At 41.5% G+C, this 57,671-nt stretch carries 50 protein-coding genes and 1 tRNA gene (1 of these 51 running past the window's edge); 26 read left to right on the plus strand and 25 right to left on the minus strand.

The features are described 5' to 3' along the window. Positions 1–1,282: 1,282 nt before the first annotated feature. Positions 1,283–1,534 (plus strand): hypothetical protein, encoded by a 252-nt coding sequence (locus GR929_RS03300; RefSeq protein ID WP_159517513.1) that lies wholly within the window; start codon positions 1,283–1,285, stop codon positions 1,532–1,534. Positions 1,535–1,539: 5 nt separating this feature from the next. Continuing rightward, a complete protein-coding gene (locus GR929_RS03305; protein WP_201300890.1) occupies positions 1,540–1,755 on the plus strand; it encodes a CCE_0567 family metalloprotein in 216 nt (71 codons plus the stop codon). 76 nt (positions 1,756–1,831) lie between these two features. Here GR929_RS03305 and gltX read toward each other — a convergent pair whose 3' ends face one another. Continuing rightward, on the minus strand, positions 1,832–3,355 hold the full coding sequence (gene gltX, locus GR929_RS03310; protein ID WP_159517514.1) for a glutamate--tRNA ligase: 1,524 nt from the start codon (positions 3,353–3,355) through the stop codon (positions 1,832–1,834). Between the two features lie 341 nt (positions 3,356–3,696). Between gltX and GR929_RS03315 the strand changes: the two genes are divergently transcribed. From GR929_RS03315 to GR929_RS03330, 4 genes are all read left to right on the plus strand, one after another. Further along, on the plus strand, positions 3,697–5,847 hold the full coding sequence (locus tag GR929_RS03315) for a S46 family peptidase (protein ID WP_159517515.1): 2,151 nt from the start codon (positions 3,697–3,699) through the stop codon (positions 5,845–5,847). Positions 5,848–5,932: 85 nt separating this feature from the next. After that, positions 5,933–6,403, plus strand: a complete 471-nt coding sequence (rnhA, locus tag GR929_RS03320; protein WP_159517516.1) for a ribonuclease HI — start codon at positions 5,933–5,935, stop codon at positions 6,401–6,403. A gap of 57 nt (positions 6,404–6,460) precedes the next feature. Continuing rightward, positions 6,461–7,699 (plus strand): 3-deoxy-D-manno-octulosonic acid transferase, encoded by a 1,239-nt coding sequence (locus tag GR929_RS03325; protein WP_201300891.1) that lies wholly within the window; start codon positions 6,461–6,463, stop codon positions 7,697–7,699. 318 nt (positions 7,700–8,017) lie between these two features. After that, complete coding sequence (locus GR929_RS03330) at positions 8,018–10,579, plus strand: adenosylcobalamin-dependent ribonucleoside-diphosphate reductase (protein ID WP_159517517.1); 2,562 nt, start codon at positions 8,018–8,020, stop codon at positions 10,577–10,579. A gap of 254 nt (positions 10,580–10,833) precedes the next feature. Here GR929_RS03330 and GR929_RS03335 read toward each other — a convergent pair whose 3' ends face one another. Together GR929_RS03335 and GR929_RS03340 are read right to left on the minus strand one after the other, a co-directional pair. Beyond that, positions 10,834–12,114: an efflux RND transporter periplasmic adaptor subunit gene (locus GR929_RS03335; protein ID WP_159517518.1), complete on the minus strand. Its 1,281-nt coding sequence runs from the start codon at positions 12,112–12,114 to the stop codon at positions 10,834–10,836. Positions 12,115–12,252: 138 nt separating this feature from the next. Next, positions 12,253–13,500, minus strand: a complete 1,248-nt coding sequence (locus tag GR929_RS03340; RefSeq protein ID WP_159517519.1) for an aspartate kinase — start codon at positions 13,498–13,500, stop codon at positions 12,253–12,255. A 366-nt stretch (positions 13,501–13,866) separates the two neighbouring features. Between GR929_RS03340 and GR929_RS03345 the strand changes: the two genes are divergently transcribed. Continuing rightward, entirely contained in the window at positions 13,867–14,208 is a 342-nt protein-coding gene (locus GR929_RS03345) for a hypothetical protein (RefSeq protein WP_159517520.1), read from the plus strand. A 55-nt stretch (positions 14,209–14,263) separates the two neighbouring features. Continuing rightward, positions 14,264–15,733 carry a TrkH family potassium uptake protein gene (locus tag GR929_RS03350; protein ID WP_159517521.1) on the plus strand — a complete coding sequence of 490 codons (1,470 nt, stop codon included), beginning with the start codon at positions 14,264–14,266 and terminating at the stop codon, positions 15,731–15,733. Between the two features lies 1 nt (position 15,734). Here the strand turns inward: GR929_RS03350 and GR929_RS03355 are convergent, their stop codons facing one another. Together GR929_RS03355 and pgeF are read right to left on the minus strand one after the other, a co-directional pair. Next, entirely contained in the window at positions 15,735–16,439 is a 705-nt protein-coding gene (locus GR929_RS03355; RefSeq protein ID WP_159517522.1) for a queuosine precursor transporter, read from the minus strand. 71 nt (positions 16,440–16,510) lie between these two features. Then, complete coding sequence (pgeF, locus tag GR929_RS03360; protein ID WP_159517523.1) at positions 16,511–17,227, minus strand: peptidoglycan editing factor PgeF; 717 nt, start codon at positions 17,225–17,227, stop codon at positions 16,511–16,513. Between the two features lie 221 nt (positions 17,228–17,448). Between pgeF and GR929_RS03365 the strand changes: the two genes are divergently transcribed. Further along, the gene (locus tag GR929_RS03365; protein WP_159517524.1) at positions 17,449–18,147 is read left to right on the plus strand and encodes a basic secretory protein-like protein; all 699 of its coding nucleotides are present in this window, start codon (positions 17,449–17,451) and stop codon (positions 18,145–18,147) included. A 54-nt stretch (positions 18,148–18,201) separates the two neighbouring features. Next, the gene (locus GR929_RS03370) at positions 18,202–20,547 is read left to right on the plus strand and encodes a GH92 family glycosyl hydrolase (RefSeq protein ID WP_159517525.1); all 2,346 of its coding nucleotides are present in this window, start codon (positions 18,202–18,204) and stop codon (positions 20,545–20,547) included. A gap of 110 nt (positions 20,548–20,657) precedes the next feature. Here the strand turns inward: GR929_RS03370 and GR929_RS03375 are convergent, their stop codons facing one another. Next, a complete protein-coding gene (locus tag GR929_RS03375; RefSeq protein ID WP_159517526.1) occupies positions 20,658–21,332 on the minus strand; it encodes a Crp/Fnr family transcriptional regulator in 675 nt (224 codons plus the stop codon). Positions 21,333–21,413: 81 nt separating this feature from the next. Between GR929_RS03375 and GR929_RS03380 the strand changes: the two genes are divergently transcribed. From GR929_RS03380 to GR929_RS03410, 7 genes are all read left to right on the plus strand, one after another. Next, complete coding sequence (locus tag GR929_RS03380; protein ID WP_159517527.1) at positions 21,414–22,304, plus strand: ATP-binding protein; 891 nt, start codon at positions 21,414–21,416, stop codon at positions 22,302–22,304. A 209-nt stretch (positions 22,305–22,513) separates the two neighbouring features. Next, positions 22,514–24,172 (plus strand): hydroxylamine reductase, encoded by a 1,659-nt coding sequence (gene hcp, locus GR929_RS03385; RefSeq protein ID WP_159517528.1) that lies wholly within the window; start codon positions 22,514–22,516, stop codon positions 24,170–24,172. A 281-nt stretch (positions 24,173–24,453) separates the two neighbouring features. Further along, positions 24,454–25,980, plus strand: a complete 1,527-nt coding sequence (locus tag GR929_RS03390; protein WP_159517529.1) for a sensor histidine kinase — start codon at positions 24,454–24,456, stop codon at positions 25,978–25,980. A gap of 4 nt (positions 25,981–25,984) precedes the next feature. Continuing rightward, on the plus strand, positions 25,985–26,665 hold the full coding sequence (locus GR929_RS03395; RefSeq protein WP_159517530.1) for a response regulator transcription factor: 681 nt from the start codon (positions 25,985–25,987) through the stop codon (positions 26,663–26,665). Positions 26,666–26,908: 243 nt separating this feature from the next. Beyond that, positions 26,909–27,286, plus strand: coding sequence for a hypothetical protein (locus tag GR929_RS03400; protein ID WP_159517531.1), 378 nt, complete (start codon positions 26,909–26,911; stop codon positions 27,284–27,286). A 67-nt stretch (positions 27,287–27,353) separates the two neighbouring features. Next, positions 27,354–28,418: a glycosyl hydrolase 2 galactose-binding domain-containing protein gene (locus GR929_RS03405; protein ID WP_159517532.1), complete on the plus strand. Its 1,065-nt coding sequence runs from the start codon at positions 27,354–27,356 to the stop codon at positions 28,416–28,418. 2 nt (positions 28,419–28,420) lie between these two features. Continuing rightward, positions 28,421–29,413 (plus strand): beta galactosidase jelly roll domain-containing protein, encoded by a 993-nt coding sequence (locus GR929_RS03410; RefSeq protein WP_159517533.1) that lies wholly within the window; start codon positions 28,421–28,423, stop codon positions 29,411–29,413. Positions 29,414–29,523: 110 nt separating this feature from the next. Here the strand turns inward: GR929_RS03410 and GR929_RS03415 are convergent, their stop codons facing one another. After that, the gene (locus GR929_RS03415; RefSeq protein ID WP_159517534.1) at positions 29,524–30,264 is read right to left on the minus strand and encodes an NUDIX hydrolase; all 741 of its coding nucleotides are present in this window, start codon (positions 30,262–30,264) and stop codon (positions 29,524–29,526) included. A 581-nt stretch (positions 30,265–30,845) separates the two neighbouring features. Between GR929_RS03415 and GR929_RS03420 the strand changes: the two genes are divergently transcribed. The 3 genes from GR929_RS03420 to GR929_RS03430 all read left to right on the plus strand — a co-directional run bounded on the left by GR929_RS03420 (position 30,846) and on the right by GR929_RS03430 (position 35,000). Continuing rightward, on the plus strand, positions 30,846–32,132 hold the full coding sequence (locus GR929_RS03420) for a cytochrome b N-terminal domain-containing protein (RefSeq protein ID WP_159517535.1): 1,287 nt from the start codon (positions 30,846–30,848) through the stop codon (positions 32,130–32,132). A gap of 10 nt (positions 32,133–32,142) precedes the next feature. Then, positions 32,143–32,604 (plus strand): QcrA and Rieske domain-containing protein, encoded by a 462-nt coding sequence (locus tag GR929_RS03425; RefSeq protein ID WP_159517536.1) that lies wholly within the window; start codon positions 32,143–32,145, stop codon positions 32,602–32,604. A 98-nt stretch (positions 32,605–32,702) separates the two neighbouring features. After that, a complete protein-coding gene (locus GR929_RS03430; protein ID WP_159517537.1) occupies positions 32,703–35,000 on the plus strand; it encodes a multiheme c-type cytochrome in 2,298 nt (765 codons plus the stop codon). Between the two features lie 110 nt (positions 35,001–35,110). Here the strand turns inward: GR929_RS03430 and GR929_RS03435 are convergent, their stop codons facing one another. The 6 genes from GR929_RS03435 to upp all read right to left on the minus strand — a co-directional run bounded on the left by GR929_RS03435 (position 35,111) and on the right by upp (position 41,466). Further along, positions 35,111–35,566, minus strand: coding sequence for an acyl-CoA thioesterase (locus tag GR929_RS03435; RefSeq protein WP_159517538.1), 456 nt, complete (start codon positions 35,564–35,566; stop codon positions 35,111–35,113). A gap of 160 nt (positions 35,567–35,726) precedes the next feature. Next, positions 35,727–36,221 carry a DUF4625 domain-containing protein gene (locus tag GR929_RS03440; protein ID WP_159517539.1) on the minus strand — a complete coding sequence of 165 codons (495 nt, stop codon included), beginning with the start codon at positions 36,219–36,221 and terminating at the stop codon, positions 35,727–35,729. 368 nt (positions 36,222–36,589) lie between these two features. Further along, positions 36,590–38,974 carry a TonB-dependent receptor gene (locus GR929_RS03445; protein ID WP_159517540.1) on the minus strand — a complete coding sequence of 795 codons (2,385 nt, stop codon included), beginning with the start codon at positions 38,972–38,974 and terminating at the stop codon, positions 36,590–36,592. Between the two features lie 115 nt (positions 38,975–39,089). Further along, entirely contained in the window at positions 39,090–39,512 is a 423-nt protein-coding gene (locus GR929_RS03450; protein ID WP_159517541.1) for a hypothetical protein, read from the minus strand. Between the two features lie 39 nt (positions 39,513–39,551). Further along, positions 39,552–40,244 (minus strand): Crp/Fnr family transcriptional regulator, encoded by a 693-nt coding sequence (locus GR929_RS03455; protein WP_159517542.1) that lies wholly within the window; start codon positions 40,242–40,244, stop codon positions 39,552–39,554. 559 nt (positions 40,245–40,803) lie between these two features. Continuing rightward, positions 40,804–41,466, minus strand: a complete 663-nt coding sequence (gene upp / locus GR929_RS03460) for a uracil phosphoribosyltransferase (protein WP_159517543.1) — start codon at positions 41,464–41,466, stop codon at positions 40,804–40,806. A 361-nt stretch (positions 41,467–41,827) separates the two neighbouring features. On the opposite strand from upp, the gene GR929_RS03465 reads away from it, so the two are divergent. After that, positions 41,828–42,394, plus strand: a complete 567-nt coding sequence (locus tag GR929_RS03465; RefSeq protein ID WP_159517544.1) for a class I SAM-dependent methyltransferase — start codon at positions 41,828–41,830, stop codon at positions 42,392–42,394. 64 nt (positions 42,395–42,458) lie between these two features. On the opposite strand, the gene GR929_RS03470 is transcribed toward GR929_RS03465, so the two are convergent. The 8 genes from GR929_RS03470 to GR929_RS03505 form a co-directional block, all read right to left on the minus strand. Continuing rightward, positions 42,459–43,397: a polysaccharide deacetylase family protein gene (locus GR929_RS03470; protein ID WP_159517545.1), complete on the minus strand. Its 939-nt coding sequence runs from the start codon at positions 43,395–43,397 to the stop codon at positions 42,459–42,461. A 2-nt stretch (positions 43,398–43,399) separates the two neighbouring features. Beyond that, on the minus strand, positions 43,400–44,305 hold the full coding sequence (locus GR929_RS03475; protein ID WP_159517546.1) for a hypothetical protein: 906 nt from the start codon (positions 44,303–44,305) through the stop codon (positions 43,400–43,402). Continuing rightward, positions 44,286–45,614 (minus strand): polysaccharide deacetylase family protein, encoded by a 1,329-nt coding sequence (locus GR929_RS03480; protein ID WP_159517547.1) that lies wholly within the window; start codon positions 45,612–45,614, stop codon positions 44,286–44,288. Before GR929_RS03480 ends, GR929_RS03475 begins: the two co-directional genes overlap by 20 nt. A gap of 9 nt (positions 45,615–45,623) precedes the next feature. Then, positions 45,624–46,313: a RadC family protein gene (gene radC / locus GR929_RS03485; RefSeq protein WP_159517548.1), complete on the minus strand. Its 690-nt coding sequence runs from the start codon at positions 46,311–46,313 to the stop codon at positions 45,624–45,626. 137 nt (positions 46,314–46,450) lie between these two features. Further along, positions 46,451–46,702 (minus strand): 30S ribosomal protein S20, encoded by a 252-nt coding sequence (gene rpsT / locus GR929_RS03490; protein WP_159517549.1) that lies wholly within the window; start codon positions 46,700–46,702, stop codon positions 46,451–46,453. A 28-nt stretch (positions 46,703–46,730) separates the two neighbouring features. After that, positions 46,731–46,802: transfer RNA gene (locus GR929_RS03495), tRNA-Glu, on the minus strand. Positions 46,803–46,980: 178 nt separating this feature from the next. Beyond that, a complete protein-coding gene (locus GR929_RS03500) occupies positions 46,981–47,922 on the minus strand; it encodes a hydrogen peroxide-inducible genes activator (protein WP_159517550.1) in 942 nt (313 codons plus the stop codon). A 47-nt stretch (positions 47,923–47,969) separates the two neighbouring features. Then, the gene (locus tag GR929_RS03505) at positions 47,970–48,488 is read right to left on the minus strand and encodes a TrmH family RNA methyltransferase (RefSeq protein WP_159517551.1); all 519 of its coding nucleotides are present in this window, start codon (positions 48,486–48,488) and stop codon (positions 47,970–47,972) included. 65 nt (positions 48,489–48,553) lie between these two features. Between GR929_RS03505 and GR929_RS03510 the strand changes: the two genes are divergently transcribed. Beyond that, entirely contained in the window at positions 48,554–49,342 is a 789-nt protein-coding gene (locus tag GR929_RS03510) for an outer membrane protein assembly factor BamD (protein WP_159517552.1), read from the plus strand. 4 nt (positions 49,343–49,346) lie between these two features. Here GR929_RS03510 and ppk1 read toward each other — a convergent pair whose 3' ends face one another. From ppk1 to GR929_RS03530, 4 genes are all read right to left on the minus strand, one after another. After that, complete coding sequence (gene ppk1, locus GR929_RS03515; protein ID WP_159517553.1) at positions 49,347–51,743, minus strand: polyphosphate kinase 1; 2,397 nt, start codon at positions 51,741–51,743, stop codon at positions 49,347–49,349. A gap of 153 nt (positions 51,744–51,896) precedes the next feature. Then, positions 51,897–52,508 carry a GNAT family N-acetyltransferase gene (locus GR929_RS03520; RefSeq protein WP_159517554.1) on the minus strand — a complete coding sequence of 204 codons (612 nt, stop codon included), beginning with the start codon at positions 52,506–52,508 and terminating at the stop codon, positions 51,897–51,899. Further along, positions 52,495–53,587 (minus strand): peptide chain release factor 2 gene (prfB, locus tag GR929_RS03525; protein WP_159517555.1). Its coding sequence is split into 2 segments (ribosomal slippage): positions 52,495–53,523 and positions 53,525–53,587, totalling 1,092 coding nucleotides; the frame shifts between segments, so codons are not numbered across the junction. The genes GR929_RS03520 and prfB overlap by 14 nt, the downstream gene beginning before the upstream one ends. Before the next feature lie 111 nt (positions 53,588–53,698). Further along, positions 53,699–54,415, minus strand: coding sequence for a hypothetical protein (locus GR929_RS03530; protein WP_159517556.1), 717 nt, complete (start codon positions 54,413–54,415; stop codon positions 53,699–53,701). A 188-nt stretch (positions 54,416–54,603) separates the two neighbouring features. On the opposite strand from GR929_RS03530, the gene GR929_RS03535 reads away from it, so the two are divergent. The 4 genes from GR929_RS03535 to GR929_RS03550 form a co-directional block, all read left to right on the plus strand. Next, positions 54,604–55,296, plus strand: a complete 693-nt coding sequence (locus GR929_RS03535; RefSeq protein WP_159517557.1) for a 30S ribosomal protein S16 — start codon at positions 54,604–54,606, stop codon at positions 55,294–55,296. Between the two features lie 275 nt (positions 55,297–55,571). Further along, a complete protein-coding gene (locus tag GR929_RS03540; protein WP_159517558.1) occupies positions 55,572–56,378 on the plus strand; it encodes a PASTA domain-containing protein in 807 nt (268 codons plus the stop codon). Positions 56,379–56,380: 2 nt separating this feature from the next. Further along, entirely contained in the window at positions 56,381–57,439 is a 1,059-nt protein-coding gene (locus GR929_RS03545) for an RluA family pseudouridine synthase (RefSeq protein WP_159517559.1), read from the plus strand. A 102-nt stretch (positions 57,440–57,541) separates the two neighbouring features. After that, positions 57,542–57,671, plus strand: the beginning of a protein-coding gene (locus GR929_RS03550; RefSeq protein ID WP_159517560.1) for a D-alanine--D-alanine ligase. The gene runs 848 nt beyond the window's last position; 130 of the gene's 978 nt are visible here — the first part of the coding sequence; the start codon lies at positions 57,542–57,544; its stop codon lies off the right edge, out of view.

Below are 57,671 nucleotides of genomic sequence, written 5' to 3' on the forward strand. Positions count from 1 at the left end.
TTAGGTGTTTATATGCCTTCATCTTTTTTATGGTTTGCTTACCTTGAAGATGAAGGTTTTTTTATCCAAAATTGGTACTTCTCATTTGCGAAAATTTGACACTTTAAAGTTGCTGATTACATTCGGTCAATATTGGAGCAATCCGCTGAAAGATCCTGAAACGAGTTCAGGAAGACGAGTCTTCCATTGGGACATTTAAGTCCCCCGCTTCGCCGACAGGCGAAAAGGCGATGGCCCGTCAAAGTAGCCCGGGCCGGTGGTGGAGGGAAGAATTTTTGGCGGGTATCCCGGGTAGTGCGCCGGAAAGAAAAAATCCTGACGCGCGTGGAAGGATAACTTTGACTTGATTTTTTTTGAATACTTTTTGGTATCAGGACAAAAAAGTATTTGGGGTTTGGGGCAACGCCTCAACACAAGCAAGGAGAACAAGATATTAGATTTTAGATCCAAGAATAAAGAACCAAGAACCAGGACGGTGAAGATAGCAGCAATCTGTTTCGGTCAATATTGGAGCAATCCGCTGAAAGATCCTGAAACGAGTTCAGGAAGACGAGTCTTCCATTGGGACATTTAAGTCCCCCGCTTCGCCGGCAGGCGAAAAGCCCGGCCTACGAGGGTTTTGAACTGGAAAACAAGGGAGGGAAACAGCGATGGCACTCGCTAAGAAAACCTTGTTTGACGACTGCAAGGAGGAGTTTGGTTTTCGGGAAGTGACTGACCCGTAGTTTTCATCCGTTTATATTTTTTATTTTCAATGGTAACGTATGGAACTCCCGATGAAATTTAATCATGCTTGTTTGTGAAATATCGCAGATTAAATTTCATGTTCGTTTCGTTCAAAAGCATCGTCAGCCTTGACTTTTTTTCCTGGTTTTTGTGTCAAGACAAAAATCAGGTCCCGTCTGGAAAGACAACTTTGACTTGATCTTTTTTGAATACTTTTTGGTATCAGGACAAAAAAGTATTTGGGGTTTGGGGCAACGCCTCAACGCAAGCAAGGAGAACAAGATATTAGACTTTAGATCCAAGAATAAAGAACCAAGAGGGTGAAGATAGCAGCAATCATCTGAAGGGGGAGTCAGAACAAATACAAGACACATCCTTTATCCATTTTGTCCTGCAAGTCGGTTTATCGATTCCCACATTTTTGTCGATTTTGTCTTTGATATCCTACATTTTCGTGCGATTATAGAAATCGGCCAGCTCGTTTTCAGCAACTTACTCTTTTTGCATCATTTTTGGTATGCAACGATCGATTGTAAACTGCCAAAAATTGATTGATATGGAATTGAAACAGACTTGGGAAAAGGTATTGGAATATGCCACCATGCCTTTACACGGTACATTGTCGCGCAAGCAACGAAAAGGAGTCAAACTACAGATTAATGAAGGCGTGATTTATGAGAACGCGACCATTTTTCTGGAAGAGTCTGTGGTTTGGGTGTCGGAATCGACCGACGGAAAAATATGCAACACCTACTACGACTGGAATAAAATAGCATCGATAAAAACGATTAGTTCCGACGAAAAGTAAAACCAATGCCTATGAGTCCCGAGGAAATTGCCGAACTGGAAAAGCTGGTCAACAAACTGAAGTTTCGGGCCAGCCAAAAAGCCAGCGATCTTCACGACTTAATTGAAGATCGTTTGCTAACTGATTTTGAAGAGATCCCGGCTTATGCCGAAGCAACGTATGCTGCTTGTCATGAATGGAGTGAAAAGCGTAAAGAGTTGCTAAAAGTGAAAAGTGCATAATTGAACTTTTCGATCATCAAAACCCGGGATCGCCATCCCGGGTTTTATTTTCTTCCCGACATTCAAACAGCCGATTTCAGAGCGTTTCAATAGCTCGCTCAATTCGCTGAATGGTTTCGTTTTGTCCAATAATTTCGCAAATATCAAACAGGTCGGCTCCGGCACTGGTGCCTACTAAAGCCAATCGAACAGGCACCATCACCATACCAAATCCCCAGCCTTTATCGTTCATAAAGTTAGAGAACTCCTCTTTAATTGAAGCGGCTTCCCATACTTCAACGCCTTTAAAAAGCTGAATAATTTCCTGCAACTTCTCGGGCGTGTCGGCCTTCCATTTTTTCTTCACCGTTTTCTCGTCATAGCTTTCCGGAGCTACAAAAAAGTAGTTTCCCTGCTCCCACAAGTCGGCAACAAATTCACAACGCTCCTTTACCAGGCCAACCACTTTTAAAATAGTTTCATCCGGCACGTCAACGCCTTTTTCTTTCAATATCGGTTTGAATGCTTCAGCCAATTGCGTATCCTCTTTTTGCTGAAAATAATGGCGGTTGAACCATTTGGCTTTCTCCGGATCAAAACGAGCACCGGCTTTCACCACCCGCTCCAGGCTAAAATCCTGAATCAATTCGTCCATGCTGAAAAACTCCTGCTCCGTTCCGGCATTCCAACCCAGTAAGGCCAGCAAATTCACAAAGGCCTCAGGGAAATAGCCATCCTCGCGGTACCCACGTGCAACATCACCCGACTTCGGATCGGTCCATTGCAAAGGAAATACCGGGAACCCCATTTTGTCGCCATCGCGCTTGCTCAATTTCCCTTTTCCGGTAGGTTTCAGAATTAATGGCAAGTGTGCAAACTGAGGACGATTCTCATCCCAGCCAAATGCTTCGTACAGCAGAATATGTAAGGGCATCGAAGGCAACCACTCTTCACCACGAATCACATGACTAATCTGCATCAAATGGTCGTCGACTACGTTCGCCAAATGATAAGTCGGCATGCCATCGGCTTTAAACAGCACTTTATCGTCCAGCTGGTTGGTATTGAATTTAACCTCACCACGAATCAGGTCTTTTTCAACAACATCTGTATTTTCGGGCATTTTAAACCGAATGATGTATGGTTCTCCCGAAGCAATCTGCTGCTGCACTTTTTCGGCTGATAGCGTCAGGGAATTGTTCAGCTGGCCGCGTGTATGCAAGTCGTACGAAAAAACCTCCTTTTTAGCCTCGGCTGCTGTCCGCAGTTGGTTCAACTCTTCCGGCGTATCAAAGGCATAATAAGCATGTCCGCTTTCTACCAATTGTTCTGCATATTGGCGGTACATGGCTTTTCGCTCGCTCTGGCGATAGGGGCCAAACTCGCCTCCAATTCCCGGGCCTTCCACCGGATTTAACCCACACCATTGCAGGGCTTCTAAAATATAATCTTCGGCGCCCGGCACATAGCGGGTTTGATCGGTATCTTCAATCCGCAGCAAAAAATCGCCACCATGCTTTTTCGCAAATAAGTAATTAAATAAAGCTGTTCGGACACCTCCCATATGAAGAGGACCGGTTGGACTTGGGGCAAAGCGCACCCTTACTTTTTTGGCATTCATTCGTTTATTATTTCAATGTTGTCAAGCAATATTCCGATTGCTTCGAATATTCAGTTCAAAAAAAATCACTGCAAAGATAGAGAAATTTACACCCGGCGAAAATCAAGCGACCACCTGAAATTTAAGGGCCATCGGGAACCACTCAATTCGGCTGGTTGTGGTCAGGCTAATTTCAAGTCAATAAAAATAGCCGCGTTTATGTAATGAAAACGGCCTTTGGACAACCTATTGCTTGAATAAAAATCACATGGACTGTAAAAAAACATTTGCTGTAAAAAACAGAACTGTATCTTTGTGACCTTCTATTTGTGGACTTAAAATTTTGAATTAACTGATATCGAATGAAGAGGATTAATGTTGTACTTCTTGGCCTTTGCCTGCTCTTTCAGCATGCAGCAATAGCCGACGAAGGAATGTGGTTGCCATCGCTTATTCAGAAACTGAACATTGGCGAGATGCAAAAGATGGGATTGGAATTAAGTGCTGAAGATATTTATTCAATCAATCAATCAAGTTTAAAAGATGCCGTTGTTGCCTTGGATCGTGGTTCCTGCACCGGAGAGATTATCTCTGCTGAGGGGCTCTTGCTAACCAATCATCATTGCGGATTTGGAGAAATACAGGAGCACAGCTCGGTTGAACACGATTACCTGCGCGATGGCTTTTGGGCGAAAACAAAGGAAGAAGAGCTGCCCAACCCCGGTAAAACAGCTTCTTTTTTAGTTCGGGTTGAAGATGTAACTGATTCGGTTCTTGTGGATGTAACCGACGATATGAACTTTGATGAGCGCAATGCACAAATCCAGAAGAATTCGTTCACCATCCAGAAAGATGCCATTGAAGACACCCACTATGATGCAAAAGTTCAGGCGCTGTTTAAAGGAAACCGATACTATTTATTTGTTTACGAAACTTTTCGCGACGTCCGCCTGGTCGGAGCTCCACCAAAATCGATCGGCAAGTTTGGTGGCGACACCGACAACTGGATGTGGCCTCGCCATACGGGCGACTTCAGTATGTTTAGAGTATACTGCGGACCAGATGGAAAGCCGGCCAGCTATTCGGAAGACAATATTCCCTATCAACCCAAAAAACACCTGAAGATTTCATTGAAAGGATATGAAGAAGGCGATTTCGCCATGGTGATGGGCTATCCGGGAAGCACCAATCGTTACAAATCTTCATTTGGTGTTCAATACACCATGGAGGGAACCAACCAGGCTCGTATTGATGCCCGTGGCGAAAAGCTGGAGATTTTGAATGGTTACATGAACACCAGTCAGAAAGCAACTATTCAATATGCATCAAAATATGCCCGCAGCTCGAACTACTATAAGTACAGCATTGGGCAAAACAAAGGCTTGAAAGCCTTAGATGTTATTGAGAATAAACAGGCGATTGAAAAAGAATTCACAAACTGGGTAAATGCCAACGACGAACGCCAGGCTAAATATGGCAAAGCCCTGGATTTGATTGAAGAAAGCTACAAAGATACACGAGACGAAAAAGCCTATGAATACCTGGTGGAAACCATGGTTCGAGGTCCGGAGATCTTTTTCTTCAGCTATGGAGCCAAAGGGCTTTTCCAAGCCCTTAAGAGCGACAAAACAGACCGGATCGAAGCAAGCGTGCAGCAAATCCGCTCGGAGCTCGATGAGTTTTACAAGGATTATGATGCCAAAACCGATGAGAGAATTACTGCTGAGTTACTGAAGGTATACGATAACAATGTGATTCCGGCATACCGGCCTCCGTTCCTCGATAAAATTCATTCGAAATATAAAGGCGATTATCAGGAATTTGCTTCTGATATGTTTGACAAAACCATTTTTGCCGACCGAAGCGAGCTGGAAGAGTTTCTGGACAACCCGAAGCTCAAAACATTAAAAAAGGACGACGCTTTTCAGGCTTCGTTGGAAGTGTTTGACATCATGTCCATCATCGGGGCGAAGATGAACATGACCGCAGATGGCCTGTTGACCGGAAGACGCTTGTTTGTTGCCGGATTGATGGAGATGTACAAGGACAAAAAGTTTTACCCGGATGCCAATTCAACCATGCGTTTAAGCTATGGAACCGTTGGCGATTATGTGCCTCGCGACGGAGTTCAATACAGTTACTACACCACTTTGAAGGGGTATATTGAAAAGGAAATCCCGGGTGATAATGAATTCGATGTTCCAGAGAAACTGAAAGAGCTATACTATGCCGGGGATTATGGACGCTATGCCGATGAGGATGGGACACTGCATACCTGCTTTATCACGAACAACGATATCACCGGAGGCAACTCAGGAAGCCCGGTGATGAATGCCCGCGGAGAGCTGATTGGTGTCGCCTTTGATGGAAACTGGGAGGCCATGAGCGGCGATCTGGCTTTTGAGCCGGAGCTCCAGAAATGTATTAATGTTGACATTCGCTTTGTGCTTTGGACAATCGACAAGTTTGCCGGTGCCACCAACCTGATCGAAGAAATGACCATCATTCAATAAAAAGTTTAATACCATATCAATTGAGGGTGACCGGAAAGTAGGGTCACCCTTTTCTATTTGTATATTTGCCCCAAATAATTGAATCATGACAAACTCACCACGCGTTACAATATACACTGATGGTGCGGCCAGAGGTAACCCCGGGCCGGGCGGTTACGGAGTAGTGATGCTGGCCGGACAGCATCGCAAAGAAATTTCGGAAGGCTTTGAATTGACAACCAACAACCGGATGGAGCTACTAGCCGTAATTGTAGCGCTGGAAGCTTTAAAATTTTCCAATTGCCAGGTGACCATTTACTCCGACTCCAAATATGTGGTGGATGCAGTCGAGAAAAAGTGGCTGTGGAGCTGGGTGAAAAAGCGTTTCAAGGGCAAGAAGAATGTCGATTTGTGGACTCGCTTCCTGAAAGTTTATCAGCTACACCAAGTCAGCTTTAAGTGGGTAAAGGGACATGCCAATATCCCAGAAAACGAGCGGTGCGATGAACTTGCCGTTGAAGCCTCGTTTGAGCCAAACCTGAAAAAAGATGTCGGGTATTTGCAAAGTCAAGCTTAAGCAATTCAAAACATAAACATTTCACTACTTTTGCTACCGAATTAAGTCAGCCAAACTATGGATTTTCTGTATCATCTTGGTATACGTTTTTATTTACTGGCCGTGAGGGTTTCAGCCTTGTTCAACGAAAAAGCCCGCTTGCTCCTTGACGGTCAAAAAGCGACTTTCCCATACCTAAACGAAAGGCTCGATCACAGCAAACCCATCATCTGGGTTCACTGTGCTTCGCTGGGTGAATTTGAACAGGGGCGGCCATTAATTGAGCAAATCAAAAAACAGCAGCCCAACTACCAGGTATTACTGAGCTTTTTTTCGCCCAGCGGATACGAAATAAGAAAGAATTATGAACAGGCTGACTACATCTGCTACCTCCCGATAGACACACCTAAAAATGCCCGCAGGTTCATTCAGATGGTGAAGCCCGAAAAGGTATTCTTTATTAAATATGAGTTTTGGTACAACTACATTCGGCTTCTCTCCCAACACCATATTCCACTTTATTTGGTTTCGGCCATTTTTCGCAAAGAACAGCTTTTTTTTAAAGATGGTATCGGGGCGAAGTGGTATCGGAAAACACTGAAAAAGATCAGTCATTTCTTTGTGCAAACCGAGGCCTCCGCAAAACTGCTTGCCGGTGTTGGGATAAAAAATTACACAATTACCGGAGATACCCGATTCGACCGGGTTGCAGAAATCGCGTCGAACAGCAAAACGCTTCCACTAATCGAGAAATTCAAAAACCAACAGAAACTAATTGTTGCCGGGAGCAGCTGGGCGCCCGACGAAGAACTCTTGATCGAATTCCTCAAACAAGACCACGATACAAAAATTATTTTTGCCCCCCACGAAGTCAGAGAAAGTAACATCAAAAGACTATTGGAGCTGTGCCCTGAAGATGCTATCCGATACACGCAGGCCGGAGAACAGGATATGGGCAAAGTGCGCATTCTGATAATTGATACCATTGGAATCCTGTCCAGCATTTATCGTTATGCTGATATTGCCTACATTGGCGGAGGGTTTGGAGTAGGCATTCACAATACGCTAGAGGCCGCCATTTACAACATTCCGGTAATTTTTGGACCCAATTACCTGAAATTTCAGGAAGCCGTCAATCTGAAAAAGGTTGGAGCAGCGTTCCCAATAAAAGAATCGGGCGAGCTAACCCAGCTTTTAAATCAACTGCTAAAAGATGAAAAATTGCGTCAGGAAATTGCAAAAAAGTGCCAGGTGTTTATGAATAAAAACCTGGGAGCGACACAAGTGGTTCTGGAAAAAGTTTTCAACATATATTAATTTTTGAAACCATTTTCAAGTCAAATCGTACCATGTTGTTTTGAATGCCAATCGTTTACATTTGGATAACTTTTAGCTCCCCTTTTTACATTCGTCTTCCGTTTTGGTAAACTTTTCTTAATTATCAAAAACATTAAATATTGATTTTCAAACAACTAACACATTTTGGTTGATAACTTTAAAGCCCGATCAAATAAATAGTATTCCATTTTCTTCATTTCAATGTTATATTGCATGGAGCAAAAACAGCGTAAAGGGATTTAACTTGTAATCAAGTTTACAATCAGTTAACAAAAACAGTATTTTAATTTTTGGTGTATGGCTTTCAAAAATGTGGCAGTTGAGCCCAAAACGGGCAAGAAAATTTTTTCCCAAGAGGAAGCGTACCAGGCAACATTAAATTATTTCAACGGAGATGATTTAGCAGCCCGGGTATGGATTAACAAATATGCGTTGAAAGATTCTTTCGGTAATATCTATGAAAAGAATCCAGATGAAATGCATATGCGCCTGGCAAAGGAAATTGCCAGAATCGAAAAGAAGTATGAAAACCCAATGTCTGAAAAACAGGTTTACGAGCTTCTGAAAGATTTTAAACATATCGTTCCCCAAGGTGGTCCAATGACGGGAATCGGTAACGACTATCAGATTGCTTCTCTTTCCAATTGCTTTGTTGTTGGAAATGAGGGCGACTCAGACTCTTATGGCGGTATCCTGAAAATTGATCAGGAACAAGTACAGCTGATGAAACGACGTGGCGGCGTTGGACACGATTTATCACACATTCGGCCAAAAGGTTCCCCCGTAAAAAACTCAGCCTTAACTTCTACCGGTATCGTTCCGTTTATGGAGCGCTATTCAAACTCAACACGAGAAGTCGCTCAGGATGGTCGTCGTGGTGCGTTGATGCTTTCTGTTTCTGTTAAACATCCCGACTCTGAAAGTTTTATTGATGCCAAGTTGGAGCAAGGGAAAGTTACCGGAGCAAATGTATCGGTAAAAATTCACGACGACTTTATGCAGTCGATCGAAAGTGGAGAACTTTACAGCCAGCAATATCCAATCGAATCTGAAAATCCGGTGTTTGTAAAGGAAACCAATGCGAACCAAATCTGGAAAAAGATTGTACACAACGCCTGGAAATCTGCCGAGCCGGGTATTCTCTTCTGGGATACCATTACGCGCGAATCAGTTCCTGATTGTTATGCCGATTTAGGCTACAAAACGGTTTCGACAAACCCATGTGGCGAAATTCCTCTTTGCCCATACGACAGCTGTCGTTTATTGGCAATCAATCTTTATTCGTATGTAGAAAACCCATTTACTCCAGAGGCGAAATTCAACTTCGAAAAGTTTAAAGAACATGTTGGCTATGCTCAGCGAATGATGGACGACATTATTGATTTGGAGCTGGAGAAAATTGACGGTATTATTGAAAAAATCAAAGCCGATCCCGAAGCCGAAGAAATCAAATACATTGAGCTCAAACTTTGGGAGAAAATTCAGAAAAAAGCGAAGGAAGGACGTCGTACCGGAGTTGGTATTACGGCAGAAGGCGACATGCTTGCCTCTTTAGGATTGCGCTACGGAACTGAAGACGCCACTGATTTTAGTGAAGAAATTCACAAGACACTGGCTGTTGAAGCTTACCGATCATCGGTTAATATTGCCAAGGAAAGAGGCTCATTTTCAATTTACGACAGTGAGCGTGAAAAGAACAACCCCATGATTCAGCGCATTCGGGAACAAGATGAAGCACTTTACGCGGACATGGTAAAATATGGGCGACGCAACATTGCCCTACTGACGATTGCACCAACAGGAACAACCAGCTTGATGACACAAACAACCTCTGGAATTGAGCCGGTGTTTATGCCTGTCTATAAACGTCGTCGTAAAGTAAATCCAAATGATAAAGAAGTCCGTGTAGATTTTGTTGACGAAGTGGGCGACAGTTGGGAAGAGTACATTGTCTTTCATCACAAATTTGTGACTTGGATGAAAGCCAATGGTTACGATACAACCAAGAAATACGAGCAAGAAGAGTTGGACGAATTGGTCGCTAAATCACCTTATTACAAAGCCACGTCAAACGATGTTGACTGGATGCGTAAAGTACACATGCAAGGTCGTATTCAAAAATGGGTTGACCATTCGATTAGTGTAACCATCAATTTACCAGCTGATGCTGAAGAAGAGTTGGTTGGAAAACTTTACTTCGAAGCATGGAAAAGCGGATGTAAAGGAGTTACCGTTTATCGTGACGGATCTCGCTCAGGTGTTCTGATTTCAAATAAAAAAGAAGATAAGAAAAAGGCAAAATTCTCCTCTTTCCCAACCAATCGGCCTGACGAACTTGAAGCTGATGTGGTGCGCTTCCAAAACAACAAAGACAAGTGGGTGGCATTTATTGGCTTGGTAGGCGATCTTCCATACGAAATTTTCACCGGGCTACAGGATGATGAAGATGGTATTTTATTACCTCGCTCGGTAACCAAAGGTAAAATCATCAAAAGCCGCGATGAAGCAGGAAACTCACGTTACGATTTCCAATACACCAACAAACGTGGCTATAAAACCACCATTGAAGGATTGTCGTACAAATTCAATCCGGTGTTCTGGAATTATGCGAAGTTGATTTCCGGAATTCTGCGTCACGGCATGTCAATTCATAAAGTAGTAGACACGGTAACCAGCCTGCAACTGGACAACGACACCATTAACAGCTGGAAAGCCGGTGTTGCGCGCGCGTTGAAAAAATACATACCAAACGGAACGGTTGCCGAAGGCACTGTTTGTGGCGAATGTGGATCAAATAACGTTATTTATCAGGAAGGGTGTTTAACCTGCCCTGACTGCGGTTCTTCCAAATGCGGATAACCGATTCAACCAATCAATAAAAAAATGAAGGCTTTCTCATTACGGGAAGGCCTTTGTTTTTTATCTGGTTTTGTTATTCAAACTCTTCTGGAAAGTTTTTTTATGAAAATTCCGTTGTTTCCAATGGAAGTCGAAAGTGATTGGAGATAATCGTATTCAACCGCATCCTTTTACAGAAAAGGGCGGAGATCAACTAAAAATACAATACTTTCTTGCTGTGCTCTTAAAATCGGGCTGAGTTTTTTTATGCAGAATTATTCTTTTGCTTCAAACAGTTCCTTTTCATCAACCGACTGTACCATCGCGCTATCTTTTAAGGTTCGGCTGACAATATTATAAGGCCCGGTTATTACTTCGTCTCCATCATTAACACCGTTCAAGATTTCGATATCCATATTATCCTGAATACCGGTTTCAACAACTTGCTTACGAGCCAAACCATCCTTCAAAAGAAAAACAATTTCTTCTTTTTCCTCCTCGGCGTTTTCTCCCGGTTTTTCACTTTCGACAACCCGGGTTGTTACGGCTTGAATGGGGATGGCGATTACCCCTCTGCGGGTCTCCGTCTGAATATCGACGGTAGCTGACATACCTGGGCGAAAGGGATAGACATTCATTGACGTGCTGTCGATTAAATCAGCATACGACTCTTGCAACAAAAGTACCTTCACGTTGAAATTGGTCACCTGATCGTTAGACGTTCCGACCGTGTTGGCCGAATTGGCAATTTCAGTAACAACGCCTTTAAATTTCCGGTTTAAATATGCGTCAACCTCAACCAAGGCTGTATCTCCCTTTACTACCTTCACAATATCGTTTTCGTTAACCTCTACCTTCACTTCCATTTTATTGAGGTTGGCAATCACCATCATTTCGGTTCCGGCGTACATGTTGGTTCCAACAACCCGTTCGCCCTGCTCAACGTTTAACCGGGAAATGGTTCCATCCATCGGCGAATAAATTTTGGTTTTTACCAACTGCTCTTTAGCCTCAGCTACCGATGCTTCAGCAGATTTTACTGAAAATTCAGCCGCACGAACCTCGGCCTGAGCAATTTTATGGGCAGCTTGAGCTGACTCAAATTCCGACTTTGGAATAGCCTCTTGTCCGAATAAGGTTTTGGATCGATCAAAAGAAAGTTCCTTTTCAATGAGCTGAGCTTCGGCCTGAGCCAAGCGCGCCTTTGATGAATTCAGGCTGGCCTCGGCACGATTCAACGCCTGAATATACATATCGGGCTTAATGATGACCAACAACTGTCCTTTCCGGATTTCATCACCCTCCTCAACATCCATCTGAATAATCTCACCCGAAACATCGGGACTAATTTTCACTTCTGTTTCCGGCTGTACTTTCCCGTTTGCAGTAATCAGCTCAACAATGGTTTTACTTTCAACTTTTTCTGTAGTTACCTTTATCTCAAAGTCTTTACCAATCCATCCTTTATTTTTAGCAACAATTAATACTATGATGATCAGGACTATAAATAAGATGATCAGAAATGGAAGTCGTTTGTTCTTTTTACTTTTTACCATGTTGTTGATTTTTGCTCGAAACCGATCGTTTTTTGGGATGTTTAAATTTACAATAAAATACATGTTTGCTACAAACAAAATAATATTATTGCAACAACCCATAATGGGAAATACCGTTTCGAAGGGCGACCCGGTTCTTTATTTCAGAACCAAACGGGCTGTTCGACGGCTTTTTTGTTCCAAAAACAATTGGCGGTTATTTTTCATTTTAATCAGCGCATCTTCATCATAAAAGCGGATGGTTGCCAAAATCAAGCCGGTATTGTATAGCACATCAAACTTTTTTCGTAATTCAACAACCAAGGTTTCCAAACCTACCTCAGGCTCATCAATACACAACGAAAGGTCGATTGCCGATTGCTGTATCAGGTTTACCTTGATGCGGCGCTTTTTAAACAGACTAAAAACCCCAGATAACTGATCAATACCAATAAATGAAAAGTCGGAAGGCGAAATGGTAACCAGTGCCTGATTTTTCTTCAGTATAAAAATCGGGACCAAATCCAGCTGGTGATCCACATCATGAATCATGGTTCCAGCCTGGTCAGGAAAATCGAATGGTCGAACCAGCAGCGGAATTTTTTTGTTGCGCAAGGGTTTGATCGTTTTCGGATGAATCACTTTGGCTCCGGAATAGGCCAACTCTATTGCTTCCCGGTACGAAAGCTCTTCCAGTTTTACCGTGTCTTCAAAATCAACCGGATCACCATTCAATACACCGGGGACATTTTTCCAGATGGTGACACTCTCTGCATTTAGCAGGTTACCCAAAATTGCAGCAGTGAAATCAGAACCCTCCCGACCCAGTGTGGTCGTTTGATTGGTATTGGTTGAACCTATAAATCCCTGCGTGACATACAAATCGGTATCGCGAAAATTAAAGCTGTTATTGATCAACATCTCCGACCATTTCCAATCAACAATTGCCTCGCGATGCGTTTCATCCGTTCGCAAACTTTGGCGGATATCCATCCATTGGCTTTTTAATCCCTGCTTGTTTAAGTAGGCAGAGATGATGGCCGTTGAAATCAGCTCGCCATAGCAAACCACCTGATCATACTCGTAGTCGAAGTTTAACGATGGATTCATGCTCAGGCGCTTTTTCAGATCTGCAAACAACACTTCAACCTGAACCAAGTCAGCATCAGTCAATCCAAGTCCGGTGGTAATACCGGCATGATAATTCCTGATGCGCTCCAAAATTAACTCCATGTTACTCGCTCTGTTGAAATAGCTTTTAACCAACTCCTCAAGTTCATTGGTTGTTTTCCCCATTGCTGAAACAACAATAACTTTTTTATCAGGAAATAAATCGATGATTGAAGTGGCGTTTTTGATAGCCTCTGTTGAGCTGACTGAGGCTCCACCAAATTTAAATATCTTCATACGGTTATACTTGTTTATTTTTTATGACATCATATTGAACTCGCATACAATCACCTTTCTCTGCGGCTGAGTTGTTTACAAGTTCGTTTCATAAATAACTGTTTTATTCTAAAGCTTAACGCTGTAAAAATAACTAGTTTTCTCAATCAAAAACCATTCTTTTTTTAAACTAACATATTTATTAAAACATGGCAAATAATGCATGGATAAATTAATCAATTTAGCGAATTCCTTCAATTGAGCCCCTGAATATTAATCAAGCCTTAATTTTGAAATGATCGATGAATAATTGCACGGCGGGTTGATCTCCATCTTTGTTTTATCGGTAGCTTTGCTGCGTGATTTATTAGAAAAATGCAGAGTGGTTTGAAATTACTTGTTACAATATTCTCCGTATTTGTCTTATTTCCTGCGCTGTTCTCATCGACGGGAGAACTATTGAACGCATATTCTTTGGACTCGAAAGACCAATCAATTTGCCTGGATGATATGCTGATTGGGGATATTCAAACTTGTTTCCAGTGGATTGAAAATGAAGAAGAAGACGGCGAAATTGACCGTCTGGATTTTCAGGGGAAGTTAAGTTATTCTGCAATCCCGTTCGATCCACAACATTCGAAATACAAGTTACACACAATTCGAATTTGCCTGCGCTACTCCAGATGGCTGCGCGAAATCGGCAACTTATCTCCTCCAATAAACGGATAAAATCAACAGCTTCTCCAGCTCGTATTTTTTTATTCATTTTCAATTGTAACTTATCATGAATTTTCAAAAGAGAAGTAACATCAATATACTTCTTGTTATTCATATCATTTCAATTATTCTTCTTTTCGAAGGGCTATTTATGATCCTTTCGCTGCTCATTTCATGGTACGATCATGAACCGGAACTGATGCGAGTACTTTACGCTGTACTGACAACATTTGGGGCAGGTGGTCTCCTCTATTTCGTTAGCTGGAATAGCAGGTTTGGCGAACCCGGCGTTCGTGAAGGACTCGTCATTGTTACATTTGGATGGATCTTTTTAGCTTTCTTCGGGAGTTTGCCTTATCTGTACACTCACACGATTCCTTCCTTTGCTGATGCCTGGTTTGAGAGCATGTCGGGTTTCACAACCACAGGTTCATCTATTTTAAACGATATTGAAGCCCTGCCACGAAGCATGCTCTTTTGGCGCAGTGAAACGCACTGGATAGGAGGAATGGGGATTATTGTGCTGGTAGTTGCCATTATGCCTTTACTGAAAATGTATGGAGGTCAGCTTTTTAACCTGGAAGCGTCGGTTGTTGTTGAAGAGAAGTTTTCAACTAAAATCAGGTATGTTGCCCGAAGCATCTGGATGATTTATGTCGGACTCACGGCTCTCGAGACTGTTTTATTGACCCTGGGAGGTATGAATCTTTTCGACAGTATTTGTCATTCGTTTGCCACGGTTGCCACTGGCGGATTCTCAACGAAGAATACCTCAATTTCCGACTACTCGCCGTACATTCAGTATGTTATTGCGGTCTTTATGCTTTTGTCCGGAATTAATTTTGTCCTGCATGTTTTAATTGCCAGTGGTAAATATAAAAAGGCTCTTCAAAACAACGAGCTCTGGTTTTACCTGAAAATGGTCTTTGCCGTTGGAGCGGTATTAACACTCATCCTGTTCTTTTCGAATGAAATTCCGTTTGAAAAAGCGTTCCGCGATTCTTATTTTCAAGTGATCTCGGTAATTACGGCAACCGGCTTTGCCACTGACGATTATCTGCTTTGGCCCACACAGGGTATTCTGATGATTGTTTTACTGATGTTGGTAGGTGCTTGCGCCGGATCAACCGGAGGTGGAGTAAAAGTCATCCGCCATTATATCAATTGGCAGGTTATCAAAAAAAGCATCAAGCAAACCATTTCACCCAATGCGGTATGCCATGTAAAATACAACAACCGCACCCTTTCTCCCAAGCAAGTTGGCGCAGTATCAAACTTCATCCTGCTGTATTACGGTATCGTTGTAGTAGGCACAATAACCATGATTGGCATTGGAAACGACTGGGGAACCTCGTTTGGTTCAATTGTAACGACGATGGGGGGAATTGGCCCCGGATTTGGTAAAGTAGGGCCGGCATCGAACTTCAGCATGCTCACTGATCCATCCAAATATTTGCTCACATTTACCATGTTGATTGGGCGGCTTGAAATCTTTCCGGTGCTCACCTTGTTTACACACTGGTTTTGGCGTACCTAGTTTACTTCACCACAAACCGATTGTTTTTATGGATATGCTTTGCCCAATAAACAAAGGGGGTGTCGGCAGCGGCAACAGCCCACTTTAACAGGTACGTTGTAATTAAGATCTCATAAAGTAAGGAAAGTTCAAAAACCCCGTAAAAGGCTATAAACGTGAAGACAATGCTATCCAGCAATTGCGAAACCATGGTACTCAAATTGTTTCGCAACCACAGTTGCCGATCAGAAGAAAACCGTTTTTTCCAAAAATGAAAAGCCCAGATATCATGCTGCTGAGAAACCAGGTAAGCAGCCAGACTGGCAATGGCAATACGCGGCATCAATTTAAAAATGGTGCTTAACGATTCATGAGTGGATGATGCAAACTCGTCGCCCTCCAACGGAAGAAAGTAAAGCGCCAGGTTCATCAGCAGCGTCATCGAAATAAGACTGAAAAAGCCAATCCAGACCGCTTTTTTTGCATCGGACTTTCCGTAGTTTTCGGATAAAATATCGGTTACTAAAAAAGAGCTGGCATAAACAATATTTCCCAAGGTGGCGACTAAGCCAAATAATTCTACTGTTTGAATCACCTGAATATTTGCAACAATTACCGAGATTGGAATCCACATGACCAATCCTCCTTTTCCAAACAATTTGTAGGCTCCAATAATCAGTAGGAAATTGGCCAACAACATGATTAGCCAAAGTAGTTCGTTTTGCATTTTTTTGTTTTTTTTAAGTGCAGGGTGATGCCACCTGCAAGGTTGATGAAAATTTTCCGGCGCAAATATACTTATTTCTGCAACATCAACCCACTCACCATTCTCCCGGTATCAGTACCATCGCGCCGCGCCGAATAGAAAAGCTGCTCGTGCGAAAAGGAGCAAAAACCCATTATTTCAATGTTTTCATCCAAAACCCCGGCAGCTAGTAGCAAGCTTTTATTGGCTCCCCACAAATCGAAATAAGCTTTCCCCTCTTCAATCGAGGGTTTCAACAGTTGCCGGTGATTGTCGAGACTTTCCCGAACCGCCTGAATCACGTCCTCCCCAACTTCATAGGCATGAAGATGAATGGAAGGCCCGATGCCTGCTAGAATATCCTCGGGCGCCGAGTCGAAATACAGCTGCATAGTATGAACCGTTTTAGATACAACCTGGGCAACCGTTCCTCTCCAACCTGCATGGACTGCTGCAATCACCCGTTGCACCGGATCAAACAGCAAAACAGGAACACAATCGGCGGATTGCACGCAAATACAAAGGTTGGGCTGGTTCGTCACCAGCGCGTCTGTGTCCGCAATACCTTCTGGCGCAGGTTCAGTCACTACTTCGATCTTGCTGCCATGCACCTGACGTGGAAACACCAACTGCGAAGGAAGAATCTTTAACCCAAGAGCCAGTTCCTCGCGAAACGACTGATAGACTTTGGGCTCATCGCCGGTGAACCGCGACTTTCCATCACCTCCCCAGCCCGTTCTCGTCGATGTAAAATGAACCAACCCCGGCACATCCAACAAATTGAACTGGTAAAACAGCTTTCCGTGAACTTCAAACTTTTTCATACTCCTGTTCCTTCCTAGAATCTCAACACGATTTTGAATCAGGTGTTCATTCCCATGAGCTATTTAGACAGGAAATCCGCATCAACGATATAAAAACCATTCACTGTGTGAGTAATTTCAGCGGAAAAATGGTACTACTCTTGTGATACCTAAATTAAAACTAAAAGATGAAGACATCATTTATTAAGCTTATCCTGCTATTTCTACTTGTGATTCCTTTCAGCGTATTTTCTCAGTCAAACACCAAAACCACTTATTTCGAGAAAGATTCCATCACCCAAAAGGGATTCACCCTCATTTATATCAACAAGTCAGAATCGTTTGATCCGGCAGTGGGACAAAAACTGAAAGACACATTCTTCACTGTTTATCCTCCAATGGTGAAAAACTACAACAAAAAATCGGTCAGGGAAGTCACCTTCGTGATTGACCCCGCATACGACGGCGTTGCAGCAACTTCGGCTGATCGGGTAGTTTATAATCCCGATTGGTTTAGAAGAAATCCCAATGATATTGATGTGGTGACCCATGAAGTGATGCACATTGTGCAGGCGTACGGACAAACCCCTGGTCCCTGGTGGGTTACTGAAGGTATTGCGGATTATGTGCGCTACAAATATGGCGTTGCTAACGAAGCAGGCAACTGGTCGCTGCCGGAGGTTAATGAAAAGCAGAACTACGATAACTCCTATCGCGTAACAGCCCGCTTTTTTGCATGGATCGTCAAGAACAAAAACAAAAAATTCATTGAGAAAATGGACAAGGCCATGCGCAGTCACCAATATACTGAAGATATTTGGGTGAAACTGACTGGGAAAAACCCAGCCGAATTATGGATGGAATATCTTGCCAATCCTGAGATTTAATTCAAATAGAAGCCCAACCAAATGCCCAAAATTCGACTTGCTAAATTAGACAGAATGAAAAGAACTTTTTTGCTCCTTTGTGTGCTCATAGGCGGACTTTCAATCGTCGAGGCCCAACCTGTGAAAGATTTGTGTGACTATGTCGATCCATTTATCGGCACGCAAGAAATGGGGCACACTTTTCCCGGTGCCACAGTACCTTTCGGCATGGTTCAGCTCAGTCCCGAAACCGACACCATTCCTTACAGCGTAAATGGTCGCTACAACGGTGAAGTGTATCGCTACTGTGCGGGCTACCAATATACAGACCCGACCATTACCGGTTTTGCCCACACGCATTTCAGTGGAACAGGGCACTCCGATTTGGGCGATTTTCTGATTATGCCGACAACCGGAAAACTGCGACTCAATCCCGGAACAGCCGAACAGCCTGAAAGTGGCTACCGCTCCCGGTTCAGCCACGAACACGAAAGTGCCAGCCCCGGATACTACCAGGTTTTACTGCAGGATTACGACATCATGGCTGAGTTGACCACAACCACGCATACCGGATTTCACCAATACTCGTTCCCGAAAACCGACACCGGACATATCATTTTGGATATGAACTACAACATCTACAACTACCCGGGCAAAGTCATCTGGGCATCGGTTCGGGTGGAGAATGACACGCTTGTAACCGGTTACCGAATCACGCGCGGATGGGCACGAAACCGGTACCTGTATTTTGCCATGAGCTTTTCGAAACCGATGAAAGAATACGGGATGAAAAGTGATGAAAAACTGCTCTACAAAGGTTTCTGGCGGAAGTTCGACGAGACTAAAAACTTTCCGCAAATGGAAGCCCGTGAGATGGTCAACTATTTCGATTTTGACGTAAGCGACGGGGAACCAGTGAAAATCAAATTTGCGCTGTCAGCAGTAAGCACCGAAGGCGCCTTGAGTAATTTGCGAGCTGAAATTCCAGACTGGGATTTCGAGAAAACGAAAGCTGAAGCCCGCCAGGCATGGGAAGAAGAACTGGAAAAAATTCAGATCCAGGCCGACCACGATAAGATGGTGGCTTTCTACACTTCCATGTACCACGCCTTCATCAACCCAATTACCTACAATGATGTAGATGGCAAATACCGTGGATTGGACGGGAATATATACCAGGCTGATGGCTTTACCAACTACACGGTGTTCTCACTTTGGGACACTTACCGGGCGCTGCATCCGCTTTTCACGATTCTTCAGCCCGAACGCGCCAACGACATGGTGGTGTCTATGATCAAACATTACGAGCAGAGTGCCCATCATCTGTTACCGGTTTGGTCACATTTCAACAACGAAAACTGGTGTATGATCGGCTACCACGCCGTACCAGTCATTGTCGACGCCTATATGAAAGGCATCCGGGACTACGATATCGACAAAGCTTTCGAAGCCGTAATCAAATCATCGACACACAAGAGTTACGATGGTATTGGGGAGTATATGGAGTATGGCTATGTGCCCTTCGACAAAGTGAACAACTCAGCATCACTAACCTTGGAGTATGCTTACGACGACTGGACTATTGCCAAATTTGCTCAGTCGCTCGGCAAAACAGACGAAGCTTCAGCCTACCTGAAACGTGCCCAATCCTATAAAGAGTTGTTCGATCCGGAAGTAGGCTTTATCCGGGCAAAGAACGCCGATGGTAGCTGGAAAGAAAACTTCAACGCGTTAAAAACAACCGGTGAAGGTTACATTGAAGGCAATGCCTGGAACTACTCACTATACGAGCCGCAGGATGTAGCCGGCTATATTCAGCTGCTGGGTGGCGAAAAGAAATTCATTTCGCGCCTGGATTCGCTTTTTGAAATGCATTTGCCGGATGAGTTTTTTGAGGAGTCGGAAGACATTGACCGGGTTGGTATTATTGGTGGTTATGTGCAGGGCAACGAACCCAGTCACCATGTGCCTTACTTGTACGCCTGGACCAGTACCCCCTGGAAAAGCGCGGAGAAAATTCATCACATCATCAACACCAAATATAATCCGGCACCGGATGGTTTGTGCGGCAATGATGACTGCGGACAAATGTCGGCCTGGTACCTATTCAGCAGCATGGGCTTCTATCCTGTTTGCCCGGGAAGCAATGAGTATGTAATTGGTAGCCCGTGTGTAAATGAAGCAGCAATTGAAGTTGGTGACGGCAAAAAATTCGTCATGAAAGCCAGCAACCTGAGCGATAAAAATATCTATATCAAATCGGTGACACTGAATGGCAAGCCTTATGACAAAAACTTCATCACCCACGACGATTTAATGAGTGGCGGGGAGCTGGTTTTCAACATGGCAGCCAAACCCAACAAGAAATGGGGAACAGCGAAAGACAGCAAACCGTATTCAATATCAACAAACGAATTTTAAATGATCTGAAACCTCCGTTGGGAGAGTATCGAATCCGGGCAGAAAGGCTTTATATCAAAAACACGTCATTCCCCTTACCCATGGTGTGTTTTTGGTGTAAACGTCTCCGTTTATCCTTTCAATAATTCGCTCATCTTTTGTTTGTCCATAATACGAACAGTGCGTCGTTGCACTTCAATGTAACCTTCCTGTACCAGCTCACCCAGAGCACGGGCCAGCGAAGGGCGGGTTACACCAAAGTACTCCGCCAATTGAACCTGTCCCATCGGTAACTCAACTACAGCTAACCGATCACCGGCTAAATCAAGCAAGTAGTGCCCAATCTTTTGCCTGATGGTTTTAAACGATAAAAACTTAATTCGTTGAGAAAGAAATTGCGCTCGCGACGAAATCGAGTTCAGGTAATTGGTCAGTATTTGTTGATCATTCTGAAGCATTTTCAGAAATTCGGGGCGTTCAATACTCAGTAAGCTTACTTCTCCATTAGCAATAACCGTTACCGGAAATCGGTTTTTTTGCCCAAATAAAAAAGCGGCAGCCAGTGGTCGTGGTGCTTCAATATCTTCAATTTTAATTGTCTTTCCCGAATAATCGGCCATTTCACCTTTCACACTCCCCTTCAATACAATGAATAAACGATTGCATTCGTCGCCAGCCTGCACAACCAAATCATCTTTTTCAAAACTTCGAACCTGATAATGCACATTCGACATTAAGGACGAAAGTTGGTCGGGGGTAAGCCCTTTAAAAACCGGAGAACGGCTTAACAATTCAAAATTCAGCATAAAAAAATGAGTTTGTAACATTTGATACAAGTCAGAAACCACCTGAACCCTATTTTTGTTTCAGAAATTAAAACGAAAACAATGATACGCGAAATAGTTAAAATAGACGAAGAATTATGTGACGGATGTGGAGAATGCATCCCAAACTGTCACGAGGGAGCATTGCAAGTGATTGATGGAAAGGCAAGGTTGATAAGTGAATTGATGTGTGACGGATTGGGAGCCTGCCTTGGCCATTGCCCTCAGGGAGCTATTGAAATTGAAAAACGCGAAGCCGAAGAATATGACGAGGTGACCGTAATTAAGCAAATGATCCCAAAAGGAGAAAACTTGTTGATCGCCCACTTGAAGCATTTAAAAGATCATGGCGAAACCGGATTCTTGCAGGACGCCGTTCGTTACCTGAAAGCCAACGAAGAGGACTTGGACGTAAATGTGTCAGCGATTATCAGCGAGGTGCATAACAGCAAGCCTGAGGGCCAAGAGCAAAGTGGTGGATGTGGAGGCGGATGCCCCGGATCGGCTCCGGTAAGCTTCGAAAAACCGGCTTTCATGATGGCCCCTGAAGCTACGGCTACCCATTCGGGCGAATCTGAACTACAGCAATGGCCGGTACAGATGCATCTGATCAATCCGGCTGCCGGCTATTTTCAGGGAGCTGACCTGTTGGTTGCCGCCGATTGCGCCGCCTTTGCGCACGGTAGTTTTCACCAAACATTTATTAAAGGAAAAAAACTAGTTATAGCATGCCCCAAATTGGATGAAGGAAAATCGATTTACCTGGAAAAATTGATACGATTGATTGATGAGTCGAAAGTGAACACCGTGACGGTAGTTATCATGGAAGTTCCATGCTGCGGAGGATTATCGCAGTTGGTAAAGATGGCTACTGAACGTGCGAGTAGAAAAGTTCCGGTAAAAGAAATTGTTGTTGGAATACGAGGGGATGTATTGGCTGAAGAGTGGGTTTAATGAAGAGTGATAGCCGGGGACAAACCTTGTCCCCGGTTCCTTTTACCACCCCAAAAATCAAAAAACACAAGAACCTGTTTTAGGATCTGCCAGAAAGAAGGATAGACTTGGATGGCAAAAAATTCCGAATTTATTTCGGAATGACCTAGTCATGGGTTTTGAGCAATAACGCAAAAAAAAGTAATTCAAAAATATAATAGAATTTAGTTATGGAAAATATGTTTTGTTTTCAGTGCCAGGAGGCAGCAAAAGGAGTTGGATGTACAATTAAAGGAGTTTGTGGAAAACCAAGTGATGTAGCAAACCTACAAGACACACTTCTTTTTGTGTTGAAGGGAATCTCCATTTTAAATACGGATTTAAAAGCCGTTGGTAAAGCTGATAAAAAAGCAAACAAAGTCGTGTTTGACGGATTATTCAGCACCATTACCAATGCCAACTTCGATCATACGGCATTCGTTATCCGTATTAAAAAGTCATTGAAATTCCGCGACGAACTGAAAGCCAGGGTTGCTGATGCCGGCTTAACGATCAGCGATCATGAATCAGTTCACTGGACTGCAAAAACCGGAGAAGAATTTGAAGCCAAAGCCAGCGAAGTTGGTATTTTAAGCGAGCAGAATGAAGATGTTCGTTCGTTGAAAGAGCTAATCATTTACGGCCTGAAAGGTTTGGCCGCTTATGCAGAACATGCATACAATCTGGCTCATGAAAAACAAGAGATTTTCGACTTCATGATGGAAGCACTGGCCAAAACAACGAAAGACTTGTCGGTTGACGAACTCGTTGGGTTGACTTTGGAAACCGGTAAATTTGGGGTTGATGTCATGGCTCTGTTGGATGCCGCCAACACCAGCACTTATGGGAACCCTGAGGTGACAAAAGTAAACATTGGCGTGCGTAATAATCCGGCTATTCTGATTTCGGGACACGACATGCGCGACATGGAAGACCTGCTGAAACAAACCGAAGGTACGGGAGTAGATGTTTACACCCACAGCGAAATGCTGCCAGCCAACTATTACCCTGAATTCAAAAAATACAAACAACTGGCCGGAAACTACGGAAATGCCTGGTGGAAACAAAAAGAGGAGTTTGAGTCGTTCAACGGACCAATCCTGTTTACCACCAACTGTATTGTGCCACCATTGGAAAAAGCAACTTATAAAGATCGCATCTACACAACCGGCGCTAGTGGATTGACTGGATCTATCCATATTCCGGATCGCAAAGAAGGCGAAATGAAAGATTTCTCAGCGATCATTGAGCATGCCAAAAAATGTGCTGCTCCTACCGAAATTGAAACCGGAGAGATTGTTGGAGGATTCGCTCACAACCAGGTATTCGAACTGGCCGAGCCAATTGTTGAAGCCGTAAAAACCGGTGCTATCCGTAAATTCTTTGTCATGGCTGGTTGTGACGGACGTATGATGAGCCGCGACTACTACGAAGAGTTTGCTGCCAAATTGCCGAACGACACCGTGATCCTGACAGCAGGATGTGCCAAATACCGTTACAATAAATTGCCATTGGGCGACATCAACGGTATACCACGTGTAATTGATGCCGGACAGTGTAACGACTCGTACTCATTGGCTGTAGTTGCCTTGAAACTGAAAGAAATTTTTGAACTGGAAGATGTGAACGAGCTACCAATTGCTTACAACATTGCCTGGTACGAACAAAAAGCGGTAATTGTTTTATTGGCGCTACTTTCTCTGGGAGTAAAAAATATTCATCTCGGACCAACATTGCCGGCATTCCTGTCGCCAAACGTCGTGAACGTATTGGTAGAGAACTTTGGTATTGCCGGAATTACAACTGCTGATGAAGATATCAAACTGTTTTTAGAAGATGCTGTTGCATAATTAAAAATGCATGCAGAGAGAACTGCTTGATTTGGGAAGAATAAAAGGGCATCCGTTTGGGTGCCCTTTTGCTGTTTTATGGGAAAAATTACTCTGACAATATAAAGAATTTGCCAATTGGAATCGAAGACCATTGACAGGAGAACGTTCAAACGTGTGAGGAAAGATCGGGAATAAAGGAGACAAAACTTTTTTTAGAGTCTATATTTAATGTTACATTTTGACAGATCGGAAATTTGAACTTGATTTAATACCTTTACCTGGATTCAAAAATGGAACCAATGGTTCGAACACTCGCGAAAATAAGTCTCATATTGCTGATTATTGTTGCTTTGCCCATTGGGTTTTTCTTTGTTCGGGAGCTTTCGGCACTGAGCAAAAATGAACAAATGGTTGAGCGGGTTTTCAGCACTCAGCTCGAGTCAATTCTATATTCCATCAATCAGTATTCTGAAAATGTGGTGCAACATTGGAAGCAGAGTTTGGATCAGCCGATTGAGTCTGAAAGTGAAATCATGAAAGGGCTGGTTGAAAACCTGTTTCAAAATAATCAAGCGATTCTTGCCGTTCGTTTCTCCGACACAGCTACGTCAGATGAACAAGCACAATATTTTAATGATTCAATTTTTGTAATCGCTACACAAATACCGAGAAAGAAAATAGAGGTGTTACAAGGTTTTCTGGAGGAAAACTACCAACGGGTTGAGATAAATCCTTCGGGAGAATATCTTATTTTTTACTTCTTACCAAAAAGTAAAAATGGCGAACAGATTTGTCAGTTGGTAGTCGATCCGGATTTATTTATTCAGCAAAACCTGAGACCAACAATCCAAAAAGTTGCTCAGGATTTATTCTACATCAGTATTTCCGATTCCATTTCAGGAGAAATGTTATTCGAAACTGATCGGGAGAATGAGTTGTCGCATTCAGTTGAAAAAGCCACAATGTGGTATTTGCCGACTTACAAACTGGGCATTCAGTTAAAAACAAAAACAATTGAACAGCTGGCCTCGGAGCGCACACAGCGTGACAATTATATGCTATTGGGAATGGGCCTTTTTGTTGCTCTGGGTTTTATTTTCGTGCTGGCTAACATTCGGAAGGAGATGAAGTTGGCGGAATTGAAATCTGAATTTGTGGCAAATGTGTCTCATGAAATTCGAACACCATTGGCACTCATTAGCATGTATGCTGAAACCTTATTGCTAAAGCGAATTAAAACCGAGGAAAGAAAAGAAGAATACCTGAAAACCATTCAGCAGGAAAGTGTCAGATTAACAGATATTGTCAATCGTATTTTGAATTTCTCAAGGATTGAAAAAAACCGGGTCAAGTACCATTTTGAGAATATTGATCTAAAGCAGGCCATTCCTGAGATTGTGCACTCTTTTGATTCGCATTTTGAAACCGCGAACATTTATTGTTTCCTGGAATCTTTCAACGGTCCCGCATGGGTGCAGGCCGATTGGGAATCGTTAAAAACACTGGTTGGTAATTTGTTGGACAATGCGATTAAATACAGTGATGCTGAGAATAGAACTGTGCGTGTACGAATCCAAAAAAAGGCAAAGCAGATTTGGCTTGAGGTTGAGGATAATGGAATTGGTATCTCAGCCAAAGATCAGAAACACATATTCGAGCAGTTTTATCGGGTTACTGAAGGCGATTTAGCACATAAAGCGAAAGGTTCTGGTTTGGGTTTGAATCTTGTAAAACGGATTATGAAAGCTCATGGAGGAGGTGTGGCTGTGCGCAGTAAACCGGGTGAGGGAAGTACATTCATTTTAAAATTTCCAGAAAAAAAGTAGTACCATGTCAAAAATATTAATTGTTGAAGATGAACAGGCTATGATGATTGGCCTACGCGATAATCTGGAGTTTGAAGGTTACGAGGTCCATACCGCTGATCGGGGAGACGATGGCCTGAAAAAAATCTTATCAGGAAATTATAATCTGGTTCTGTTGGATGTGATGCTTCCCGGAATGTCAGGATTTGACGTGTGTAAAAAGACCCGGGCCGCCGATATTGAAACGCCAATTATTTTATTAACTGCACGCGGTGAAGAGCTTGATAAAGTGCTTGGGTTGGAACTCGGTGCAGATGATTATGTCACCAAACCATTCAGTTTGCGGGAACTACTAGCCCGGATAAAAGTAATTTTACGTCGCGCCGGAGGTAGCGTACAGAAAGATGCTGATTTGATTACAATTGGCAATATTCGTGTTTCTTTTGAGTCATACGAAGCTTTTAATGCCAGCGACGAGCCGGTGAAAATGTCACACAAAGAGTTTGAAATTCTCCACTATCTCTGCAGTCACCACGGAAAAATTGTTACTCGCGATGATATTTTAGACCAGGTTTGGGGAATGGATTATCAACCTACGTCTCGTACTGTCGATAATTTCATTGTTCGTCTTCGCAATAAAATTGATACTCCGGAAAACCAGCATATCATCACTGTACACGGGGTTGGCTATAAACTGGTGCTTTAACTCGGTAGTCTGAGTTTAAAATTCCAAGTTAATATTTGATTTTGAATGGCTATTTAAAGTGAACTTGATGAGAACGTTGATTGGTGCGATCCTGTTTCTTCTCTCTTTCAATTTTTTGCTCGATGACAATTCTGTGACATCTTGTGGCAACATATGATATTGGTTTGACATCGGGGTTACATCTGTGCTTTTACTTTGTATCTGCAAACAATAGAAAACAGAAACATTTAAAAGCTCAAAACAATGAAAACAAGAAAGACAACACTGACAATGGTTATCGCATTTGTAATGATGACCGGACTGACATTTGCAGGGGAGACTACAACAAACATGGCAAAAAAAGAACTAGTTCATGAAATTACCAGAAGCTTGAATGATGGAATTAAAGATTGGAACAATTATTTCTATCAAAACGACATTAATAAAGTCGACGAAAAAGTTAGAGTGTATATCGTCGTTAACAAGGATCAATCGTTGAAATTGATTCGTGTTGTATGCGAAAATCCTGATGCTACCGGATATGTGAAGCATATTTTCGGGAGTGAAAAGATGAAAGCTGATAAAGCTCTTGTGGGGAAGGCTTATCGCTTTAATTTAAGCTTGCGGTATATTGCCCAGTAATTTGAAAGCAGCGTTTTCGGATTGATTTTGTTTATTAACTTTAAAGTACTAAAAAGCTCACTCGGTCATGTCCAGTAAGGTAATAATAGCAAGTATATTTTTTCTGACATTCATTCATTCTATCGAACTAAAAGCTTCAGATTGGGAATCGTTGGTTGGTTTGAGGGGACGGTGGTCTTTTACCGTGGGTGATGATCCTGAATGGGCTAAGCCCGGAGCCGACGTTAGTGATTGGGATGCGATTGATGCTCCTCGCGAATGGGAGCACTATTATGAAGGCTACAATGGATATGCCTGGTACCGTAAAAACTTCAGCATATCCAACTTGCCCGAAGCTGAATTTATCGATCTGTTCCTGGGGTTTATCGATGATGTGGATGAAGTCTTTGTCAATGGACATAAAGTAGGGCAAAGCGGAGATTTCCCTCCGAACTACAAAACTGCTTATAACCAGGAACGACACTATCTGGTTCCAACAAAAATATTAAATAATAGTAAGAATTTGATTGCAGTTCGGGTGTACGATGAAGGGCTTGAGGGAGGCTTGGTAAGAGCCGATAAGTTTGGCTTTTACGATGATCGTGATCAGGCTCGAATGGCCATTAATTTGAGAGGTACATGGAAGTTTACGACTGAGAACTTCGGAGATATGCATAATCCACGAAGTAGTGAGGAGCGCTGGCATGATATATACGTGCCCATGACCTGGGAAAGTCAGGGTTATGAGGGGTACGATGGACGGGCTTGGTATCGAAAACGTTTCTCAGTGCCCGAAAGCCTTAAAGGACAAGATCTCTATTTAGTGCTTGGAAAGATTGACGATTTTGACGAAGTATATTTAAATGGAGAACTGATTGGCGAAGTTCAGGATTTAAATAGTTATTCCCGATTTCAACGTGATCAGGCTTGGCAACTCTATCGGATTTATGAAATACCATATAATTTACTGAGAAGTAAAAATATGATTTCAGTAGAAGTGCTGGATAGTCACGGAGAGGGTGGAATCTATGAGGGTCCCATCGGAATGATGAAAGAGAAAGATGTTGAGTCTTTTCAAGAAAAAATAAGATGGCAGAATCAGGATAGTGGTTGGAATTCATTTTTTAAGGAGTTGATCCGTCTATTAGATTAATTATGAGGAGTTGTGATGCTATAAAGGGAGTAGGAAGCATTTTATTGGTGCTATTAATAGCAACGGTAAGTTTTGCTTTTAACGCGGACGAAAAGGACTTGAGGGGTCAGTGGAAGTTCCGGATTGGAGACCGCTACGAATGGGCGACTACCGGATATGATGATTCGGATTGGGATGACATTCGGGTGCCTGCACGATGGGAAGATGAAGGTTTTCGTGGGTATGATGGTTATGCGTGGTATCGAGCCAACGTGAGGATCGGCGATGAACTGAAAGATAAAGTGGTGGTGCTTGAACTTGGCTATATCGATGATGTCGATGAGGTGTTTGTCAATGGAGTGAAAGTTGGACAAACAGGATCATTCCCTCCTAATTTCTCAACAGCCTACAATGCCTTGAGAAAATACCAAATACCTTCAGATATGCTTCATTTTGGAGAAGAAAACCTCATAGCTGTTCGAGTTTACGATAGTCATTTGGAAGGCGGCATTGTTTCAGGGAATGTTCGTCTTTTCTCAGCAGGAGTGGTACCTCCTTTTCAAATAAATCTGACCGGTTCGTGGTTGTTCAACAAAGGGAAAAAATTCGATCCGGCTGATCATAGAAAAATTCAAGTTCCGGGGATCTGGGAAAACCAAGGATACAAGAGTTTAGATGGTCATGCTGTTTACGCAAAGAAAATAAAGGTTGCCGACGATCTGGTGTCACAACGATTGGTTTTGTTAGCCGGTAAAATTGACGATGCTGATATGTTGTTTATAAATGGCGAGTTAGTAGCCAAAACGGGTGATTTTTCTGGTTGGCGTCGTGGAGAATTTTATAATGAATTTAGAAATTACTTTGTTGCCCCTGGAACCTTCAAAGCAGGGATCGAAAATCTCATCGAAATCAGGGTTTTTGATAACGGAAACGATGGTGGGATTTATGAAGGTCCAATAGGAATTATGACGCAGGATGATTTCAGAAAGTACTGGAAATCAAAACGACGAAATTAGTTTTTTGCAAATAGTTTTTTTTGAGATTCGATTTAATGTTTACAATGAATAGCAGGCTGAGATCAGTCTGCTATTTTTTTTGCGTGTGATATTGGTTTTATTATCAGGCATTACCAGCCTCCGTATAGACCATTTTGAAGCGCTTTCTGATAATTTTCCAGATTAAACTCGTACAGGTATGGAGCTTTATGAGCACCTCCCGTTTTTCTTTCGTCTAACTTGTTTAATATTTTATACGAAAGAATTTTACGCTGAAAGTTTCGGCGATCCAGCGTTTTTCCCAGTAGGGTTTCGTAAAGCTTCTGAAGCTGGGGCATCGTGAATTTTGGAGGCAGCAAATTATATCCGATAGGTTGGTAGTTTAGCTGAAGACGAAGGGTTTCAAGTGCTTTGTTTATAATCTGGTTGTGGTCGATAATGAGTCGATCAATTTCGTCAATACTCTGCCATTCACAACGATCTGAGAAAAAATCGGGAGTGGGTTCGACTTGCGAAAAATTGACCAGCGCATAATAGCCGACAGAGATAAACCGATTTGAAAACCACGCAAAGCTGGAATTGCTTCCCGGATCTGATAATTCTTTTGCTGCGGGGTTTTTGCGTGACCGATTTGGGTCGCTAAATACGCTAAACTGTTTCAAGAAAATATCGTTGAGCCCAGTCCTTTCTTTCAAAACACGACTAGCAGCCTTTTCCAGCGTTTCTTGCTTTTTAACAAAGCCTCCGGGCAAAGCCCACTCATTGGTCTTTTTCATTCTTAATAGCAATACCTTGAGTTGGTTTTCATGAAACCCAAAGACTACGCTATCAATAGAGATGTGCTTTAAAAATTCTTTTGTTTCAAAATACATGATGCCAATTCCCTTCTGATAAAATTTGCTAATACAAATAAAATAATTTCTGCTCGTTGTTTGATTTTATTCAGGAGAATTCCTCGAAACTTGTCTAAGATCGTATAGAGGAAAGCATGAAAACCTCTCGATTCTTATGATGCCTTGAAGAAGCGGATTTTCGTTTGTATGGATGACCATATTTACAAAAGGTGCAATAAAAACGCTGATGCTCTATCATTTTGTTTTTTTGTTAAGATGCAGGCGAAAGTGATAGATGGAAGACTCTCAACTGATTTTCCAACATTTCAACAGGACATAAGCAGCAACAATAATTGGAATGATCTAATCTTAAGCGTAGCCAGTTAGGGGGCAGATTACAGTTTTCTTCCCAGCTCTGCATTTTAATACATGCAATTTAATTCAAGCAATAGATTATCTTTTCTTGGCGATAGGAATAATTCTTTAAAAATCCTTTTCTTTGTATGATTTGGTTTGACACTTAGGCAAAATTATTCGCTTGATGGAATAAAATATTCCTCAGTAATATTTAAAATCTCAAGTTGTTTTGGTACTTGTCATTTTTTCTTGAACAGTTTATAATGAACACAAAACATCCAGCTAAACGAAACTATTCTTCACTGGAGAAATTTGCGTTGCATTTACATCCAAAAACGATCGATGAACGGGCGGTTGTATTTAACCGGACTTTTGGTTTGGGAGGTATATGCGCACTGTTATTTATTATCTTGGCGATAACCGGGATGATCCTGCGTTTTTCATACATCCCAACGGTTGAGCAAGCCTACGATTCTATTGTGAATTTAAACACCCATACGATCTTCGGAGGGTTTTTACGCAGCCTGCATCATTTGTCTGCAAATTTATTGGTGATTGCTTCATTTCTGCACTTGTTACGCGTGTATTATTCTCAGGCGATATTCAAAAAGAGAGCTGAAAACTGGATTTATGGACTTGTTTTGATGTTTCTGGTTCTGGCATCAAGTTTTACCGGTTATCTATTACCATGGGATCAACTTGCTTATTGGGCGATAACTATCTTCACCCAGATTTTTGAATACATCCCGCTTTTTGGACATTCTTTAGCAAATTTCATTCGTAGTGGCGAAACCTTGAATTCGAATACCTTACTTAATTTTTACAATTTGCACACCGGTGTTCTGCCCCTGTTATTCGTGTTTTTTGTGGGTATGCACTTTTGGTTGGTCCGTAAAGCAGGAGGGGTGGCATTACCCGAGGTGGAAGAAACACAGAAGGTTCCGGTAATCCCAAACCTGCTGGTAAAAGAGGTCACCGTTGCGTTGTTGCTTCTTGCGGGTTTATTTTTAGCTGTCGTTTTTTATTCGGCACCACTTTTAGATCAGGCTAATCCGAACCTGAGTCCAAACCCGAGTAAAGCGCCTTGGTATTTTTTAGGAGCCCAAGAGCTATTGCTCCATGTACATCCGGCTTTTAGTGCGGTTATCATTCCGGGTTACCTGCTTTTGTTTTTTATTGCGGTTCCTTATTTGAACTATAAAAATCTAAACATTGGAGTTTGGTTCAATTCACCGGAAGGAAAAAAACTCGTGATCCATTCCGCAATATTTTCATTTTTCTTCACCTTCGGATTGATCTATTTGCTTGATCATTTTTTGCATTTTGATGTATGGTTGAGCTCTTCTCCTTCATGGATCAGTATTGGCATAGTTCCTTTTTTATTGTATGCAATCCCAGTTGGAGCATTCCTTTTTTACGGATTTAAAAAATACAAAGTGCACAATACAGAAATGATCATGGCCTCAACAACGGTAATCATGGTATCGTACCTGACGATGTTGCTGATCTCGCTCTTACTAAGAGGCGAAGGGATGTTGTTAATTTTTTAATGCTGCGGATATGAAATTTGACAGAAGACGGTTTATAAAACGATTACTTGTGGCAATTGCATCGGTTGAAGCACTATTCTTAATCAAAGGCGGCATTACCAATAAAGCCAGGCTATCTGAAGATAAAAAGTTGATACGGGTTGGGAAATCCGATTCGTATGAAAAGAATCAGGTATACCCTTTTTTGAGTCATCATTTTTATTTGAAACGGTTTGAAGATGGCGGGTTTATGGCACTATCCATAAAATGTACGCATTTGGGATGTGTGATCAATCACAATACGAAGACAGGTGGCTTTAATTGTCCTTGCCATGCATCACAATTTAGCCCTAAGGGCGAGGTCATCTCTTCACCCGCCACCCGTCCCCTGGATTACTACCCAATGACCATTAAAAACGGAGAGCTGTATGTTGATACCAGTGTTGTTAAAAGACGAAAATCATTTTTGAAGTCGCAACTGACCTACGTTTGATTAGTGCGGATAGAATAATAAATACGATACATAAAAACGACAAAGTATATTCGAGTTTTTAACACTTAACACATGCATTCAAATACAATTTAGCAGACATGAAAAATCGTAGAATATTTGAAAGAATAAGTCTTATCGCCATTGTTGTTTTGGTGGCGTCTATGCCATTGTATTTGTTTGTGAATGTACTTTTGAGAGGAGATCAGAGCGGGCCTGTCGAGCCGCAGTTTGTTGGACGCGAAACCTGTATTGAATGCCATCTGAACGAGTATAATGATTGGGTGGGATCGGATCATGATAAAGCCATGGACCATGCCAATGACTCAACAGTTTTGGGTGATTTTAACAACCAAAGCATTGAGTATAACGGCATGACTCATAAAATGTATAAACGGGATGGGCGTTTTTATGTGTTAACCGATGGTGAAAGCGGCAGCTTGGAAGAGTTTGAAATTAAGTATGTATTTGGTTATGACCCTTTACAGCAATACCTGATTGAGTTCGACAAAGGCCGGTTACAGACCTTGCCAATCACGTGGGATTCGGAGCACAACGAATGGTATCACATGGCAGAAGCTGTTTATACAGATGAGATTATTGATCACGGAAACTGGTTGCATTGGACTAATCAGGCTCAAAACTGGAACTCCATGTGTGCGGACTGTCATTCGACCAACCTGGTCAAAGGGTACGATGTTGAAACTGACAGCTATCATACCACCTGGAGTGAGATTGATGTTAGCTGCGAAGCTTGTCATGGCCCGGCCTCAGAGCATGTGGACTGGGCCGCGAAGGCAGAATATGCCAGGGATACAGATACCAATTACGGCTTGGTGGTTCAAACGAGTAATATTGACAACAAGGCCTATGTCGACTTATGTGTCAGGTGTCATTCCCGCAGATCAGCGCTGGAAGATTTTAACCACAGTGGCGATATCTATAACCATAGCATTCCAAATTTACCTACCGGTGAGTCTTATCATATTGACGGGCAGATCCTGGATGAAGACTACGTCTATGGATCATTCACTCAAAGTAAGATGTACATGCGCGACGTTAAGTGCAACGATTGTCATAATGTCCACAGTACAAAACTTCTGTTCGACGATAACAGATTGTGCACGCAATGTCACCGTGCTGACGATTATGACACGTACAGCCATCACTTTCATAAATATGAGGGAGAAGAAGGGGAGGCTGTTGTTGCCGATGACGGGGTGAAGTTTGAAGTTGGAGAAGGTACCAGTTGTGTCAATTGTCATATGCCGGCTCAATTTTATATGAGTGTTGATTATCGTAGCGACCACAGCATTCGTATCCCGCGTCCGGATTTGACCAAAGAGCTGGGGACCCCAAATGCTTGCAATCAATGCCATGATGAGGAGTCGGTTGATTGGGCCATTGAACATGTGAATAAATGGCACGGCATTGGCCGGCCATACCAGTATGGAATTGCTTTTAAGGAAGCATTAACCGGGAGTGACGAAGGGTATGATGCCCTGGTGAATATCTACAGGGACAACGTTTATCCTGAAATAATCAGAGCAGCGGCATTGGAATATTTGGGCTTATATTATCCTGTACGGGGGAAAGAGCTATTAATCGAAGCCTTAGGAAATGCCAATAACCATATCAGATATCAGGCGTTGCATAATTTATCCATTACCGATGAGAGAACGTTGAGTGTGGCTTTAAATTTATTAAATGACCAAACAAAAGCAATTCGTATCGAAAGTGCGATATTGCTCAGTACCCTTGATCAGGGACAAATTCCGGAAAAATACAAGCCAGCCTATAACAAGGCCAAAGCGGAGCACTTATCGTATTTAGAGTACAATTCTGACTTCCCGACAGGCAAATTTAACCTGGCAAACTTCTACTATAACAATAACGAGATCAACAAAGCAGAAGAGTTTTTTACAAGAGCTTTAGAACAAGATAGTTTGCTGCATCCGGTAAAAGTTAACCTGGCCATGTTGTACTATACCAAAAAGGAGTATGCAAAGGCCGAAGATTTATTTCGAGACTACTTAAACCACTATCCGGAAGATGGAAATACCTTATTTACCTATGCTTTATTTCTATCGGAACAACAACGATATGATGAGTCGTTGGACTATCTGGTGAGAGCAGCTGAATACTCTCCAAATAATGCCAGAGTCATGTATAATACGGCAATGATGTTTGATTTTAAAGAAGACTATTCCCGTGCTGAAGGCTATTTAAATAGAGCAATTGATATTAGTCCGATGGATTCAAATTACTACATGGCTCTGCTTAATCTGCACGTCAAGTATCAGCAGACCAAAAAGGCGAAGGATGTCGCCGGAACGATATTGGATCAATTCCCCGATATTCAGAACAAAGAGCAAATCGAAGCGATCATTCAAAGGTAGATAACGGAAATTCAGACGATAAGTATTTTTGCTGGCTTAGTTTCCCTTTCCAATAAGTTGCCCCACTGTTACCCCTCTCGGATTGCTCGACAAAAATACCGGTTGAAACTTCAGCTCTGTGCTTGTTCGTGGAAATACGATTCAGGTTTTTTATTGATAGCATTAATAACAATTGCCGGAACTCTCATTGGCTTTCGGCTCATGCTGTTTACAAATGCTGTTTCGGAAGTTGCGGTGCAAACCAATTCGTTCTTTTCGTTTATAATTTCAAATCGAAAGGAAAAGCGAGTGCAAGGTTCTTCTTCGATGTATGTTTTTACCATGATTAAGTCATCGTACCGAACTGGCTTTAAATAACGAAGATTCATGCTGATGACCGGGAGCATGATGTTTTGTTCTTCAAGAACCTTATCATTGATACCTATTTCCCGAAGTAACTCAGTTCGGGCTTGATGACAGTAGCTCACATAGTTGGCATGATAAACATAGCCCATCTGGTCAACCTCCCCATAACGTGGACGCAGCTTTATGTAAGCCGATATTTTTCTTTTCTCTAAGTTCATCATGATTCAAAATTTACGCAAATATATAAAACATATGTTCTTTAATTGTCCAAATTTTTCCTTAATGTTGACTGATTGGAGTGAAAAAAAGCTGAGACTATTGCCAGTCACAGCTTTACGGGTTTAATGAGAATAAGATTGAGGTGAGTAATTCAACTCATTTCTAATCTTCTTCGTGTGGGTCTTCACCATTTACTAAAATAACATCGATAAACTGATGCGATTCGTTTCCAGCAATGTCGGTACAATAGATTCCGAAATGATAATTTCCCTGAGCGGTTCGAACGCCACCAATTGTTTCAGGAATCACAATCTCATGATGATGGATATGAGTGTTCTTCAATCCCTCGTCAAACGACCACGAATTTTGATAACTGAAGGCAACGGAGTCTTCTTCAATACTGATTGACTTGACGTGAGAATGCTCATCAAAATCATTGTGTATTTCAATTTTATAGGAAGACAATTCAGTATCATCAGAGAAATCGCACTCAAAATGAGCATCACTGCCAATATAAAGTGTATCGTTTTCCATGGGTTCATCAATGGTAATTATTGGCTGGGTATTGTCAACCTCATCTTTGTTGCATGACGATAAAATAGCAATAGTAAATATGCTGATTATTAGCGTTGTATGTGTGTTGTGATATGTTTTCATGCTGTATTGTTTTTACAAGTTATTATATGATTTCTATTTGATATTATAGCATATAAACAGAGGTGGACCACGTTGGGTATAGCCAAGTTCAAGTTCCACTTCCGGATCCTTTTTCTCTTTTAAAAGGTATAAAAAGCCAATAAAGGTGATAATGAGTTTTAAGTGTTTGACCTCAAAAGGGCTGAGATTGATTATTGGAGAATGGCGATATGGACAGTTAATGTTTGAAGTTCCAGTCTTTAAAAATGGCGTGTTTGATGATTCTTCTGTTTTATGTTGGTGAAAAAACAGAAAGTGAAGATTTCGCGAAATTCCATTGAATAAGAAAACTAAGCAAATAAACAGGGCGGTATGTTGAATTAACTTTCTCAGAACGTTAGAGGGACTTTAATTAAAAGTTGAGTGTTTCGACCCGGCTCGGGAATCTCCAGTTTGCGGTAAAAACTAAGGTGGTTAAAGTACTTTGCATTGAAAATATTGTTGGACTGAAAAACCAGTTCAATCGGCGTTTCACCCCATTTTATCATTGTGTTTAGTCCTACTCCAACGACCTGGTAACCTGACGTACTTAGTTCGTTTTGAGCAACTCGATTTTGGTCGAGAGCTGATTTGTGGTTGATAAAAACGCTGGTGTTCTGAAATCTTTTGTTTTTTGAATTAAGCTGGTATTGAAGTTCGATAAAAACATTTGTCGGAGGCGTGAATGGTAACGGATAACGCTGTTTTGTATTTTCCGACCGCTGTTCGTTTCTGATGTATTCACTATTGAACTGAATGTTCCATCGCTGCCAAAAGCTTTTTATAAGTCGAATCTCAATTCCTGATAAAACTGCCTTTGTTTGGGAGTAGCGGTAGATCTGTCCGGCATGTGGTAGCTTTGACCATTCTCCCGTAGGGTTTAAGTATAGGTAGTTCGAAAAGTAGTAAATATATGGATTAACTTCCAGCTGAAAACTCTCGGTTTTCCATTCTATGCCAGCATCGGCATAATATCCTCTTTCTGCTGATAGTTGATAGTTGCCTTGCTCATGTCTGAACGATCCATGATGGATTCCGTTAGCCGATAGTTCAATCGGGGAGGGGGTTCGAAATGCTTTCCCCAGGTTCAGTCGTGTCGAAATCATTTTGGACGGTTTCAGCACAATGCCAACTAGCCAACTGAAGTTTTGAAATTGTTTGCTTATTTTAGTACTTCTTGTAGCATATTGGTGTGCCTCTTCTTCTTCGGAACCAGAACTGATGAGGTAATCTTCTAGAAACCGATCATAGAATTCTTCAGTTCTAACATGACTCAAATCGTAACGTAACCCTAAATGAATGTTCAGTTTCGGATTTACTTGATATTCATCCTTTATGAAAAGACCGGATGAGTGGCTTTTGTATTCAGGTAAGAAAAAGTTATAACCATCAATGGTATTTAATTTCCACTGATTTTGTATTCCTGCCGAGAGAGAATTTCCATTTAAATTGTAAATGTTCATTTTAAAGTTAGCCTGATAGGTTTTAAGTCTGAAATTTAGTTCCAGATCCGGATTCACGGTTGGAGCAGTTTGTCCGGAATAATGAGTGTGGAACTGACTCCATTCGCTTCGGTTGTTATCCTGAAAGGCCAAGTCTGCCTGAAGTGAAAAATGCATGAAGTGAAGATTGGTATTGCTAATCACTTTGTAATGGGTGGTTTTCTGAAACGGGAAGTCGATGTTTCTCTTGTTATGGTCGTCTTGTACTCTCGCTAAATTGGGGATTCCATGCGAACCGGGGAAAAATCCGGTTTTTTGGAAAACCCGGCTAAATGCGATTGAGCTTTTAACTTGGTTTGTGATGATTCCCAGCTGTCCGGAAACGTCATATTCTTTACCAGCCGTATTTTTTAGGTATTGATTGAAAATCGGAATTTTCCGCGATAAATAAATAACTGTATCTGTTGGTACGTGATAGTCAGAAAAGTCTAACGCAGTACCTCGCGCTTTGAGGTAAATATGGTTGCTTCGAGTCTCAATATTGGCGGATAAGCCTATGAGCTTATTTACTGATTTCGCCAGTAAATTAATTTCTCCTGATGTTTGATCTGGAGCAGGAGTGAGGTTGTTATTAATATTGATATAGCCACCAATGGCATCGCTACCATATTCAATGGATGATGGACCTTTTACAACTTCGGCAGTCTCAACGGCAAATGGATCAATCTCAAGACCATGATCAGCTCCCCATTGTTGTCCTTCTTGTTTGATGCCATTTTCACTTACCACCACTCGGTTTAAGCTCAATCCACGAATAACAGGTTTCGAAATATTGGAGCCGATATCCATTGAGTTAACTCCTGGTAGTTGATTTAACGACCCAATAAAAGAGCCTGATTGTGTTTTGGTCAGGAACTGTTTGCTCAAAGTTTCTTGTTTTAAAGCTCCGGCTTTTGTTACTCCTTTCCCCTGTATTAAAATTTGCTGAATAAGCTTATTCTCGGGTTTCAGCTGAATAACAATATTAGTAGGCGAAGGAAGCTTAATAATTGTATCAAGCTGATTATAACCGATAAACGAAACCTGCAGCTCGACTTCTTTATCAACAATATGTTTCAACGAGAAACTACCATGATTGTCGGTGGTTGTAAAACGATTTTGATAATGGATATGACATCCTGGTAAAGCCAGTTGATTTTCATCAATCACCCGGCCTTTCAGGTTATATTCTTGCGAAAATACAAGAACAGGCATGCTTAAAATAAGCACAGCCATCGCAATAGATTTTCTCATGCAATGAAAAAAGTTGAATTAAGGATAGCAAAATAGGGTGTGCCTATAATTGTCACACCTCCACTAACCAAAATTTAATGAGTTGTATAATTATTGATAAAAGGAGTCTGCCTATTTACGACGTAGCCGGAGGTGCCCGAAGAGAGACTCCCTTGGATATAGCAATTTCGGGTTGGAGAATAGCTGGTGTATTGATTAATCCAAAATGGAGTGGTCGGGTAAAATTGAAGTGATCTATTTTAGCTGGGCTAAAGGTTGTGAACACATAGTGGCAAATTAAACACCTCTCCGCCGACGAATCGAATGTTGCATGATCATTTTCGTTGTGGGATTCTTCTGAATGCAGGCAGATGTGATCTTCTTCTGCTTCTCGCGCATGATGAAGCACGATATGAACTGATTGCATTAAAATTGGGAATGCAAAAACCAGGGCAAGTATACCCGCAATATGTTTACGCAAAAAGATCATCGCTGCAAAGCTATCAGATAAAACAGGAATATTTAACCGGTTTATTTTATTGTAGATGAATATAAACATCGTTTTAAAAAAGATGTTTACACAATTTGGGTATTTTCTTTATCCTTTTCTTTTGATTTCTTCCAACTTGGCCGCGTCAATAATTTCGATGCTGTTTTTGCTGGTTTTTATTATTCCACTATCCTGAAATTCTTTCATGGCTCGAGTTGCACTCTCACGGGTTGTTCCAATCAACGAAGCGAACTCTGTCATGGTTAGGTTTAACGAAAATGGATTTTGGTTATACACTTTCTGTCGAAAATACAATAACGCATTGGCCAATCTTCCGGGTAGTTGCTGCTGCACATTGTGGATTAGACGTTCAAAGTAATTCATTTCATCATCGAAAATATAGGAGATTATCTCAGTTGCAAACATCCCATTATTCTCGAGTAATTTTTTAAACGGCTTGATTTCAATAAAGCAGACCTCGGATTGAGTTATGGCATAGGCTGAAAAATAATTTGAGTTATATGAAAGATTGAGATTGTGTAAACCGACATAAGCTCCTTTTTTGTAGACTCCTAAAATGTATTCTTTGTTCCCCGCTCCCTTTTTACTCAGTTTTACAAATCCATCTCTAATGTACGTGATGTACTTGGCAGGGCCATTTTCCTTAAATAGAAGTTCCCCCTTCGAAAAGCTAACTTGCAAGCATCCTTTCTCCAGTAAGTCTAGTTCATGCTGATCAAGCAATGAGACTGAGGTTGATTTTATTCGGCAATTCCGGCACTTTATATTTAATGATTCCATTTTCTGATTGTTGACTACAGGCACAAAGATATCACACCTGAATGAGACTTATATCACACTTAAATAGAACAAAAGTTTAAATTAAGATTTTATTTTTGAGAAAAAAAGGTTATGATTAAAAAAGCTGCGGTCTTAAGTTGTTTTTATTTGGGGATTTGGGGTTTTGTCGGTTTTATCATCACCCTATTATTGGGTTTTTTCTCTTGCTGCTTAGATTTGGCTCCCATTGTTTTTTATGGAGCATTAATTCTATACGCTATAGGTGCAATTGCATTCACGCTGTATCTGGTATGGCCTACAAAGAACCGACTCTTTGATTGTTAGGAGATATGAATGCAAATCGCAATCCGTTAAGTGCTAAAATATGCTTGCGTGGTCTTGCGTGAAGCTTTTATCGAAGACTAAATAGTTTAGCTATCGCTCCACAAAATTTAAGATTTGTTGCCGAATAAGACAGGACATTTAGGGTTGGAGCAGTTGTTTAAATCTATCGGGAAAACAACGTTTTGCAACACCGTGGTGATATTGTTTATTGGTGTGCAACCTAAAAGAACTTGTTTTAGTGCGAATCTACCTTGGGCCCAAACGCCAGATCTCCGGCATCACCTAATCCCGGAACGATGTATGATTTTACGGTCATTTCATCATCAATGGCTCCCACCCAAAGTGTAACATTATCTGCCTGTATACTTTTCTGAACGTATTCAACCCCTTTTTTACTGGCAATAATTGCTACCAAGTGCACGTGACTAGGTTCTCCTTTTTGAAGCAAAGCTTTATAACCAATTTCCATGGAAGAGCCGGAAGCCAGCATAGGATCAGATAAAATGGCAACTTTTTCATTCAGGTCAGGAGAGGCCAAATATTCAAATTCGATGTGAAACTCACCTTTGTCGTCGTATTTTCGATAGGCAGAAATAAAGGCATTCTCGGCTCTGTCAAAAATTTCAAGCAATCCCTGTTGTAATGGCAATCCGGCACGAAGAATGGTTGCCAATACCGGCTGTTGGTCTAGTTTTGGAACTTTAGCAACGCCTAGAGGGGTCTTCACCTCACACACTTTAAAATCCAATGTCTTGCTTATTTCATAAGCAAATAGTTCTCCAAAACGCTGTAGGTTTTTCCTAAATCGAAGTGGATCTTTTTGGATTTCGTGATCACGAATTTCTGCAAGATATTGATTAAAGATAGAATTAGATTCGCTAAGGTTGATAACTTCCATGGTGCATATTTTTGCCGAAAATAGTGATTTTTTTTATAAAAAAACCTACAACTGGATGGATGTAGTCACATATTGAAATTATAATGGACAAAGATTGTCGTTAGTGGACTTTTACTAACTTGCGTCCTTTCAGCAAAAGATTTTTTTCAGACAAACGATCACGAATATGATAAAGCAACTGTATAAGCAATTCGTTTCGGAAAGGACTAGAAATAATGTTAGAATTAGACTTCGGAAGGCTGTTAGTCCTTTTTATTCTGGAGACAAGTACTTTTGTAATTGCTGCGATCGATCATTTCGAAAATTTCTGTCCAAAGGAAATGTCAAGCGTTCGAATGCTCAATGTCCGAACTGTGGGTCGTTGGAACGAACGCGTATTTTGAATTTTTATCTCGAAAATGAAACGTCTCTTTTTAAAAATGATTTGAAGGTTCTTCATGTTGCTCCTGAAGATTGCCTTTTTAAGATTCTTAAAAAGCTCGATATAGAGTATGTGGATGGAGATATTAACGAGGCGAATGCTACCCACTTAATTGATCTTACTGAAATTCCTTATTCTGATAATTATTTTGATTTGATAATTTGCTCTCATGTGCTTGGCCATATTCCTGACGAGGCAAGGGCAATTCGCGAGATGAAACGGGTGTTAAAAGAAGATGGGACTGCACTCGTGATGACGTTAATCGATCTGAATTCAGAAATTACTTTCGAAGATAAATCGGTTAATTCTGATCAACAGCGACTACTGAAATACGGAGAGTCTGATCTTTGCAGATTGCATGGATTGGATTTTGACCAACGCTTGAAAAGCGAAGGATTCAAGGTAGAAAAAATTAATTATACAGAAAAGCTGCCAAAAGAGTATGCTGAAAGATATCAGCTTGGAGATGGGAGCCGAGAGTTGATATTTAGATGCACGAAGATATAAGTGAATGGAGTACAGGGTGTTATTCCTGTGTCGTTTTTGGCAATCTGGTTATATTCTCTTTTTATCAGTTTCTTTCAGTGTAATGTTTACCCAAGAGTTTTTTTATTTTAAAAGCAAGATATTCTTCTCTTAAAATATCTTTTGCGCTAAGCACGCCATTTCGTTCCATTGGTAATCGTTGAAAATGATTTGGTATTTTTTCACTTTTAATTCCTGCTGTGCCGAAAGTGATGTCGCATATTCTTTTTCGATGGATGGTATCGAAGACTGAATCAGAAACTCCAAAATCAGTAAAAGGAAAGGCGAATGCTTTTATTGTTGGGTTGAAATTAGCAACTAGCCATTCCATGCTATCACTTATTTCTTCGAGTTGATGATCGTCATCCAGGAGCCAAAATTCAGGATGATCCCAACTGTGAGCTCCAATTGTAAAGCCATCTTCAGCCATTTGTTTTAGTTGCTCCATGCTCATATAAGGCTTCTCTTCATCTAAATATTCTTCCCACTTAAGTCCGATATCTTCGGCCGTTTGATCCAGTGAAAGTAGATCCGCATAAGTTTTCTTAAGTTCAGTTTTAACTCCTTTCTTTGCAAAGAAGCGATTCAGAACGGCGGCTTTGTAGCGATGAAAAAGGTCATGATTGTCAACAAAAGCCGGATTGACAAAAAAAGTGGCTGGTATTCCCTTTTCTTTTAAGATTGGAGCAATTATTTCGTAGCATTCGCGTAATCCATCATCAAACGTTAAATGAAAAGTATTGCGGAGATTTAGTCCCGTGTGCAATTCTTCTAAAGAAATTGGGTCGAAATGATCCAGTAAAAAATCTAAATCTTGCCGAAATCGTTTTGTCGATGGAAAGTTATAGTTGTAATGAAATGGGTGATCTTTATCACTCACTAAATGGTAGTATGGCAAAAGAATAGGTACCTCTTCTCCTTGGCTCAACTGGTCGACAGAAAAAGAGGACGCTACAATATTTAGTATTTTAGATATAAATGTCATGATTATTTTTTCATGAGCCTAAGTGGCCATGGCAGCTTATTTTTATGAATGTGTTGATAAATTTCAATTTCGGATCCAAACCGTTTAAAAAAGTGAGCAATTCCTGGATTTTGAGACCCTTCAAAATCGAATAACAAATTTTGTTCGCAATTGTCTCGATAAAACTGATGTATGATTGCATACATAGCCCGATATTTTTTCCCAATTTCAGACGAAACAGAGTTCATGTAATATACTCTTTTTGTGTCAAACAGAAAAAAAGCGGCTCCGCACAATTCATTATTAGAAGTGTAAGCTCCATAAATCACCCCTTTATTGAGCCATAGTGCTTTCAAAATTATTTTGGTTAATATTGCCTGAGCGTTTTTATCTTCAACCCCTGGATAGCTTTTTTTTAGGTTCAAGAGTTCGGAAGCCGCAATTGGCTTTACGACAAAAATTGCCTGGCTTGCTTTTTTTACATTTCTGCGGGTTTCGGGATGATAACGGTTTTCGATTTCCTGTATCGGAGAATTTAAGGGGAGAATGAAATTTTTTCGTTCTTCAATGGCAAAGTCTGAAATATTGGTTGTGCTTTCAGGGCTTAGTGACAGGTGTACATACTTAAAATGGAGCGAAACCCATTTGTGCATTCCATTTATAATGTTCTGCGGCGGAGGCGGATATATGCTAATTTGCTGAGAATAAATAGGCTGGGATAAATAGGTAATGCCGAATTTTTGAAATACGGGTAAAGGCATAATATATTCATATTCGCCCCAAATGAGGGCGTACCAATTTGGGCAAACGATATCGAGAAACCAGCAACGCGCGTAAATGCTCGAATTGCTGGATTGCTCAACGCACATTTCCCATTTTTTTCGGTTGATATTTTTATTGTTGAGATAGCTAACTTTTAACTTGTTCATCCTTGTATTTAAATGCCTGTTCGGTCATCCTCTCAAATACGGTGCGCCAGCCCGCCCATTCTCCTTGATCACTCAGACTTTCATTATGCCATAAACTTATAAAAGTTCCGCCATAATTTCGAATTTCGCCCATTAATTTCTCAATTATCGTCAGGGCTTCATCCGGGGTAAGCTTCAGGTAGTTTTTTAAGGTAACATCCATCAATTGGAACGGATGAATTCGCAATTGAGTTGGCACGTCTTTTTTTAAGTCGTAAAACCAAAATGAGTTTGAGGTTCCCGCCCGGAAACCCACTTGGTCCGCATATCCCATGGTGTAGTCGTTGGTTATTCCGGCACTGATTAAACGGCGATATGTTTTAGGGAGTTCGAGTCGAAGAAAATGTTGGCGTGATGATTTAACATCGTTGTGTGTGATTTGCTCCAGAGTTTGAATTTCTTTGGTGAGTTCTCTTCGGTTTCTGGTTGAACGGTAGGAGGGGTGAATGGATACCCTGCAGAATGAATTTAAATCGCGCACCAACTGTCTTAATTGTTCATTTTTGGGAGATATATTCCGGTCATATTTGCCGGGCTTACCAAGTAATACAAAAAAATGCAACAGGTCTTTATGTTCTTTGTATTGATTGCAAACATAGTTGTAGGTGTCGTACGGATCTTCTTTTTCGCCCCGGATAACTTTTAGCCGTTCCTGGATTTGCTGCCGATCGCCTTTTATAACTCCCTTGGCAAGTGCTCCAAGTGTGCGCTTCCAGCTTTTGTTTTTATATGCCCATGCATTGTCAATATCAATGGTTGAAAGAAAATCAAACCGGGGAGGGCGGTAGTCAAATTCGGGATAATGCAACTTAATTTTTTGTGCGATTAGCTGTGCCCATTGATTAACAATTGGTTTATCTAGCAGATGATTGCGATATAAGATGCTGTGATGAGACGGATATCTGCGATGTTTATCGAGTTGGCGCATCAGGTATTCCTCGTATCTGCTGATGATGAAAAAGCTGGCTGCGAAAGGATCGAAAGGTAAAAATGAACTGGCTGAGGATTCAAAAAAATACACTTCATTGTTAAACGAAATGGGGGCAAGGGTTTGATAGCATATTTTACGTTGAAATAAGATCGGGTGAGGATGGATTTTTAATGGGCAGTCCAGCTTGAGACCGGAGTAGTTTAGTTTAGGCTGATCACTTTCGTCAAATTCCTGCAAATCAGTTGTCAATTTCAATTCAATGTCCAGAATTTCTTCGAAAATAAATTCGAAAGTATATTCTAGCCGATTGGTTATTTCCTGAGTATAAACTAAAAGCATCTTTTTTGATTAAAGTAAACCTTCATCCGTGAAGCTAAGATACTGATCGTGCGCAATAATTACATGGTCGAGTACCGTAATTTCCATTATTTCGGCTGCTGATTTTATTTTCTGAGTCACTTTTTTGTCGGCATCACTGGCCATGATGTTGCCCGAAGGGTGGTTGTGGCATAAAATCATGGAGCACGCTAATTTTTCAAGCGCTGTTTTTAAGATTAGTTTGACATCGATCACCGTTCCGGTAATGCCACCTTGGCTCACCATGAATTTATCGATCACCGTATTGGATCGGTTGAGCAGCAAGATCCAAAATTCTTCGTGAGGAAGATCTTCAAGCAGTGGGCGAAAATAACTGGCCGCATCGCTGCTGTTTGTGATGATTGTTTTTGCTGATGCACCATTTTCCTTTCTTCGTCGGCCGAGCTCCAGCGCAGCCATAATATTTACGGCTTTGGCTTCACCTATTCCGTTAAACTTCAGTAAATAGGAAGCATCCTTTTTACTGAGTAAAGAAAGATCGTTGTTAACCGTTAAAAGAATGCGGCGGGAGAGTTCAACAGCCGATTCCTTCGAGTTTCCTGATCCGATTAAAATGGCGATTAGTTCAGCCTCGGAGAGTGAGCGTGTGCCATTGGTTAGTAGTTTCTCACGAGGACGGTCTTCCACAGCCCACTCTTTAATGCTCGGTTTCTTATACATTGTTGCTCTTCTGTTTCATTGGTAATAAACTAAGTTATGAAGAATGAAACAAATCCGAAAGCAACAGCTTCAGTTTAGAGCAAAAAAAAAACCTCTTCAATTGCTGAAGAGGTTTTTAATTATATCTTGTGTGTTACTTATAACTTGCTAACGTGAGCAGCTAATTTTGATTTCAAATTGGCAGCTTTATTCTTATGAATCAAGTTCTTTTTAGCCAATCGGTCGATCATCGAAACAACTTTAGGATACTCTACGGCCGCAGCGTCTTTTTCGCTTATTGCACGCAAATCGCGAACTGCATTACGCATCGTTTTCGTAAAGTACTTGTTGTGTACTTTCTTTTTTTCGTCTTGACGAATTCTTTTCTTAGCAGATTGATGATGTGCCATTTTTGTTTCTTCTGATAAATAAATTAAGTAGCCCGTAGGGGATTCGAACCCCTGCTACCAGGATGAAAACCTGGCGTCCTAACCCCTAGACGAACGGGCCATCATTTTCTTTCCCTGAAATTGGGACTGCAAAAATAAATCAAATTTTGAAGTCGCCAAATGTTTTGTCAGGATTTTTACTGAAATTTTGCATCCTCTACTTTTAGAAGTGCTGTTTTTGATTTCAGCGATGCAAAGAAATGGAAGTTTTTTCTAAAATCAAATAAAAACTTGAAAAATTATTTCCACTCGACAATTGTTCCTCTTTTCTCATTCAGAAGTTCGTTGGGCATCGCTGCATGAATTTCCTTCCATAACAGATCAATGAGCTTGTTTTTCGCAAAATGGCGTGAGTAAACTAAGCTCACTTCTCGAATCGGAGTTACGTCGCTAAAATGCCGAACATGACTTTTCCGGTTTTCGCCCATCTCCACCGACGCTAATTCGGGAATCAGTGTAATTCCGCCTTCTTTGTCAATAATGTTCATTAGGGTTTCCAACGAACCGGCTTCAAAATAAAATGGAAGTGCTTCATTGGATGCCCCTTTAAAAGAGCAAAGATTAATGACCTGGTGGCGGAAGCAATGACCATCGCTCAATAGCCAAATTTCAGGGGTCGCAATTTCTTTAACTTTGATGTTTGGCTTGTCGTGAAGAGGATGGTTTTGGTGTGAATAAAGCAGCATTTCTTCGTAAAATATTGGTCTTTCATTGATTCGTTCTTCTTTAAGCGGCGTCACCAATATGCCAACATCAAGCAGGTCTCGTTGCAAATGATCAACAATATTTTCGGTGGTTAACTCCTGCACCGTGATTTGTATATTTGGATATTTTCGTTTGTAATTGCCAATAAACAAGGGTAGTAGGTACGGAGCTAGTGTTGGGATAATGCCAATTTTGAGTTCTCCGGAGATTAGGTTTTTGTGATCCTTGACAATGTCGTTTACCTTTTCGGTTTCCTGCAGAACAATACGCGATTGTTCGATAATGCGTTTGCCAACATCGGTTGGGATTAGCGGTTGCTTACTGCGGTCGAAGATGATGATTTCTAAATCTTCTTCCAGCTTTTTAATTTGCATGCTTAGGGTTGGCTGTGTGATAAAGCAGTGTTCGGCAGCCCGGCCAAAATGTCTGAACGTATCAACAGCAACAATATATTCCAACTGTGTTAGCGTGATCATGGTTTTTTGTGTTTAATCTGGTTAAAAGTAGAAAAAATAGATGAAAACTAATCGTGGGGGCTGAAAAGTTGTTGGCGTTGCCATTCAAAAAGTCCTACGGCCAGCGCATGCGAAATATTCATTGATTTGCATTTACCAGTCATTGGAATGTGGACGCTCTGTGCACATTGTTTAATCAGCTCTGTTGGCAGACCGTGCGTCTCACTTCCTAAAATATAAGCAATCTGGTCAGGCAATTTAGTTGTGAACAGGTTGGTAGACTGCTCGTTGGTTTCAATGGCAACTAGTCGGTATTTTAGTGGCAGACTAGTGATAAATTCTTTTGAACTCATCCATTTTAGTTGGATGTTTTTGTAGCTCATCCCGGCTGTTTTCTTGATCGAACTTTCGCGTTTCGGATTTTCATCATCCAAGATAATCAGGCTATCACCACCAATATTATCAACCAGTCGCATTAAGCTCCCTACGTTTTGCGGGTTTTTCACTTTCCAAGCAGCAACAATCGGTTTGTTTACTATATCAGGGTAGTGTTGTGACCTAAAAAAAGCGACTGAATTTGTTTCCATCCTGATAATTATTAATTTTCTTTGATGTTGAATTTACGAAGGAAATTATTTTAAAGCATTTGTACATGATTATGAACCGAGTTTTTTTTGTCATTCTGCTTTCCAGTCTGTTGTTTTCCTGCGGAAAATCGGAAAAAGAATTAGCTGCCGAAAAATTGCAACTTGCCCAAAGTTTGTATGAGTCAGGCGATACAACAGATGCTTTGATGCAGCTGGATACGATTCAGCAGTTTTACAAGGGAGCCATTCAGGCGGTTGTTAATGCGAGTCAGTTTGAGAAGAAAATTTATGCCGATTTGCTTTATCGGGCACAAGATGAAATGGACTCGCTGAACGTTAAATTCGAAAAATTAGAAAGTAAGTTTGTCACCGAAAAAACTGAGTTTGATCGCTATACACAATACATTCACAAACGCCAGCAATTTGAAGGTCGGTGGGATAAGTCCTTTATTCAGATTCATTTAGACGAGCGTGGCGACTTATACATATCAAGCAACTATTATGGCGACAAGTGGTTAAACCATGTTGCGTTGCGGGTTTATGACAACGACCTTCAGGCTAAAACAGACACCGTTCCCTTGGAGAACGTACTGAATCACCACAGCGATTTTTTAGATACTAAATGGGAAAAAGTAAGCTATCGTAATGGTGCCGATAATGGCGTTATTGAGTTTATTGCCCAACATGCCGATCGAAATTTGAAGGCTGTTTTCCTTGGAACCCGCTATTATTACATCATACTTGAAACGTATGATAAACAAGCAATAAAAGATGCGCTGGCACTTTCAAAAGCTCTGAAAAGTAAAGCAAAGCTAGAGAAGAAAATTCAGTCGCTTCAATCAAAAGTTGGGTAAGAGTTTACCGGATTCGCTCGATTTGCTCTGGTGGCTGTGCCAAAATCGCTTTTTTACCGTTAATAACGATTGGGCGTTGCAGCAGGCGAGGGTTTTCCGACAGGATTTTCATCCATTCCTCATCGCTGATTTCTTTGTCTTTGTACTCTGTCTTGTATAGCTCTTCCTGTTTGCGAACCAAGTCGATAGGAGCCATCCCGGACTTCTGAGTTATTTTTCGAATTTCGTCAGGCGTGATTCCGTCTTTCATATAGGTTCGTACGTCTGCTTTGTAGCCGTTCTCCTCCAGGTATTTTAAGCCCGCACGACTTTTTGAACAACGGGGATTGTGATAAATTTTCATAGCAACTAAGTGTTTTTCCTTGATGTATTGATAGTAATCTTCCTGTGACCTGATACGTCCTTCCATGTGCTGCCTGCTGTAGTTGTTTGAAAGTTCGTTGTCGAGAACCCGTGATTTGGTGTTGTCGCGCAATTGTATTTTTAACATTTCACGCAGTTCATTTTTCAAGTCTTCGTTATAAATTGGGCATGCTACTTCGATCCTCCGGTTGAGGTTACGTGGCATCCAATCCGCCGAAGAGATATATATTTTCTCGTCACCACCATTTCCGAACAGGAAAATTCGCGAGTGTTCCAGGTATTTATCTACGATACTAATGGCCTCGATGTTTTCACTGACTCCTTCCAATTCCGTTTTCAAACCAAAAATACCGCGAACAATTAGTCTGATTTTTACACCTGCTTTAGCTGCTTTATAAAGCTTGTTCATCATGTCCGGATCGATCAGACTATTCATTTTCAAAACCATGAAACCGCGCTTTCCTGCTTTGGTTATGGCAATTTCATTATCAATCATGTCCTCGAAAAAGTGGCGCATAGCAAATGGGCTAATAACGAGGTGATTGTAGCTGCTGATTCGGTAATTGTGTTTGAAAAAACTGAAAAGTTGTGCTACTTCATCGGCAATTCGAGGATCTGCTGTTAGCAGTCCGTCGTCGCCATATACTTTGGCGGTTCCTTCGTGGAAATTCCCTGTTCCAACATAGGCATAATTCCGGTAGGTGTTTTTCTCTTTGCGCTTGATCCAGGCTAACTTACTATGTACCTTCAATCCGGGCACACCGTTCACAACATGAGCTCCTTCATCCTGAAGCTTGTTAGACCAAAAAATGTTGGCTTCCTCATCGAAACGAGCTTGCAATTCAATGACCACCGTTACTTTTTTTCCATTTCTGATCGCATTGAGCAGGGCATTTACAACCCGGGAATTACCGGCAACCCGGTAAATCGTGATTCCTATTTCTTTAACTTTTGGGTCGATTGCCGCCTCGCGAAGCAAATCTAAAAAGTGGCTGAAACTTTGATAGGGATAATGAAGCATGATATCCTTCTTGCGTAGTTTCTTTAGGATGCTTTCATGCTGTTTCAATTCCTTGTGCCGAATCGGAGTGAGCTTTTTATAATAATGATCAGCCTGTCCGATTTCAGGGAAGTTCATAAAATCTTTGTGATTATGGTATTTCCCACCCGGAATCTGGTTGTCGGGATCCAATTTCATCTTTTTGTTGATGAAACTGAGTAAATCATCGGGTATTTCTTTGTCGTAAAGTAAGCGTACCGGTGTCCCTACTTTTCTCTTCTTCAAACCTGCTTCCATTTTCTCAACAAAGCTTTTGGAGATGTCGTCATCAATGTCGAGCTCCGCATCACGGGTTACTTTTATGGTGTAGGCTTCAAAGTGGTCGTAGTTGAATAAGGGAAAAATGTCGGGCATGCTGTATCGAATTACGTCGTCCAATAGCATGACAAATTTCTTCCCGTCCTTTTCAGGCAAAACTACAAACCGAGACATGGAAAGGTCGGGCACGCGTACCAGCGCATAAGCGAATTTATCGGGTCGTTCCTTCATCGACAGTTTTATGGCCAGGTAAACTGAACGATCGCGCAGGTATGGAAATTTACTTTCCTTGCTCAACATGATCGGAATTAAGTTGGGAAGCAGCTTTTCCTTGAAGAAGTTTTTGATGAAAACGATTTGCTCCGGCTCCAGATCCGTTTCATCAATCATGAAAATGTTTTCCTGGTTTAATTCCTTGATGATTTTACGAAATACCTCCTGAGATCGTTTTTGATGTCCGACCACAGTTTCCATAATTTTTTCATGAAGCTCATCAGGCTTAATGTTTCCAATTAAAGATTCATCATTCCCAAAATCAACCATTCTTCGCACTGATGCTACGCGGACCCGGAAAAATTCATCAAGGTTGTTGGAGAAAATACCGACAAAGCGAATTCGTTCAAATAAAGGTACTGAGGGATCTTCTGCTTCCTGCAATACTCGCGCATTAAAGGACAGCCAGCTAATTTCTCGATTTATGAATGGTTCGATCTTTTTCATACAGGTAATTACTTCTTTTTAATTGCAACATCTGGAGCTAGCCCAGGATAATCATACTCTTGTGTGTAACGACTTATCCATGCTCGTTTTGTGTTCAACAAGTTCTACTAACTAGAAGCCCCAAAGCATTTAAAATGTTTAAGACTTTTAAATTTATCCCTCTAAAAATAACAAAGTTCGAGCGTTTTCCAGCAGTTCAGCTACCTTGTTATCCAATTTTAATGCTGAAAATGGGATAATTTCGCCAGGAGGGTTCTGCAAATTTTTATTGATTGTGAGTTCCCACCATCCAACATGGTGCCACTGATTTAATTTATAGCCAATATCGCGGTACTCTGTCATTTTCTGAAATCCCATGGATTCGTGCAAGGCAATGCTCCCTTGGTTGGGCAAGGTGATGACGCCAAAAAGTTTGACAAAGCCTTGCAAGTTGAGTATGGGGATGAGTGCTCCATAAAGTGCTTTGGCAATGTTTTGTCTCCGGAAATTGGGGTGCACATAAACCGACACTTCCCGATCCCAACGATAGGCAGCCCGACTTCGATAGGCAGAAGCATAGGCGTAACCGGCTATTTCTCCATCGATTTCGCAAACCAGATAGGGACACTCTTCCAAAGTAGTGGTTATCCGGTTTTTGAAATCTTCCAGACTCGGAACTTCTTCCTCAAAGGTAGCTGCCGAGTTAAGGATAAATGGCTTGTAAATTTCCAGTATTTGTTTGGAATCCTCTGGCCTCGCAATGCGAATATATTTATTTTTCTTCACTGAATTCCATTAAGTAGGCCTTCATAAAGCCGTCGATTTCGCCGTCTAAAACGGCTTGTACATTGCCGGTTTCGTAACTTGTTCGCACGTCTTTAACCATTTTATAGGGTTGCAAAACGTATGAGCGAATCTGAGAGCCCCATTCAATTTTTTTCTTTTGCGATTCTATTTGCATTTCTGCCTCCCGTAATTTTCGCAGTTCCAGTTCATAGAGCTGCGACTTCAGCAGACGCATCGCGTTTTCCTTGTTGCCCAATTGAGATCGACTTTCGGTGTTTTCAATGATGATACCTGTCGGAGCATGTCGCAGCCGAACTCCGGTTTCAACTTTATTCACATTTTGTCCACCGGCACCTCCCGATCGAAAGGTGTCCCAGGTAATGTCAGATGGATTGATCTCAATTTCAATCGAATCATCAACCAAAGGAGCAATGAAAACTGATGTGAACGAAGTCATTCGCTTATTTTGAGCATTGAATGGTGATAGCCGAACGAGCCGGTGAACACCATTTTCACTTTTCAGGTAGCCGTAGGCATAATCGCCTTCAAACTCGATGGTACAGCTTTTCACACCAACTTCATCGCCGGCATTATATTCTGCTACTTTAACTTTGTAGCCTTCTTTTTCGCCCCAACGCATGTACATGCGCATCAGCATTTCGGCCCAGTCGTTGCTTTCGGTTCCGCCAGCTCCTGCATTTATTCGAAGAATGGCACCAAGCCGATCTTCTTCTTTACGAAGCATGTTCCGCGTTTCCAGCTCTTCAATATAGGTCAGTGTTTTTTTGTATTGAGCATCTGTTTCTTCCTCGCTGGCTTCTTCAGCTTCAAAAAATTCGTAAATCACCTGCAAGTCTTCTAGTGCCTGGTGGATCTTTTCATAACCATCAGTCCATGCTTTAATGGATCGGATGGTTTTCATCTGTTGCTCAGCTTCTTTGGGGTTTGTCCAGAAGTCTGGATCCTGAGTTTTAAGTTCTTCTTCTTTGAGTTGAATTATTTTTGCATCGTAGTCAAAGATGCCTCCTCAGCGCATCCCGGCGCTCTGCAAGCTCTTTGAGCTGCTCATTCTGAATCATTTTTTTTGTTTTTAGTTGAACACAAAAATAGGAAAACACTTGCGATTAATCAACAAAAAACGGACAGTTGCTAAAATGCAGACTGCCCGTTTTGTAAAGATAGGTTGAGGATTATTCTGTCCAAACAATTGTGTTTTTGCTAATCGATTTAGCTTGTAAGTTTACGCCCTCTTGTCCTGCTTCAAACGAGTATGCATCCAGCTCCAGAATAAATTGATCTCCAGTTTCGGGAATCCTGCTATTTATCCAGCCTGATGAAGTTGAGAGTGTATAGCTGGTTTTCTTCCCATCAATTGAACTGGGGCTGTTGAAGACCAATTCATCGTCAGTGTCATACAGTTTGATTATAATATAGCTGGCATCATCAATTTTATTCCAGTTCAATACATGCTGTTTCTTTTCTGTGTCATATTCGTAGTTTATCGTATCGGTTGGATAAATGAAATCGTCTAACAGATTATCACTCATCGATTCAGACTCGCCTGTTTCTGCAAGGATATTGAAATCGTACCTTCCGATGGTCGGTAGTTGTTGGCTGAAGTTATTGTCCTCCGTTTGGTAGTAGTAGTTGTACGGATTTCCCTCAATTGCCTCCAGTGAGTAGGCTATATCCGTTGCATTGTCAGGGCTTGCGCTAACGTTGGTCATTGGTTTATTGGCAAATACGTGTAGCGCAAAGCCATATACCGTGTCAATTTGGCCGTTGTTTTCAATTGTTTTGGTAATCATGAACACATCAGCTTGAGGGCGAAAGGGGATTTCCTCAGGTTCGCAAGCGACGAGCGCGACAGCTAGTATTGGAATAATGTAGAGAATAATTTTTTTCATGGTTCTAATATCTTTTAGCATTGTTTTCAATTGTTAAAACTAGATGAATTAATGAGAAAAAGGTTGCGGGTAGCTTCCATTTTTTTTCTTCAATACTAAAACTCATAATGATATGGTTTTATTTCAGAAATAAAAGATTATCTTTGCGCCACATTTAAAAAATGTTTATCAATTTAAATTAAATTCAAATGCCAGCAAAAATCAGATTGCAGCGACAAGGTCGCAGACGTTACGCTTTTTACCACATTGTGGTAGCTGATGGCAGGGCACCACGAGATGGTCGTTATATTGAAAGGATTGGAGCTTATAATCCAAACACAAATCCTGCTACGATCGATCTTGATTTTGATAAAGCTTTAGACTGGCTTACAAAAGGTGCACAGCCAACCGACACTGTAAGAGCTATTTTATCTTACAAAGGAGTATTGTACAAAAAACACCTTATTGGAGGAGTTGCCAAAGGTGCTTTTGATGAGGCCGAAGCAGATCGTCGTTTCGAAGCTTGGGTCGCTGATAAAGAAGCTAAGATTCAAGCGAAAAAAGATCGCTTATCGAAAGATGAAGAATCAACCAAAGCAAAACAACTTGAAGCAGAAGCAAAGGTAAATGCCGACCGTGCAGAGGCAATTGCTAAACGCAACGCGGAATTGGCAGCCGAAGCTCAAGCAGCAAATGCTCCTGAAGTAACTGAGGAAGTTGCAGAGGAAGAGGCTCCTGTTGAAGAACCAGTAAAGGAAGAGGCTCCCGCTGAAGAACCAGCCAAGGAGGAAGCTCCTGCTGAAGAACCAGTAAAAGAGGAAGCTCCTGCTGAAGAACCAGCTAAGGAGGAAACTTCAAAAGAAAAACCTGCTGCAGATAAAGAAGAAAAGAAAGCTGAATAAGCAATCTTCTTCTTGTTGTTAAGACAGTAAGATAGACAAGATAAAAACAGGCTGACTCAATTGAGTCAGCCTGTTTTGTGTTTAATGCAAGGCATACCTGCTGTTCGTGTTTACAGATGAATTATATTTATTCTGATTTTTACATACTAATATTTAAGCTATTTTTGTTTCTTAAGAAGAACAGAGCAGGAGCAAACTCGTTTCGAAGCAATTTGAATTTGTTTAGATCGATCCGGATCAGTTCAAAAAAGGGTACAAACTATAATGTGTAAACTATGAGTTTCAAGTCATACCTGATAAGTAAGAGTTTTTGGATTAGCATTTTATTAGCGGTAGTAATTACTGTGATGCTATTGTTAGTAACCATGTTTGTGTTGCGAGTTTACACCAATCATGGCGAGTCATTTGCAGTTCCTGATTTAATGGGAATGCAGATTGACGATGTGAAGAAGGTGTTGAATGAGAAGGAACTTCAGTACCAGATTACAGACTCGTTATATCTTGGCGATGCCCAGCCGGGGACGGTGATTGATCAGGTTCCGGTTGCGGGCTTCGATGTGAAGCAGGGACGCACCGTTTTTCTAACGATATGCGCAAGTAAACCGGAACAGGTAGCGATGCCAAAACTCACGGATATCTCGTATCGGCAAGCTTTAAATTTGATGATGAGTATGGGACTGAACATTGGGAATGTGGATTATGTACCTTCAGAATTTCCCAATCTGGTGCTCCGGCAAGAACAAAATGGCGAATCCGTTGATGAAGGAACTTTGGTTAATAAAGGATCTAACATTGATTTAACAGTGGGCCAAAACCGATTTGGAGAGAAAACGGAGATACCAAATTTGTTGGGGGTCAGGCTCGATCAGGCCAATCAGTTGTTGGCCGCTTCATACTTAAACGTGGGGGCAGTGATTTATGATGATACCTTTGAAACACTGGATGATAGCCTTGCCGCACGGATCTGGCAACAACGGCCGGAACCTGAGCCTGGAGCAGAAATAGAACAGGGAACATCAATTGATATTTGGCTAACGGTTGATGAAGAGAAAATAGAAGAGGCCAGCGAACTTGAATTTTAATAATGGTTGAAGAAAAAAATACCGATTTTGATGATGAGTTGGATGAGTCCGAAGAAGGGGTCATGTATGAGCATTACAAGCTGGAGGTCGATCCCGGGCAGAAAATGCTGCGCGTAGACAAGTATTTAGTCAATCGGATTGATAATGCCTCGCGAAGTCGCATACAGGCGGCTGCCGACGCCGGTAGTATATTGGTTAACGGACAGTCGGTAAAATCAAACTACAAGGTGAAGCCTGGCGATGAGGTGGCCATTGTAATGGATTTTCCGCGGCGTGAGCTGAAGATTATCCCTGAAGATATTCCGCTAAACATTGTTTATGAGGACGATCAGCTGATTGTAATTAATAAACCACCGGGTTTGGTGGTTCACCCCGGGCATGGCAACTATTCCGGTACGTTGGTTAATGCACTGGCTTATTATTACAAAGATTTGGAGATGTTTAAAAGTGCCGATCCTCGACCGGGGCTGGTGCATCGGATTGATAAAAATACGTCGGGGCTGATGGTGATTGCTAAAACGGAAACGGCCAAAACCAAATTGTCGTTGCAGTTTTTCGAGAAAACGACCAAACGCCAGTATATCGCGCTGGTTTGGGGGAACCTGAAAGAGCCAACCGGAACAGTTGAAGGCAATATCGGGCGAAGCCACAGCAATCGACAGGTGTTTACGGTATATCCCGATGGGGAGTACGGAAAAACTGCCGTTACGCACTACAAGGTGCTGGAGGAATTGGGCTATGTTAATCTGGTTCAATGTCAGCTGGAAACCGGCCGCACACATCAGATTCGGGTTCATATGAAATACATTGGACATCCGCTTTTTAATGATGACACTTATGGTGGCGATCATATTTTAAGAGGAACCACTTTTTCGAAATACAAGCAATTTGTAAATAACTGTTTTAAGATTTTACCACGGCAGGCACTTCATGCTAAAACACTTGGCTTTGTACATCCAACGACCGGAGAGGAAATGCTTTTCGATTCGGAATTACCGAATGACATGAGTGAGGTTGTTGAAAAATGGCGTGGTTATATATCCAATCGAAATATTGAATAGGACCGTGAAACGAGCAACTAATTATTCTCCTTCCGATGCGGGTGTATGATTTGTTAAAGCGAGTTTCAGGTGTTACCATAAAAACTAAATAACGAAGAGCACATGAAGAAAAATATTGCAGTCGTTTATGGCGGCGACTCCTCCGAATACGTTGTTTCGGTGATGAGCAGTAAGAATGTGTTGCAGGCGGTAGATCCTGATTTATTTCAGCCTTGGGCCGTTGAGATGAAAG

Origin of the sequence: Sunxiuqinia indica (assembly GCF_009847015.1) — a bacterium.
GTDB lineage: Bacteria > Bacteroidota > Bacteroidia > Bacteroidales > Prolixibacteraceae > Sunxiuqinia > Sunxiuqinia indica.

What these genes read in the sequence shown, in the direction of transcription:
- GR929_RS03435 (WP_159517538.1), bottom strand. Translation starts at nt 35,566, where the DNA reads ATGATGAACTTAGAGAAAAGAAAAATATCGGCTTACATAAAGCTGCGT.
- GR929_RS03510 (WP_159517552.1), top strand. Translation starts at nt 48,554, where the DNA reads ATGATTATGAACCGAGTTTTTTTTGTCATTCTGCTTTCCAGTCTGTTG.
- GR929_RS03455 (WP_159517542.1), bottom strand. Translation starts at nt 40,244, where the DNA reads ATGGAATCATTAAATATAAAGTGCCGGAATTGCCGAATAAAATCAACC.
- GR929_RS03480 (WP_159517547.1), bottom strand. Translation starts at nt 45,614, where the DNA reads ATGCTTTTAGTTTATACTCAGGAAATAACCAATCGGCTAGAATATACT.
- GR929_RS03325 (WP_201300891.1), top strand. Translation starts at nt 6,461, where the DNA reads ATGGATTTTCTGTATCATCTTGGTATACGTTTTTATTTACTGGCCGTG.
- radC (WP_159517548.1), bottom strand. Translation starts at nt 46,313, where the DNA reads ATGTATAAGAAACCGAGCATTAAAGAGTGGGCTGTGGAAGACCGTCCT.
- GR929_RS03450 (WP_159517541.1), bottom strand. Translation starts at nt 39,512, where the DNA reads ATGTTTATATTCATCTACAATAAAATAAACCGGTTAAATATTCCTGTT.
- GR929_RS03395 (WP_159517530.1), top strand. Translation starts at nt 25,985, where the DNA reads ATGTCAAAAATATTAATTGTTGAAGATGAACAGGCTATGATGATTGGC.
- GR929_RS03545 (WP_159517559.1), top strand. Translation starts at nt 56,381, where the DNA reads ATGGTTGAAGAAAAAAATACCGATTTTGATGATGAGTTGGATGAGTCC.
- upp (WP_159517543.1), bottom strand. Translation starts at nt 41,466, where the DNA reads ATGGAAGTTATCAACCTTAGCGAATCTAATTCTATCTTTAATCAATAT.
- GR929_RS03315 (WP_159517515.1), top strand. Translation starts at nt 3,697, where the DNA reads ATGAAGAGGATTAATGTTGTACTTCTTGGCCTTTGCCTGCTCTTTCAG.
- GR929_RS03330 (WP_159517517.1), top strand. Translation starts at nt 8,018, where the DNA reads ATGGCTTTCAAAAATGTGGCAGTTGAGCCCAAAACGGGCAAGAAAATT.
- GR929_RS03390 (WP_159517529.1), top strand. Translation starts at nt 24,454, where the DNA reads ATGGTTCGAACACTCGCGAAAATAAGTCTCATATTGCTGATTATTGTT.
- GR929_RS03505 (WP_159517551.1), bottom strand. Translation starts at nt 48,488, where the DNA reads ATGGAAACAAATTCAGTCGCTTTTTTTAGGTCACAACACTACCCTGAT.
- GR929_RS03305 (WP_201300890.1), top strand. Translation starts at nt 1,540, where the DNA reads ATGCCTATGAGTCCCGAGGAAATTGCCGAACTGGAAAAGCTGGTCAAC.
- GR929_RS03300 (WP_159517513.1), top strand. Translation starts at nt 1,283, where the DNA reads ATGGAATTGAAACAGACTTGGGAAAAGGTATTGGAATATGCCACCATG.
- GR929_RS03475 (WP_159517546.1), bottom strand. Translation starts at nt 44,305, where the DNA reads ATGAACAAGTTAAAAGTTAGCTATCTCAACAATAAAAATATCAACCGA.
- GR929_RS03530 (WP_159517556.1), bottom strand. Translation starts at nt 54,415, where the DNA reads ATGAAAAAAATTATTCTCTACATTATTCCAATACTAGCTGTCGCGCTC.
- GR929_RS03335 (WP_159517518.1), bottom strand. Translation starts at nt 12,114, where the DNA reads ATGGTAAAAAGTAAAAAGAACAAACGACTTCCATTTCTGATCATCTTA.
- hcp (WP_159517528.1), top strand. Translation starts at nt 22,514, where the DNA reads ATGGAAAATATGTTTTGTTTTCAGTGCCAGGAGGCAGCAAAAGGAGTT.
- gltX (WP_159517514.1), bottom strand. Translation starts at nt 3,355, where the DNA reads ATGAATGCCAAAAAAGTAAGGGTGCGCTTTGCCCCAAGTCCAACCGGT.
- GR929_RS03340 (WP_159517519.1), bottom strand. Translation starts at nt 13,500, where the DNA reads ATGAAGATATTTAAATTTGGTGGAGCCTCAGTCAGCTCAACAGAGGCT.
- GR929_RS03425 (WP_159517536.1), top strand. Translation starts at nt 32,143, where the DNA reads ATGAAATTTGACAGAAGACGGTTTATAAAACGATTACTTGTGGCAATT.
- GR929_RS03375 (WP_159517526.1), bottom strand. Translation starts at nt 21,332, where the DNA reads ATGCTGAATTTTGAATTGTTAAGCCGTTCTCCGGTTTTTAAAGGGCTT.
- rpsT (WP_159517549.1), bottom strand. Translation starts at nt 46,702, where the DNA reads ATGGCACATCATCAATCTGCTAAGAAAAGAATTCGTCAAGACGAAAAA.
- GR929_RS03405 (WP_159517532.1), top strand. Translation starts at nt 27,354, where the DNA reads ATGTCCAGTAAGGTAATAATAGCAAGTATATTTTTTCTGACATTCATT.
- GR929_RS03350 (WP_159517521.1), top strand. Translation starts at nt 14,264, where the DNA reads ATGAATTTTCAAAAGAGAAGTAACATCAATATACTTCTTGTTATTCAT.
- GR929_RS03430 (WP_159517537.1), top strand. Translation starts at nt 32,703, where the DNA reads ATGAAAAATCGTAGAATATTTGAAAGAATAAGTCTTATCGCCATTGTT.
- GR929_RS03500 (WP_159517550.1), bottom strand. Translation starts at nt 47,922, where the DNA reads ATGATCACGCTAACACAGTTGGAATATATTGTTGCTGTTGATACGTTC.
- GR929_RS03415 (WP_159517534.1), bottom strand. Translation starts at nt 30,264, where the DNA reads ATGTATTTTGAAACAAAAGAATTTTTAAAGCACATCTCTATTGATAGC.
- GR929_RS03355 (WP_159517522.1), bottom strand. Translation starts at nt 16,439, where the DNA reads ATGCAAAACGAACTACTTTGGCTAATCATGTTGTTGGCCAATTTCCTA.
- GR929_RS03445 (WP_159517540.1), bottom strand. Translation starts at nt 38,974, where the DNA reads ATGAGAAAATCTATTGCGATGGCTGTGCTTATTTTAAGCATGCCTGTT.
- GR929_RS03440 (WP_159517539.1), bottom strand. Translation starts at nt 36,221, where the DNA reads ATGAAAACATATCACAACACACATACAACGCTAATAATCAGCATATTT.
- ppk1 (WP_159517553.1), bottom strand. Translation starts at nt 51,743, where the DNA reads ATGAAAAAGATCGAACCATTCATAAATCGAGAAATTAGCTGGCTGTCC.
- GR929_RS03400 (WP_159517531.1), top strand. Translation starts at nt 26,909, where the DNA reads ATGAAAACAAGAAAGACAACACTGACAATGGTTATCGCATTTGTAATG.
- GR929_RS03470 (WP_159517545.1), bottom strand. Translation starts at nt 43,397, where the DNA reads ATGACATTTATATCTAAAATACTAAATATTGTAGCGTCCTCTTTTTCT.
- rnhA (WP_159517516.1), top strand. Translation starts at nt 5,933, where the DNA reads ATGACAAACTCACCACGCGTTACAATATACACTGATGGTGCGGCCAGA.
- GR929_RS03380 (WP_159517527.1), top strand. Translation starts at nt 21,414, where the DNA reads ATGATACGCGAAATAGTTAAAATAGACGAAGAATTATGTGACGGATGT.
- GR929_RS03540 (WP_159517558.1), top strand. Translation starts at nt 55,572, where the DNA reads ATGAGTTTCAAGTCATACCTGATAAGTAAGAGTTTTTGGATTAGCATT.
- GR929_RS03420 (WP_159517535.1), top strand. Translation starts at nt 30,846, where the DNA reads ATGAACACAAAACATCCAGCTAAACGAAACTATTCTTCACTGGAGAAA.
- GR929_RS03365 (WP_159517524.1), top strand. Translation starts at nt 17,449, where the DNA reads ATGAAGACATCATTTATTAAGCTTATCCTGCTATTTCTACTTGTGATT.
- GR929_RS03370 (WP_159517525.1), top strand. Translation starts at nt 18,202, where the DNA reads ATGAAAAGAACTTTTTTGCTCCTTTGTGTGCTCATAGGCGGACTTTCA.
- GR929_RS03535 (WP_159517557.1), top strand. Translation starts at nt 54,604, where the DNA reads ATGCCAGCAAAAATCAGATTGCAGCGACAAGGTCGCAGACGTTACGCT.
- GR929_RS03410 (WP_159517533.1), top strand. Translation starts at nt 28,421, where the DNA reads ATGAGGAGTTGTGATGCTATAAAGGGAGTAGGAAGCATTTTATTGGTG.